Genomic DNA, 55,766 nt, shown 5'->3' on the forward strand with positions numbered 1-55,766 from the left:
ACTGAAGCAAGGAATCACGCTATGCCCCAGGAGCGGTTGTACGACGCTTTGCTCGATGCGCTCAATGCAACGTTCGGTCGTCACCCCGGATTCAGGGCAACCCATGCCAAAGGGCTGTTGGTGAGCGGCACGTTCAAGGCTTCAGGCGTCGCCGGCTCCATCAGCCGAGCTGCCCACCTGCAAGGGCAAACGGTGCCGGTGGTGCTGCGGTTCTCCAACTTCAGCGGTGTACCGGCGACCGCTGACGGGGATCCGATGGCCAGCCCGAGGGGGGTAGCCGTGCGTTTTGCCCTGCCGAACGGCGAGTCCACCGATATCGTGGCACACTCGTTCGACGGCTTTCCGGTGGCCACGCCAGCAGATTTTCTGAGCTTTCTACAAGGCATTGCCGCCAATGTCGCCACGCCGCCGGATCCCCAGCCACTGCAAACCTTTCTGGCGAACCATCCACGGGCTCAGCATTTCCTGGAAGCGCCCAAACCGGCGCCGCGTAGCTATGTGGCACTCGAGTACTTCGGTGTTAACGCGCTGGTGTTCATCAATCGTGAGGGCGATGAGCTGATTGGCCGTTATCGCATCGAACCCCTGCAAACGCAGCCAACGTTGAGTGATGCCCAAGCGGCTGCGATGCCCGCTGATTACTTGCAGGAGGAAATCAGCGCGCGACTGAGCAAGGGCTCGTTGAAGATTCGGTTGGTGCTGCAACTGGCGGCGTCGGGAGACGCCGTCGATGATGGCTCAATCCCGTGGTCGCGTCAGAACGAGGAAGTTGAACTGGGGATTTTCAGTCTTGATGCACTGGAACCGGCCGAGGCTCAGCAGCGTATGGCATTTAGCCCGGGACGTTTACTCGACGGTATCAGCCTCAGTACCGACCCGATGACGTTGGCGCGTGATCGTATTTATCAACGGGCAGTACTCAGGCGACAGCGACCATGAGCAGTCACACGGGCGTTCGCTGGAAGCAATGGGTGTTGTCATGGCTGGTCGTCTTGCCGCTAACGGTGAGCATGCCTTGGGGATTGGCGACGCTGCTGGAACTGGCAGATCTACAGTGGCCGGGATGGCTGTTCAAGGTGGCAGTGGCCGGGATGATTTCTTTCAACATGGTCTACTGGATGTTGCCGTTGAGTGCTCGCCTGCTGTCACGCTGGTTGCTGCGTTGAGGCCTGTGCTCCGCCCTCCATACAAGAGGGCGGAGCGCTGGACTCAGTCTTTGAGAATGTCGCGATCCTTGGTTTCCGGCAGGAAGAACGTGCCGAGTATCGCCGTCATCACCGCAATCACGATCGGGTACCACAAGCCGTAGTAAATATCCCCGGTGGCCGCGACCATCGCGAACGCCACGGTCGGCAGGAAACCGCCAAACCAGCCGTTGCCGATGTGATAGGGCAGTGACATGGAGGTGTAGCGGATGCGGGTCGGGAACAGTTCGACCAGCCATGCCGCGATTGGCCCATAAACCATGGTCACGTAGATCACCAGAATGGTCAGCAGGAGCAGCACCATCGGGTAGTTGGTTTTCGCCGGATCGGCTTTTTCCGGGTAACCGGCGTCCTTCAGCGCCGTGCCGAGGCTGGCGGTAAAGGCATCGTTGCGGGTCTTGAAGTCGGCGGCCGGCAGGGCGCTGCCCTCGAAACTCTCGATCACTTTGTCGCCAATGCGCACCTGCGCCACGGTGCCGGGTTCGGCCTCGATGTTTTCATAAGGGATCGCCCGTTTCGCCAGTAGCGTTTTCGCGAGGTCACAGGAACTGGTGAATTTGGCCTTGCCCACCGGATCGAACTGGAACGAACACTGATCGGAATTGGCGATCACCTTGACCGGGTTTTTCTCCTGAGCGATGAACACGTCGGGATTACCGTACTGGGTCAGCGCATGAAAGATCGGAAAGTAAGTCAGCGCGGCCAGAATGCAGCCGACCATGATGATCGGTTTGCGGCCGATACGGTCGGACAGGCTGCCGAAGATCACGAAGAACGGTGTGCCGATCAGCAGTGAGCCGGCGATCAGCAGGTTGGCGGTTTGCGGGTCGATCTTCAGCGTCTGCAGGAGGAAGAACAACGCGTAGAACTGCCCGGTGTACCAGACCACGGCTTGGCCGGCCGTGCCGCCGAGCAACGACATGATCACCACTTTGAGGTTGTCCCAACGGGCGAACGACTCGGTCAGCGGCGCCTTGGACGCCTTGCCTTCGGCCTTCATTTTCTGGAACACCGGCGACTCGCTCAGTTGCAGGCGGATATACACCGAGACGATCAACAGCAGGATCGACAGCAGAAACGGAATCCGCCAGCCCCAGGCTTCGAACGCTTCGGTACCCAGCGCGGTGCGGCAGGCCAGGATCACCAGAAGCGAGAGAAACAGGCCGAGGGTCGCGGTAGTTTGAATCCATGAAGTGAAGAAACCGCGTCTGCCCGGTGGCGCATGTTCGGCGACGTAAGTGGCCGCGCCGCCGTACTCACCGCCCAGCGCCAGGCCTTGCAGCAATCGCAGAGTGATGAGGATCACGGGCGCGGCGACACCGATGGTCGCGTAGCCCGGTAGCAAACCAACGATAGCCGTAGAGACACCCATGATGACGATGGTGATCAGGAACGTGTGTTTGCGCCCGATCATGTCGCCGAGCCGACCAAACACGATCGCGCCAAACGGCCGCACGGCGAATCCGGCGGCAAAGGCGAGCAGGGCAAAGATAAACGCCGTGGTCTCGTTGACGCCGGCGAAAAAGTGCTTGGCGATGATCGCCGCGAGTGAGCCGTAGAGGTAAAAGTCGTACCACTCGAACACCGTGCCAAGGGACGAGGCAAAGATGACCTTGCGCTCCTCCTTGGTGATGCCGCCGCTGCGGGGTGGACTGCCTGTGGATGCTGTGTCGATTGTGGCCATAGGTGTTCTCCGTCGTGCTTATTGTTGTAGGCCGGAGTTCCACATATCGCTTACTGCACTCTGGCCTTGTGGCATCTGTCGCCATTGCTCTCGCGTAAAGCGTGCACAGTCTGACCGCCGCGCATTGCTGCGCGGTTTCCTGAAGCATAATCAGCTTTTACTAGATATCCACTCGCCATCATCTGCTTTTACGCCTTGACCCAGCGCTGGCGGCTCCACGCACTGAACCAGTCCACCGCAAACACCAGCGCCAGCATCGCCAGAATCACCGTGCTGGCCTGCGCTTCCTGAAACAGGCTCAGGCTCACATACAACATCTGCCCCAAACCGCCCGCGCCAACGAAGCCCAGCACGCTGGCCATGCGGATATTGTTTTCCCAGCGGTACAAAATGTAGGCGAGCAGTTGCGGGGCGAGGTTGGGCAGGGTGCCGTAGCAGAAGGCGATGACCGGGTTGCCGCCCTGCAAGCGGATCGCTTCGGCGGGCTGCGGGGGGGTGTTTTCCAGTGCTTCGGCGAACAATCGGCCCAGCACGCCGGTGGTGTGAAGGGCGAGGGCGAGGGTGCCGGCGTTCGGGCCGAGGCCAGCGGCGAGCACCATCAGCGCGGCCCAGACCAATTCCGGAATCGCCCGCAGGCCGTTAAGCAGCAGGCGCGAGGCACTTTGCAGCGGCCAGCCGAAACGCCCGGCGGCGGGCAGGGCGAGAACGATGCCGAACAGCGCCGCAAGCAGGGTGCCAAGGGCCGACATGGCCAACGTTTCCATCGAACCGTGGAAGATGGCTTTGAGGTAGTTCGCGCTCAGATCCGGGCTGAGAAAGCGCTGCACATACGCGCCCATCTGCTTGAGGCTGGTGGCGCTACCAAGTTCGCCAAGATCAAGGCTCAGATAAGCAAACGAAGCGAAAACCGCCACGCCGATACCCGTGATGAGCAACAGATTGATCAGGCGATTCATGCCAGCCTCCAACGCAGCAAGCGGCTGAGTTGATCGGCCGCCATCACCAGCAGCAGGAAGGTCAACAGAATGCTCGCGACTTCACCGCCGGCGAACATGCGGATCGACAGGTCGATCTGCTGTCCCAGGCCGCCGGCACCGACAAACCCCATCACTACCGAAGCACGGATTGCGCATTCCCAGCGATAGACCGTGTACGACAGCAGTTCGGCACCGACATTAGGCAGAATGCCGTAAGCAAAACTCGCCAGCCGGCCGCTGCCCGATTGCAACAAGGCATGGGCCGGACGTTGGTCGGTGGATTCGAAAATTTCTGCGTAGACCTTGCCGAGCATGCCGCTGTAGGTGATGGCGATTGCCAGCACACCCGCCGCCGGCCCGAGGCCGACCGCGCGCACAAACAGCAATGCCCAGACGATCTCCGGCACGCTGCGCAGGAAGATCAACACACCGCGAACCGGCCAGCGCAGCAACCGGCCCCAACGGCTTGGCACGCCACCCCGTGAGGCCGCAGACAGCGACAAGGCGCGACTGGCGAGCAGGCTGGCGGGGACGGCCAACAGCAGCGCCAACGCCATGCCGGCAGTGGCAATCGCCAGAGTTTGCAAGGTGGCTTTGAACAACAACTGCAAAAACGCTTCATCGTGTGCCGGCGGCCAGAACTGCGCCACAAACCGGCCCATTTCATTCTGGCTGTCGGGCAGCAGCACGCCGAGGTCCAGTTCACTGATCTGGATTCCCGGCCACAACAAGGCAATCGCCACGATTGTCAGCAGCAGTCGCGGCCACGCAGCGGGGTCGCGTGAATCGACGTTCAGCATCGTGGAATCTGCACAGTCAAAGGCGCTACCGCAGCAGTCGGCGATTGCAGTTGTTCGTTGGCGTACAGCGCGTCGAGCATCTTGTGGCTGACTTGATCGGAAGGGCTGTCGAACAGAATCTGCCCGTCACGCAGACCGATGATGCGTGGGAAGTGCGACAGCGCCAGATCCACCGCATGCAGGCTCGCCACCAACGTGACGTTGTGTTCGCGGGCGTGGCGCGACAGGATCGACAGCGTGTGACCGGCCATGACCGGGTCCATCGCCGAAACCGGTTCGTCGGCCAGCAGAATCTCCGGCGCCTGATACAGCACCCGGGCAATGCCGACACGCTGCAATTGGCCGCCGGACAATTGCTGGCAATGGGCGAACAGCTTGTCGGCAAGATCCAGGCGCGCCAACGCCGCGCGAGCGCCGGGCACGTCCAGCGGATGCAACAGATTCAGCAGGCTTTTGCCCAGACTCCATTGGCCGAGTTTGCCGGCCAACACCGCCGTGACCACGCGCTGACGCGGTGGCAGGGGCGGCGCCTGATGCACCAGGCCGATTCGCGCGCGCAGACGCTGTCGCTGCCGGGCGGACAAGTGCCAGGTACGCTCGCCGAGCACTTCAATGTCACCGCTGCTGGGCCGTAACGCGGTGGCCAGCAGGTTGAGCAAACTCGATTTTCCAGCCCCGGACGGGCCGATGATGGCGACCTGTTCGCCGGCGCCGATCTGCAAGTCGACGCCGCGCAGGGCGTCGACTCCATTGGCGTGGCGCAGGCTGCCTTGGGTGAGGCGTAAGGTCATTTCAGCAGTTCGGCAGCGCGGGCGGCTTCCTCGATGCCCTTGTAGTTTTCAGGCTTGGTATCGATGAAACGGCTGGCTGCCTGCAAGTCGAGAATCTTCTTCTGCTCAGGGTTGGCCGGGTCGAGATCAAGGAAGGCTTTTTTGATCTTCGCCGCCAATGCCGGATCGAGGGTGCCGCGCACCGTCCAGTTGTAATCGAAGTAGGTCGGGGTGGTGGCGAAGACTTTCACTTTAGTGGTGTCGACCTTGCCGGCATCTACCAGTTTCTGCCAGACACTGGCGTTCAACACACCAGCATCGACCTTGCCGGCCTGCACCCAGGCGACGGTAGCGTCATGAGCGCCGGAATAAGCCACGCGGCTGAAATACGCCTCAGGCTTGATGTTGTCATTTTTCAGCATGAAGTAACGCGGCATCAAACTGCCGGAGGTGGACGATACCGAACCGAAGGCGAAGGTCTTGCCTTTGAGGTCAGCCAGGCTCTTGACGCTCGGATCAGCAGTGATGAATTTGCTGGTGAACTGCGCGTCCTGCTCACGTTGCACCAGCGGAATCACCGGGGTGGTGGCGTCGGTCTTCAAACGCGCCTGAACAAAGGTGAAACCGCCCAGCCAGGCCATGTCGAGACGGTCGGTGGCCAGCGCTTCAACCACCGCCGGGTAATCGGCCACCGGAACGAACTGCACCTTCATGCCCAATTGCTGTTCCAGATACGCACCCAGTGGCTCGAACTTGCGTAGCAACTCGGTCGGGGCTTCATCGGGAATGGCGCTGACCCGCAATACATCAGCGGCTTGCGACACCAGCGCAGAAAAGGACAGGGCCAGGCCGGCTGTCAGAGCCAGGGTTCGTTTGAGCATGGGAATCTCCGTTTCGTGAGCGTCAAAATGGCTGAAGAGGCGGCGTGAGGCGCGAACTCAGGGTAGACGAATCGGCGAGGTTATACTCATTGAACGAGGCAAAGGCTACCCCTCAGGCCCTCGGCAGATACAAGTCGCGGTCGAAACTCTGGAAAAACTAACTGTCGGAAGCTCGCCAGTGGGCGCTGACGCCTCAATGAACGGGCAGGCTCATTTCTGAGAGCGGTGCCATGACGCTTACCGTCGCCTGGGGTGCAGCCGCTTTTACAACCGCGATCAGCCTTTTGAAATCCAAAAAAGGAATGCTGGTCGAGGCGTTGATATCGCCACCGAAAAAGTTCTCCCAATGCCCCACCAGCACTCTCTTTGGTTTTGTGACTTGAAGTAACTTTTTCGGATAGTCGCGTACTTGATTCCAATTGCCGGCGCACAGTATCTCCAGGTCTATCGCTTTGCCGTCCTCCAGTACAGGTGGAAATCCGTAAGGTGGCGTGGCGGCCGAATCCTGATAGTGAATCCTGTATACAGGCCTTTGGTTTTCATCCAGTAAATCCACCAGCCAAGCGATTGGCTGGCCGGCTTTCCAGGTCCAGGCAGACCGGGGCAGGCGTTGCAAATCTCGCCGATAGCCATCTTCCGGGACTAAGTGGTATCCAAGAAAATGCGGAGCGTGCTGGCTTTTCAAAGGCATGGCGCGCATACGTCCCCCGCGAGAGGAAATCCATTGGCCCGGAGTGGAAAATGCAGGGCCGAGCATCGGCTGCACATCAACGACTCTTTCATCCGGGAGTTCCGCGGTGAGGATATGTTTTACATTTGCGGAACCATAGATGGTCGTTTCCTTAGCCTGGTGCCTGGCGATATAAGCAACATCCAACAGGTGGTCGTAATGGCCATGTCCTACCAGCATCATGGTCGCCTGCGGAGCGACAGGCATCGATTGATCGATCTTTGCTACATCAGGGGTGGTGTTGAACGGTAGTTTGTAGATCGATGTCCGGGAGAAAAAAGGCGCAAAAACAAGTTGTTCTTTTTCCCAGGTGATCAGCCAGCCACCGACACCCAGGAACTGGATTTTCGGACTTTCAGCACGAGGCTGATTCCATACGGCAATGCCTTGTTTCTGTGGGGTATGAGTGCATCCGACCAGCAGGAAAAAAAACACTGCGAGCCACTTCATTTCAGATGGCCTCGTCCAGTTGTCCAGACATTTTTTTCAAGAAGAGCCTTACTGCCGATCGGTCGATCTCGCTGTCCTTGACGCCACAGATTTCCTCATTCTTTTCCCAGTCGTAACTGACGTTACCTTGCTTGACGATGATCGTGACTTTTTTATCTCCATCACTTCCCAGTTCGGCTTGCTTCGAAATCTCCTTTTTAAAGCGCACAAGTGCATCTTTGTCTGCAGGAAATGTCGTTTGACCTTGTGATAGCGCATCAAAAAGTCCGGTGACGAATTCGAGGTATCGAACATGATTATTCGCTAGAAATATCGCGTCAGGACTGTTGCCGAAAAGCGTCGGGATAGTGTGGCCAATTAGGCGACCATAAGCTTCTGGAGGTTCACCGTGTACATGGGCGTAACTGTCGCCAAAAGCGTGGATCAGAAAACCTGTCTGCCAGGATTGCGCTCCGGATCCCGGTTGTATCGATTCGATGATCAGTGCTTTCAGACGTTTTCTGCGCTCGTAAACCGCTTGCGCATCGCCGCCATGCAAGGAGTGAAGGCTACTGGTGATTTCGTGTCGATAGTCCCACATCGTTGGAAACGAGGCATACAGTGAAACCCAGATTGCATTGAGGGTCGTGATTTCGTCGGGTGTCTGGGTATAACAGGAAAAATCCTGAACGCTTTCTTTATCGTACCCTGCGAGGTAGGCGATGTATCCGGCGGTATAGAAGTGCCCATCCCTCTCATAAAGTATAGAAGCGTTGCCATCCATCTGTTTGATCAGGCTATTGGGCTGCGCTACATATTTCTTGATTTCCAATTGGTGAACATGCTGCGAAGTGCAGCCTGATTGAAACGACGCCAAGGCGACGAATGTACTTATCAGGCCGATCCGTCGGAGCACCATGTGATCTTCCTTGCGAGCAGGCGGGTTGTTGGCGGCTAACAACTGATATAGACCATCAACGGAGTGGGGTCAAAGTGCTCTGCGGGATGGTTTTTTCTGATATTAAAAGTCCGCCGAGCTACGCCTGCTCTGCACGTCAACGGAACGCGACCCAGCCCTTGAACATAAAAACGCCATAAAACAACGCAATGACTTCAACTAACGGGGTCGGCCGTGTGCGGGTTTCCTGGTTGATCAGATCGCTTCATGCAGTTTGGCGATCACCTTGATCTCGAAATCAAAGCCATACAGCCACGTTACACCAATAGCGGTGGCGGTTGGGTGGGGCGCCTCACCCCAGAATTCCGTCAGCACTAGATTCCAGATCGTTTCGAACTTCGACTGCGGATCAACAATGAACACGGTGACGTCGACCACGTCGTCGAACGTGCAACCGGCTTCATTGAGGATCGCATTCAAATTGGTGAAAGCCTGACGCACCTGGTTCTTCAGGTCCGGCTCGGGCGAGCCGTCCTCGGTGCTACCGACTTGTCCCGAGACAAACAGAAAACCGTTGGAACGCACGGCAGGGGAGTATTGATGACGTTCGTAAAGGGCCTGGCGTCCAGGTGGAAAAACAACATCGCGCTGAGTCATGGGGTGTCTCCATCAGTGAGTTGATGGAGCAACATTAGGGGTTTGCAGTGGGGCGATAAACGCGCAATCTTGGCGCTCACTGTTTGCAATATACAAACAATCAGAGGGCGAAAAGTGGACCGTTTTGATGCAATGCAGGCCTTCGCCCGGGTGGTCGAGGCGGGGAGTTTCACCAAAGCCGCTGAAACCCTGCACATGAGCAAGACCACCGTGACCCAGCTCGTCCAGCAATTGGAAGCCAGGTTGCGGGTCAGATTGCTCAACCGCACCACACGCAAGGTCAACGTCACGGCGGACGGCGCGCTGTATTACGAGCGAGTGATCAAGCTGCTGGCCGACATGGAGGATGCCGAAACCAGCCTGTCCGGCGCCGCCGCTTTGCCCAGTGGCCGGTTACGCGTGGATGTGCCCAGTCCTCTGGCGCGCCATATTCTTGTGCCGGCATTGCCCGGGTTTCACGCGCGCTACCCGGACATCCAGATCGACATGGGCGTCAGTGATCGTATCGTCGACATCATCGATGAGAACGTCGATTGCGTGGTGCGCGGAGGTGAACTGCTGGATCAGTCATTGATGGCTCGCAAAGTCGCGGATCTTCCACTGGGTGTGTTTGCCGCGCCTGACTACCTGGCGCGTGCAGGCACACCGCTGCATCCACAGGAGCTGGAAGATTCACATCATCGCGTCGTTGCTTTCTTGTGGGCGCGCACCGGCAAACCCGTGCCCTATGCCTTGCATAACGAGCGTGAACGTTTGCAAATCAAGGGCCGTCATGTGCTGGCCGTCGACGACGGTAATGCCTATCTCGCAGCAGGTCTGGCCGGAATGGGAGTGTTATGGCTGCCCAAATACATGTCCGATGCGCACGTGGCTCAGGGCGAGTTGGTGCCCTTGTTCGAAGACTGGCAACTGGAACCGATGCCGCTCTACGTGGCGTATCCGCCGAACCGTCATGTCAGCCGGAAGTTGCGGGTTTTTATTGATTGGATTGTGGAGTTGATGGCGTAGCGGATCTGGTGCAAGCAGACACCTGCCGCAGGCGCGATTGACTCTTCGGCGCTTCAGGCCAACTATCGGCGAATAACAACATGACCGATGGACCAGACCTTGATCGAACGACGCCAATTCAGCGGGGGCATGAAGGGTAAAAACCTCCGCTATCTGAATGAGCAATCGGCTGACACCCGCTTGACCCGCACCGGTTTTCTGCTGCTCGAACACTTTTCACTGCCGGCCTTTACCCAGGCGCTGGACACGATCATCACCAGCAACCTGCTCCGTCCGGGCCTGTTCTCTTCGCGCACGCTGGCATTGAGTGACGGCGAGGTGGTCAGTGATCTGGGGCTGGTCATTCGCCCGGATGCGCGGATTGATCTGGCGGCGCTTCAGGAGCTGGATCTGCTGGTGGTGTGCGGTGGTTATCGAACCGAGTTGAAAGCGACGGATGAGTTGATCCATCTGTTGCGTGCAGCGGCGGAGCGGGGCGTCAGTCTTGCCGGGCTGTGGAATGGTGCGTGGTTTCTCGGGCGCGCCGGATTGCTTGACGGTTACCGCTGCGCGATCCACCCGGAGCATCGTCCGGCGCTCACCGAAATCGCCAAGTCCACCCACGTCAGCAGCGAGCCTTACGTGATCGATCGCGACCGGCTCACGGCGTCCAGCCCGTCGGGAGCTTTCCACATGGCGCTGGACTGGATCAAAGGCCTGCACGGCAAGGCGCTGGTGGAGGGCGTCGAAGACATTCTGGCGTTCGAAGAGTCGCGGTATCGGCGGATCAAACCGGATGAAAACATCTGTGTCAGCGCGCCGTTGCGTGAAGTCGTGAAGCTGATGGACGCCAACCTTGAAGAACCGCTGGAGCTGGAGCAACTGGCGGTCTACGCCGGTCGGTCCCGCCGCCAGTTAGAGCGCCTGTTCAAGGAACAACTGGGCACCACGCCGCAGCGCTATTACCTGGAATTGCGCATCACCGAATCGCGACGGTTGTTGCAACACACCGAGTTGTCGCAAGTGGAAGTGCTGGTGGCGTGCGGGTTCGTTTCGCCGAGCCATTTCAGCAAGTGCTACAGCTCGTATTTTGGCTATCGACCGTCAAAAGAAAAACGCCTCGTTAAATAACTCAAACCGTCCATTCACTCGAATTCAACGCGGTTTCACACGTCGGCGTACCTCTCCCATTCAACTCGGTCAGTCCCCTCTCCCTACGGGAGAGGGCTAGGGTGAGGGTAATCTTGAAAATGATCCGCATCACTGAACCCCGCCGTTTTCTCCAGTACACCAGCCTGTCACAGGTAGTACGCTCGTGGATTCGTCCCTCCGAGCCGTTGAAGATGGCGTCAAAGTGCCACCGATTGTCACTCTAAACCCCACCTGTCACCCTGCGCCTCGTTCAAAGGATCAGGACAAGGAATCAAGGATTGAGTGGCTATGTCCCCAACCCACCCAAGGGTTACCGCAACAGCGGCGTCGAACCCGTCGACGTAAACGCCCAACACTGGGCGCAATACAAAGACCTCCCTGCAGCGCCAGACACAAAATCCGACCCCATGGGTTGCGTGTTCGCCAAAAGCTGCAACCTGCCCGACGGCGAAATCAACCACTCCAACCAAACTGGATTCGTCCCCGTAGAGAAACTCGCGGACTACGGTTTGTGGGCCGTACTGGCGACAGGGGCAGCAATTACCGCAGAAGGTACGTCTCTTCAACTGGTCGGAGGCTCCACAACTGGCAGCGCCATCGCTCAACGATTGGGTGGCTCCCTCGCGCTAGGTTTGCTCGAAAGTGCAGGTGCACTAACAGCAGGCGCCGCCGTAGGCACCGTCGCGCTACTGATGCCGAACAACAGCATTGCGCCGGACAGCGCCTTCTACAAAAACGACCAATACGCCACGCTCGAAACGGGGCGCACGCGTGTCCGCGTCAACGTGAAGACCTTGCCCGATGGCTCTGTCAATGCTTACGGCTTCTACACCGGTGGCAAAAAGGACTGGGAAAATGTTCCCGTCATCAAAGCGGAAAAGGACGGCGAAAAATACATCGCCGACATAGGCAACGGCATTGGGCTTACCTGGAGGCCCGCAGCAAACCCGGACGGTGTACTGGGTATTCCAGCGCTGGAGGGTGCGCCCCAATTACCTCCCGTGTGGGTATACCCCCCGACAGAAAAGTCAGACACGCTTCTGGCCAATCCTGCGCATCCTCCCGAGTTCCAGGACGCAATCATCTGGTTTCCCGATGACGCAGGTCTCGAACCGATCTACATCGTGCTCAGCACGCAGCTAGAGAAGAACAAACAAAAGGGCAAGGCTTTTGAAGAAGCGTCTTTTGAAGAATTCAGCAAGACTAAACCTGTAGCCGCCCGTGAGGTCACCGTCAAAACCGACAGCGGTGTTCGCACGCGTATTGATATGATGGGCCGCGATTCCGATGGCAATATCTCATGCGTCGAATGCAAATCTTCAGAAACGGCGCCGCTCACCCGCAACCAAAAACGTGGCTTTCCAGAGATAGAAAAATCCGGCGCAACTGTCGTCGGCAAAGGCAAACCCGGTTTCACCGGAGGCACCAGAATTCCACCTACCAGAGTCGACATCATTCGACCTGACCCGACCCTCTGAGGGAGCAGACATGTCTATCACCGAAACAAAAGTCGTCGACATCATCGCAGTACCTGAATGGGAACCCGACAATGTCGTACTCGTTATCACCGATCATTTGGAATGGGGTGACAAAGCCCAGCAGGGTGAGCACCTGTTGTTGCTTCAAGAGAAGATCAACACTTACATCGCCTTTATTGAGAGCGGCGAATTGTTGGAAAGCTATCCACCAGCCAAAGGCAAGAATCCCAAAATTCGTATCAACGGTCTGTACGAATTACCCGAACAAGGTGAGACCTTCATTGATCGCGTTACCGAGGTGCTCAAAGGCGTGGGCATTCAAATGGAATTTGTGCTCAAAGACGACTTGGCGGCTTGCAACTAGTCGCCGGGGCGAGATTGAATCGCGCGGACCACCGTAAAATTACATGGAATAAAGGAACTGAAATGTCCGTGTCGGACGCCAAAACCATCGACATGTGGGGCATCCCAAAATGGGACAACAACAAGATCATCTTGGGCATCGCTGATCATCTGGAATGGGGCGACAAGGCCGAACAAGGCGAGCACCTGCTGGTGCTACAAGAGAAAATCAACAACTACATCGCCTTTATCGAAAGCGGTGAAATCTACATAGAGATTCCCGGTGCACGCGGTAAATCACCGATCATCCGTGTTCAAGGTCAGTACGCGTTACCCAAGCAAGGCGAGTTACTTATAGATCGTGTTGCCGAGACACTGAAGGGCGTGGGTATCGGATTCGAGTTCGTACTCAAAGCAGATTAAGAAACACGCCAGGTGAACGGATTACCCAGCATTGTGCTTGTCATCTGAAAGCTGACAGTCCCCTTTAAACATCACTCGGCACAGGCGTTTAAGTTACACCAGCTGTTACGCCATAACGGCTACAACACCTTGCGCCGTTACCTACGCGTACGCCAGAATCCGCCGGCTTACGCGCTATGAGGCGGGCTGTATCGTTTCCCTGTCACTGCAAAAACAGTGATCGGGTTTGGTAGCCCGTTTCTCGACAACCGTATGGCGTCACACCTTATGCAGTCTCTTTTTTGGGGCTCAGTTTTTATATGGTGGCCATGCGTGGGGCCCTTTCGGGGGCGCCGGGGTTTTTCTCTGTCTTGACCGGTCTACCAACCCACGTGTGGCCGCCACCCTTCGTTTGGTAGCGAAAGTGACGGCTCTTCAATTCTTTTAAGACAAAGAGTCCTTTATGTTCAAAATCACGCCCAACCCACCAGAAACCGATCCAATCCCCTACGATCCTGCCCTTGATGTGCAAAACATCAAAAAGGCAACAGAACACGCGATCAACTTCTACCTCAATCCTTCAGCACTGAAGACTTCAATAACCACCCGCAAGACCGGCAAGATCTACCTCATCGATCCCACGGTCGATAACGAAACGCTGCTCGTCGAGGCGACTGAAACCTTATCGTCAGCCAGTGACATGGCGCGTGAACTCGCCGATTCGATCGACCCTTCACAGCGCAAAAAGATGCTGATCCTGCAACAGGTGATCATGCTCAGTGAGCTGGTGGTCGGTCGAGTCCTCGACAACCAGCGCTTGCCGCACTAGTTGGGAGTTTCAGCTGATGTCCAAGACACCCGAACCACCGGTTACCGATCCGGATTGCCTGCTGCCGGCGGCCGTGATCATGGCCACACCCTATACGCCCAGCACTCTATTTACGGTCAACCCGCAATCCGACACCGAATCCTTGCTGACCAATGCCAGCGGTTCCTTGGCGTCCGCCGCGGTCATGCTTGGTAATTTTGCAGGTGTGCTGGAGGGGTCAAACCGCAATGCCCTGCTGGGCATTGCGCAAGTGGTCATGTTGGGGGAGTTGGCGGTGAACAAGGCGTTGGATAACGTCGTGCCAATCGATTAATCACTCACGTTAATGATCAAGCAGTCAGCCTTTGCGGCTGACTGCTTTTTTGTTTGCGCCAATGGGAGGCGCGCTACTACAGGTGATCCGCATCAATCACAGCCTTGGCAAACGACTGCGGATCTTCCTGCGGCAAGTTGTGCCCGATACCGCCATTGATCAAACGGAACTGATATTTACCGGTGAAGCGCTTGGCGTAATCCTCAGGCGCCGGGTGCGGTGCGCCGTTGGCGTCGCCTTCCAGCGTGATGGTCGGCACGCTGATTGACGGTGCGGTGGCCAGTTTCTGCTCCAGCGCTGCGTATTTCGCTTCGCCCTGCACCAGGCCCAGACGCCAGCGGTAGTTGAACACGGTGATGTCGACGTGATCCGGGTTCTCCAGCGCTTTGGCAGAGCGGTCGAACGTGGCGTCATCAAACTTCCACTGCGGCGACGCCAGTTGCCAGATCAGCTTGGCGAAGTCGTGGGTGTTTTTCGCGTAGCCGGCGCGACCCCGGTCGGTAGCAAAGTAGAACTGATACCACCACTGCAATTCCGCCTTGGGCGGCAGCGGGTTCTGGCCGGCAGCCTGATTGCCGATCAGGTAGCCGCTGACCGCCACCAGTGCCTTGACCCGTTCCGGCCACAGCGCCGAGACGATGCCCGCCGAGCGTGCGCCCCAGTCATACCCGCCGAGCACCGCTTGCTTGATCTTCAAGGCATCCATGAAGTCGATGACATCACTGGCCAGCGCCGCCGGTTGGCCATTGCGCAGGGTGTCCTTGGAGAGGAACTGTGTATCGCCATAACCGCGCGCATAGGGCATCAATACCCGATAGCCCTTGGCCGCCAGCAAAGGCGCGACTTCATCGTAGCTGTGAATGTCGTAAGGCCAGCCGTGCAGCAGGATCACCACCGGGCCATTGGCCGGGCCGGTTTCGGCGTAGGCGACGTCCAGCACGCCGGCCTTCACATGTTTCAACGGGCCGAAGGGCGAGGGTGCGGAATAGCTTACTGCTGCAGGTTCAGGGGTTTGCGCCTGAGCTGTGCTGAAGGCGCCAAACAAGGAGAAAGCGAGAATCGACAAGCCGAGCGCGGTGCCGGTTTTGCGGGTGTGCAGTGCCATCTTCATGGTGACGTCTCCTGTGCGAGCCTTTGGCCAAGGGTTCTGTATGAATCCTTCAAACCTTCAGTGCATTTAAGCGTAGGGACGTATCTGGCCTGTGTCGAAGTGGGGCGTTGTTGAAAGGCGCTGTATCGCGGCGGGGTTCGTACACAGTGTGATACACCGCGCTAAACCCACTGATCACTGGCCCGAATTCGGCCAAAATAATAAGTCGCTGTTTTAAAACAAAAAATATTTCACTTCGCGCTTCACAAACGTAACGAATGTTGTTAAATTGCGCCCCGTTCTCGCAGCGATCCTCACGGAGCCGCTGACAAGAGCTGTAGGGGCGTCGCCAAGCGGTAAGGCAGCAGGTTTTGATCCTGCCATGCGTTGGTTCGAATCCAGCCGCCCCTGCCATCTATTGAAAAACGCCAACTTCGCAAGAAGTTGGCGTTTTTTTATGCCTGCGATTTGGCCCGGTAGAGCAGGGCGGGCGAGTACAGCGCCGAAGCACCGCACTCGCCAACCACTCAGTGCGGTGCGCGGGGGATGGTTTTCATCAGGTCTTCTGGGCTGATGTGGCCGACCACGCTGCCCGGTTGCGGCAGGTTGAGGATGTGGCCCTTCATCTTGCCAATGATGTGCATCTCGCACGGCTTGCAGTCGAACTTCAGCGTCAGCACTTCATCGCCGTGGATCAACTGCATCGGCGCGACTTTGGTGCGCACGCCGGTCACGCCTTTGGCCTGTTTCGGGCACAGGTTGAAGGAGAAGCGCAGGCAGTGTTTGGTGATCATCACCGGCACTTCGCCTGGTTCTTCGTGCGCTTCGTACGCGGCGTCGATCAGCTTCACGCCGTGACGATGATAGAAGTCGCGCGCCTTCTGGTTGTAGACGTTGGCCAGGAAGGTAAGGTGCGAATCCGGGTACACCGGCGGCGGGCTGGTTTCAGCTTTACGGCTACCACGCGGGTGAGCGGCGATGCGTGCGGCAGTCAGCGCTTCGATCACTTCACGGCGCAGGGCTTTGAGCTGCGAGTTAGGAATGAAGAACGCCTGTGGTGCATCCAGTTTGATGTCGGTGGCGTGGTACTGCGTGGTGCCCAACTGGCCGAGCAGATCGCGCAGTTGCTCCAGCGCCTGCTCAGGCTTGTTGGCGACGCCGAACGGGCCGTTCAGGGTGACGCTGGCGCTGATGCCTTCTTCGCTGGTGGCGGTGATTTCCAGCTGCTCTTCACGCAAGCGTGCAAACCAGCTCAGCGCCACGCGGCGTTCGGAAGAAGTCTTTTGCAGTGCCTGCTGCCAGTTGTGATCGAGGTTGCGATTCAACGGGTGATTCGGACGCAGCTTGAACAGGCCTTCCGGCATCTCGTTCGGCTCGACGCGATAGCGGTAGCGCTTCTCGCCGTCTTCATCGAACTCGCCTTTGGCTTCGGCGATGTTGGCGCGGAAACCGACCACTTCACGCTTGACCAGCACGTTCAAGCCATCGCCGTTGGACAGCGGCTCGTGGGTCACGACCTGCATGTCACGCTTGCCGACTTTCTCGACCGTGCCCACCGGCAAACCGGTGAAGGTCGGCGAATCGAAGGCGCCGATGTCGATTTTGCGATCGGTGACGAAGTAATCGGTGCTACCACGATGGAAAGTCTTTTCCGGGTCCGGCAGGAAGAAGTGCGCGGTACGGCCGCTGGAAGCGCGGGCCAGATCCGGGCGATCTTCGAGTACGTCGTCGAGGCGCTGGCGGTAATAGGCCGTGATGTTCTTCACGTAGCCCATGTCTTTGTAGCGACCTTCGATCTTGAACGAACGCACACCGGCTTCGACCAGGGCGCGGATGTTGGCGCTCTGGTTGTTGTCCTTCATCGACAGAAGGTGTTTTTCGTAGGCGATCACGCCACCCTTTTCATCTTTGAGGGTGTACGGCAAACGGCAGGCCTGCGAGCAGTCACCACGGTTGGCGCTGCGGCCGGTCTGCGCGTGGGAAATGTTGCACTGGCCGGAGAAGGCCACGCACAGCGCGCCATGGATGAAGAATTCGATGGCGGCATCGGTTTCGTCGGCGATGGCGCGGATTTCTTGCAGATTCAGCTCGCGAGCCAGTACCAGTTGCGAGAAACCGGCCTGATCGAGGAACTTCGCTCGCTCAAGGGTGCGGATATCGGTCTGGGTCGAGGCGTGCAGTTCGATCGGCGGAATGTCCAGTTCCATCACGCCCAGATCCTGAACGATCAGCGCATCGACGCCCGCGTCGTACAACTGATGGATCAGCTTGCGCGCCGGCTCCAGTTCGTTGTCGTGCAGGATGGTGTTGATGGTGGTGAAGATCCGCGCGTGATACTTGCGGGCGAACTCCACCAGTTCGGCGATTTCGCTCACTTCGTTGCAGGCGTTGTGGCGCGCGCCGAAGCTCGGGCCGCCAATGTACACGGCGTCGGCGCCGTGCAGGATCGCCTCACGGGCGATGGCGACATCGCGGGCAGGGCTGAGCAATTCCAGATGATGCTTGGGCAAGGACATAGTTTTTTTAGTCAGGCTGTCACGGTTAGGCGCGCATTCTACCCGCGAAACGCGCGCCCGGCACGCCTGTGCTGCCCGATGGCTATTGCAGACCTGGTCTCGCTTTTGTAGGAGCTGCGGCACGCTGCGATCTTTTGATCTTGATTTCAAAGATCAAAAGATCGCAGCCTCGTTCCACTCGACAGCTCCTACAGGGCGTTAGGGTGTGACGTCAGGCCTTGGCGGCCATCGCAGTCACTTCCACACGCATGCCTTCGACGGCCAGCGAGGCGACGCCCACCGCTGCACGCACTGGCCACGGCTTGGCGAAGAAACGTTTGTACACTTCGTTGAACGCCGCACGATCAGCCATGTCGGTGAGGTAGATAGTCAGGTGCATCACCCGATCCATCGAACTGCCGGCACGTTCCAGTGCGACTTTCAGCGCTTGCAGCGTGCATTCGCTTTGCTCGGTAATACCACCCAGTTCCAGGCTGCCATCGGCACGGGTCGGAATCTGCGTGGAGACCATGATCCCGCCAAAGGTCGCGACGTCGGAGGAAATCGAGTCGGCGTCCGGGTCCGGAGTGAAAGTGATGTCTTGGTTGCCCATGCTGATCTCTTGTTTGAGTGAGTAAAAGTTTGCGCCAGTTTACAGATTCACTGGCGACATGGCCCGTTCGCGCAAACGGCACGGATCAGACCGGCTGTGTGGCCGCTTCTGCCGCCATCGCCAACCGCACACTTGGCCTGTCGGCGATGCGCTTAATGTAGGCGGCCAGCACCGGCCAGTTCTCAATATCGATGTTGAATGTCGGTAGCCAGGTGAGGACGGTAAACAGGTAGGCGTCGGCCACGCCGAAGGTACTCATCAAATAGTCCTGTGTTGCGAGCATCTGGCTCAGTAACTCCAAACGCGAAAACAGTTTGTGTTTGAAGAGCGACTTGATCGATTCCGGGATCTGACTGTTAAACAGCGGCGCACTGCCGCCATGAATTTCGCTGCTGATGAAGTTCAGATGTTCCTGCAAACGCGAACGCTCCCACACACCATTGGCCGGCGCCAGCGCACTACCAGGAACCTGATCGACAAGGAACTGCAGGATCGCCGGCCCCTCCGTCAGCACCTCGCCGTTATCCAGCACCAACGCTGCCACATACCCCTTGGGATTGATCTCACGAAAATCACGCCCGTCGGCGGTGCGTTTGGTCTGGTTGTTGACGCGAATCAGCTCGAACGGCAGCCCCAGTTCCCGGAGCACAATGTGCGGTGATAGAGAACAGGTCATCGGTGCGAAATACAGTTTCATGGCAGTTCCTTGTGGAGAAAGGACGCCAGGATCCAATGTCACTGAGCGTTTCGCAAAGGTCATTTCGAGTGTTAGCGTATGACAAAATCTCATGAGTATTGAACGTCATATGGTCGCCAGATTGCCCTCCTTGAATGGTTTGAGAGCCTTCGAGTCCGCTGCTCGGCACATGAGCTTTACTTTGGCTGCGCAGGAGCTGAACGTCACGCAAACCGCGATCAGTCATCAGATACGTCGACTCGAAGATGAGCTTGGCGTGCCTCTGTTTCTGCGGTTGAAGGACGGTTTGGCGCTCACGGCAGACGGGCATGCCTACTTGCCCGGCATCCGTTCGGCGTTTCACGAATTGCGCTATTCAACGGAGCAATTGCTGGCGTCGCGCAACAACAGCGTGCTGACCATCAGCACCTTGGTGTCGGTGGCATCCAAGTGGTTGCTGCCGCGCCTGCCTTCATTTCAGCAGGCATTTCCTGAGATTGAAGTACGAGTCAGCGCTTCTACCGATCTGGTGGATTTTCGCAAGGGTGGCATTGATGCCGCGATTCGCTATGGCCGAGGTGACTGGAAGGGCCTGCGTGCCGATTTTTTGATGTCCGATGAGATTTTTCCCGTGTGCAGCCCCGCGTTACTCGGTGGGACAAAGGCCTTGAATGCGCCTGCTGATTTGGCCCATCACACGATGCTGCAAGTTAGTGGTATGACCGGCGGAGACTGGAGCGTCTGGCTCAGCGCAGCGGGCCAGCCAGCGCAACTGGCCCAAGGACCACGGTTGACCTTCGATCTGGCAATGATGGCCGTACAGGCCGCCGTTGACGGGCAGGGGGTTTGCATCGGGCGCTCGACCTATGTCGACGACGACCTGCAGGCCGGGCGACTGGTGGCGCCTTTTGCTCTGCGCTTGAAGGATGATCTGGGTTTCTATCTGGTGACACCTCATGAAACCGCCGACTCTAAAAAGATCGTCGCCTTGCGGACATGGTTGCTGGCGCAGCAGCAGAACAGCGAAAGGTTTGTATAAGCGTGTATCAATCACGCCCGTGTACACACGCCAATAACAAATACCGGGTTTAAGACACATCAGCCATACATGCCCCGCGCAAAGTAGCGGTCACCACACCACTACGTACAAGAGGGCAACACTATGCGCCGTCCACTGTTTCTGGCTACCGCTGTAATACTCACTTCGATGACCGCGATCGCACACGCCGCTGACACGCAACCCAAGAGCTGGCAACAAGGCCTGAGCCGCACGGATCTGGTTCGCCAGGATCTGGGCGCCGCCGATCGCGAAGTCATTCAGGCACGGGTCGATTTCGAGCCAGGCGTGACCTCGCCAAGGCACGCACACCCGGGTGTCGAAGTCGCGTATGTGATCAGCGGCACTTTCGAATATCAACTTGAGGGCAGGGCGGCAGTGACGCTGAAGGCCGGGGATTCACTGTTCATACCGGAAGGTGTTGCGCACATCGCCAAAAACATCGGTACGGACAAGGGGTCGGAGTTGGCGACTTACATCGTCAAGAAGGGCGAGCCCGTGTTGATTCTCAAACCGTAGGCTTCAATGGAGCGTCACTGCCCGGCGACTTTCGCCAATCCTGATCCGGTCGAGCGCCCGGTTCAACGCATCAAGGGCATCGAGAAGGGCTTTGGCTTCAGCCTCTCGACCATCGCCCCACAGGCGTTCGGCCATTTTGTTCAAGGCCTGAATTGAGCGCTCGATTTCTGCGGCAGTTGCGGCCTCTTTGCTGACGGGCTGTTTCTTGGGCATTCAGTGATTTTCCCGCGTGGCATTGCGTAGCGTGCAGTTATACCGGTTGACCTGCATGCCGCGCTCGGGCGGAACGACCCAGTTGCCCTCATCGGTGATCACGCCTTTTGCGGCGCAGGCGAATTGTCCGCGTGAATGATCGTGAGTCGGGAACAGCGCTCCGTCGGCATAGTCACGGGCGGTCACGACAGCGTCGGGCGATGGGTGCTGGCAGGGTGGGAGGGTTATTTCTCGCATGGCCCGATTCTAATGAAAGTTGGCCTGTGACTGAAAGCGGGCCAGGTTGAATGTCGGCATATTTCTCTGGCACGAGCACTGAGGCTCGGCTCCGGGAAAGTCTGATCATGCAGAAGAGGGCTCGGGGAAGGTGCGGATGTTGCTGAATCGTGAACCTGTCTCTGAGAGCAATTGAAGCCGGGTCATTGGCCAAACCACACAGCGACTCACTCTATGGGCTGGCTATTTGGCGTGTTTGCATTCGCGCCATCATCAGCGATTACATGCCTGCCATAAGCGCCTCCAGCACCACCCGAACTTTGGGAAGCGTTTCACGGCTTTTGACCCATGCTACATGGATCTCCATTCCCGGGCTTGCCAGCTGTGGAAGTACCTCCACCAGCACCCCTTCCTTGAGCTTTTGGTTTATCAGCCACGACGGCAACTGGGCAATCCCGCAGCCAGCCACAGCGGCCATCATCAGTGCATCGCCATTGCCCACGACCCATTGAGGCGTGATTTGCTTAAGCAGCGTCTCTCCCTGCTCGCCACTGTAACGCCAGGGACTGATGTTGCCGTCCAGCCAGCCATAAGCCATGCACTGATGGTGCTTGAGATCCTGCTCGGACAGCGGGACACCATGGCGGGCCAGGTAGTCGGGCGATGCACAGAAGAGATGTTGTTCTCTGGCAAGCAGGCGATGCTCTATCGTTTGTGGCCAGACATCCGCGTCTCCGATACGCACGACAATGTCCACACCCTCCTTGAACGGATCGCCGAAACCTTCACTGAACGTTATGTGGGGTATCAGCATTGGATGAGCTTTGCCAAATTGCAGGAGGATTGGCAGCACCTGTGCGCGACCCAACGCGCTCGGCAGATCGATGCGTACTCGACCGCGAGGCTCGGCATTTTCGCCTTGAAGTGAACGTTCGGCGTTCTCCAGATCGGCAAGCACACCCGTACATGTACGCAGAAACGCAACGCCCGCATCCGTCAGCGCCAATTTTCGCGTTGTACGCTGAAGCAATTGAGCGCCCAGTCTTTTTTCCAGCCGGGCGATGCTTTTGCTGATGGCCGACGCGGTCAGGTTCATTTTCTCGGCGGCCGCCGTGAAGCTGCCGAATTGCGAAACACAGACGAACACATCAATCCCCTTCAAGCGTTCAGAGGAAAACATAGGCAGTCCTTATTCATGAATTCAATTCCAGCCAATAGATAAAAACCATCCTAAATCAGAACTTAAGTCAGCAGTAAGCTATGTCTATCTGCGCGAGCTGATCGTGAGGCTTGCGCTTTAAACATGGATGATGAGGCTCGAATGCTGGCTACGTTGAAAACCTATCCCTCTACCATCAACCTACTGCTTTGTGCGTCACTGGTACTGACACTCGCTCGCGCGATCACGCTGCCGTACCTGGTCATTTATTTGTCGGGCAACTTTGGTTTGAGCATCGCCGATATCGGTCTGGTCATCGGCAGTACGCTGATCATCGGCTCGTTGCTGAGCATGTACGGCGGGTTTTTGGTGGACACACTGTCCAATTACCGGCTCATTCTGACGTTCTGTGGTCTGTTCACATTGGGGTTTTTCGGGGCGTTAGTGGCACCCGAACTCTGGCTTTTTTATCTCAGCCTGGTGTCGATCAATCTCGCGTACTCGGTGATCGATATCGCCGTGAAATCAGCCTTTGGCACCCTGCTACCCGTCGCGCAGCGCAGTGAAGTGTTTTCGATCAAATACACGCTGACCAATATCGGCTATGCCGTCGGACCGTTTCTGGGCGCGTGGTTGGCCGGTGTGAACGTCAGCCTGCCGTTTCTAATATCTGCGGGGCTGGGGGCCGGGTTCTTCCTGGTCTACTGCGTGTGGGGCGATAAAAGCGTGGTAACTGTCGAGCCGCACCGTCAAGACACCCCGTTCCTGGCGGTTGGTCAACTTATGCTGCGTGATTACCGGTTGGTTTGTTTTACCTTGGGCGGATTACTCAGCGCGGTGGTGTTCGGGCAGTTCACCGCCTATCTTTCGCAATACCTGATCGTCACCACCACGGCCCAGACTACCTACCGAATTATCAGCACCGTTGTCGCGACGAATGCCCTGATGGTGATCGCTCTGCAATACACCATCGGCAAACGAATTTCCCGGCAGTACTTGAATCTTTGGCTGGCGAGCGGACTGTTTATGTTCATCCTCGGGCTGGCAGGTTTCGCGATGTCCCACACTTTGACGTTCTGGGTGTTGTCCATGGCAATTTTCACGCTGGGTGAAATCATCGTATTCCCTGCCGAATTCATGTTCATCGACAGCATCGCGCCGAGCCATCTACGGGGCATGTACTACGCCGCCCAAAACCTGAGCAACGTAGGCGCAGCGCTAGGGCCCGTCCTTTGCGGAATAGTGCTGGCCACGCAGCCGGCGCACTATATTTTCTACATGCTTATATTTTTCGTGATTACCGGGGGAATGTTGTACTGCATGGGAATCACCATGGCTGGCAGAGCAAAGGCTGAATGTATCAAATGAATATCACCCACTGTCTTGGGATGTAAGTCGGCGACAGGCAATGGCAGCTTCCGGACGATTACAGCCCGTCAGGAGGGCCTTACTTTGTGTACCTCGCAAATATCGATGCGCACCATTGTCCTCGAATACTGTTAATCGCCGATGGCAGGAAAATTCCTACAAGTCGAAGGGAAGGCTCCTACGGGAATACTCTCTCCAAAAGACCAAGATTGTCTCGTCGCCCAGGTAGATGGCTTGTAAATCACGACGCATTCCGCGCCGGACAACCATCCAGACTTACGCGACGGGTTCGTATCTTACTTTTGGAGTTGTCCCATGAATCGCAAAGCTCTCGCTATCGCTGTACTGGCTGCCGCCTCTGGCGCCCAGTTCGCCAACGCCGCCGACGGCACCATCAATTTCAATGGCGAGCTGGTCAACCAGACCTGCACCATCTCTGTTGACGGCGTGGTTTCCCCTGCTGTCGCCACCGTGACCCTTCCAACCATCTCCACGGGTCTGCTGACTACTGCTGGGCAGGTTGAAGGCCAGACCGGTTTCAACATCCAGTTGAGCAGCTGCGTGGGTACCGCGACCACCGCTGCGGCGTTCTTCAACGCCGGTTCGACCGTTGACCCGGTCAGCGGCAACCTGAACAACATGACCGGCACCGCGAACAACGTGCAGCTACAACTGGTTGACCAGCAGGGCGGTGCAGTGATTCAGGCGGGTAACACCAACCAGATCACCAAAACCACTCGCAACACCATCGACGGCACTGGCGCGGCCAACATGCCGTACGCCGTGCAATACATCGCCACTGGCGCAACCACGCCGGGCACCGTGGTCAGCTCCGTGACCTACAACGTCGACTACCAGTAAGCCGATAGCCCTCTGACGTGCCCTGAACCATGAGGTAAGGGCCCGTCTGAGTGCGGCAAAAGAGGTGCGTCATGCGTTATGCAAGTCTGTTTCGAGTCAGTGCAGTGTTGATGCTGTGCATGCTGATGTATTCGCAAGCCAAGGCCGGTGTGGTGATCACCGGGACGCGTCTGGTGTACCCAGCGAGTCAGAAAGAAGTCACCGTCAAATTGAACAACAACGGCGCGCGTCCCGTGCTGGTGCAATCGTGGGTCGACAGCGGTGATATCCAATCGAGTCCTACCAGCTCCAAGTCGCCGTTTGTGCTGTCTCCACCGGTGTCGCGTATCGACCCGAGCAAGGGCCAAAGCCTGCGCCTGATGTTCACCGGCGCAGCGTTACCGACCAACAAGGAGTCGGTGTTCTGGCTCAACGTGCTGGAAATCCCGCCGAAGGCCGAAGGCCCGACGGATCTCAACATGCTGCAAATGGCTTTCCGTTCACGGATCAAGATCTTCTATCGCCCCGACGGTCTGCCGGGTAATCCCAACGAGGCGATGCAGCAGGTGCAATGGAAAGTCGTGCCGGCGGACAAGGGTTTTGCCTTGCAGGCATTCAATCCGAGCGCGTTCCACATGTCCCAGGTCGAACTGGCCCTGACAGTTGGCGCACAACGTTTCGAGAGTGAGAACGGCATGGTCGGTCCGGGTGAAACCAAGACATTTGCCTTGCCAACACTCAAGTCGATGCCCGGTGCTGCGGCGCAGGTCGAGTTCAACGCCATCAATGACTACGGCGCTTTGGTGCCGTTAAAGCAACCGCTCAAGCCCTGACTTTCCCGCGAACGTTTTTAGCGCACGAGTAACCTATGAAGACTCTTCCATGCCTGGGCGCGCGCCTGCAGGCACGACCTCGCTTTGCCCTGAATCCGCTGACCGCTCTGGTTCTCCAGACACTGGCCGGTGTTTCAGGTGCGTTCGCCACCCAGGCATGGGCCGAAGACGTGCAGTTCAACGACGCGTTTCTGCCTGAGGATTCGCGCAGCCTCGATCTGGCTGCTTATCAGCAGGGCAACCCGGTGTTGCCCGGCGAGTACCGTGCCGACATCGCGGTCAACGGTAAACTGATGACGCGTCAGGACATCCGCATCAATGCCGAAGCCGATGGCAGCCACCCGACGGTGTGCTTCAGCCGTGGCTTACTGGAATTGATCGGCGTGGATTTTCGTCGCCTGTCCGCTGAAGCGATGGCGAGCGTTGAAAGCGGCGCCTCATGCCTGGATATCGTGCAATTGATCGAAGGCGCGAGTGCAACGTTTTCGCCCTCCAATCAGCAACTCGACATCAGTATTCCGCAGGTTGCCTTGCGCCGCGATGCGCGTGGTTATGTCAGTCCAGAACTATGGGATCGCGGCGTGACCGCCGGGACTCTGAGCTACAACTTCAACGCCAACCACAACAAGACCGACAGCGGCAATTACGACTCGGCGTATCTGGGGCTGAATGCCGGGTTGAACATCGGTGACTGGCGTCTGCGCCACAATGGTTCGGCGAGTTGGGACAAGTCCAACGGTCATAATTATCAGGTGCTCAACACCTACGCCCAGCGCGATGTCACCTCGCTCAAGAGTCAGTTGACGGTGGGCGAAGCCAACACCAGTGGCGAGATTTTCGACACCTTGGCCTATCGCGGTGTGCAACTGGGCACCGACGATCGCATGCTGCCGGAATCTCAGCGCGGCTATGCGCCGGTGATCCGTGGCATCGCCCGCACCAGCGCGCGAGTCGCTGTGCGGCAGGCCGGCAATCTGCTGTATGAAACCACGGTGGCGCCGGGCGCCTTCGTGATCGATGACCTGTACTCGACCGGTTATGGCGGCGACCTCGAGGTGACCGTCTACGAAGCCGACGGCAGCGAGCAATCGTTCATCGTGCCATTTGCCTCGACTGCGCAATTGCTGCGTCCGGGGACCTCGCGTTTCAGCGTGACTGCCGGGGAAACCCGCAATAACTATATCGACAGCCAGGCAAAGCTTTTTCAGGGCACCTATCAGCGTGGTCTGAGCAATATTTTCACCGGTTACGGTGGATCGCAACTGAGCGATGACTACCGTGCGGCGCTCGGTGGCCTGGCGTTCAGCACGCCGGTCGGGGCGATGGCGGTGGACGTTACTCATGCGCAGACCGACCTCAAGAGCGGCACCGCCACTGGCCAGAGTGCGCGCTTGAGCTACAGCAAAAACATCCTCAGCACCGGCAGTAATTTCGCCGTGGCAGCCACCCGTTTTTCCACGGAAAACTACCTGGATTTCAGCAACGCCGTGCAGTTGATCGATGCTGAACGCAACGGCCTGGACAGCAGCCTTTACGGTCGCCCGCGCAGTCGTCTGTCTCTGACCGCCAACCAGAGCTTGGGCGACTGGGGCCAGGTGGCCTTCAACGGTTTCACCCAAAACTACTGGAACCTGCCGGGTCGCGATGTGCAGTACCAGTTAAGTTACAACAAGCAGCACGGTTCGGTGAGTTATGGCGTCAGCGCCAATCGGGCGCGCATGGGCATGGGCGAGATGGACACCAGCTTGCTGTTTACCGTGAGCATGCCGCTGGAGTTCGGCTCCACGGTCAATCGCCCGCAACTGTCGGCGCGGGTCATGCGTGACACCCATGGCACTTACAGCGAGCAAGCGACGCTCAGCGGCACCGCCGGTGAAGACCGTCAGTACAACTATGGCGTGACGGCCGGCCATGACGGCGCAACTCGCGCCAACAGTACCTCGGTCAACGGTCAGTACATCGGCCCCAAAGCCATCGTCGGCGCCACCGTCAGCCGTGGTGAGGGCTACGACAGCCTGTCGCTGAATGCCAGCGGCAGCGTGGTCGCGCACCCGAACGGCGTGACGCTGACCCCGTATCGCGGCGAAACCATGGCGGTCCTCACCGCCGAAGGCGCCGAGGGCGCGAAGGTGGTGGGCTTCCCGGGCTTGCGTCTCGATAAGCGTGGCAACGCGGTGGTGCCGTACTTGCGTCCTTATGAGCTGAACGAAGTGGCGATCGATCCGTTGGGCACCGACATGAACGTCGAGTTGAGCGAAACCAGTCAGCAGGTCGCGCCGCGTGCCGGCGCTGTGGTGGCGCTCAAATACGGTACGCAAAACGGTCAAGCGCTGTTGCTCAACGTCACGTTGGCCGACGGCAGCAGCCTGCCGTTCGGCGCCAGCGTGGTCGATGACCGTGGCGTGTCGGTCGGTGTGGTCGGGCAGGGCGGTCAGCTCTACGCCCGGGTCAAGGACAACGCGCGCCGACTGTTGATCAGTTGGGGCACTCAGGCCGGTCAGCAATGCGCATTGCCATTGCCGTCGGTGAAAAGCGCAGGCAAGCAACTGCAGCAAGTGGATGCAGTGTGCTCGGTCGCTCAAACAGATAATCGCGTTGCTTCTGTGAACAGCGCACCGGAGTACAAGTGATGAAAAAAATCGGATTGTTCAAGTCGAGTCTGGCGGTGGCCGGGCTGACGTTGATGGCGGGCGCGGCACTGGCTGACTGCAACTTCATTGACGGGACATCAACCATGGTCAGAACGCAGCCGCTGCTGGGCGGCAATTTGACGGTGGGGCGCGATGTACCGTTGGGTGCGGAAATTTATCGGCAGACGTTCCAGGCGGCGAATTCTGTACGGCTGTCTTGTTCCGCCGGTTTGTACAACATTGAAACCCGTCGAGGTCTGCCGGTCAAACCGCTGGCCTTGTCCTCCTGGGCTGGATCGCCTTGGGCAGGCAATGTCTATCAGACCGGCGTTCCCGGCATTGGCATTGCCATTTGGTACGCCGGTAATGCATTGCCATATACCGGCAATGGATCCAACTGTGGCGGTGGCGTCAACGCTTGCGTCTGGAACATCCAGGGCACACTGGCGTTCGATATATCGTTTATCAAAATAGGTGAAGTATCACCTGGCACGATTCAGGGGGCACAGTTACCGACGGTGGATCAGCGCTGGCAGTCAAGCAACAACATTGAACTCAGCCGGGTCAATTTTTCTGGCGCAATCAACATCGTCTCGCGCACCTGTTCGACACCAGACGTGTCAGTGCCGATGGGCACGCACAGGCTCAACGAATTTTCCGGCAAGAACTCGTTCACGCCGTGGAAGGATTTCTCGATTGCCCTGAACAACTGCCCGGCGTTCCACGGTTATTACCAAGGCACCGGTCCGCGCTGGTTAAGCGACGGCAGTAGTAACAACCTCGACTCGCGCAAGAATAACGTACTGCAGGTTCGCCTGGATCCGACCCGTGCAGCAATCACCCCCAACCTCGGGATCATGAGCCTTAACCCAAGCGCCCCCGGCGAAGATCCGGCGGCTACCGGAGTCGGCCTGCAAGTAGCCGACAGTCATGGTACGCCATTACCGCTGGCCACTTTGCGCGCCAGTGGCATCACTCCGCGTGCCGTCGAGGGCGCCAGTTACACTATCCCGCTGAAGGCTCGCTACATCCAGACCGAAGACAGCATCACCGCCGGCCCGGCCAATGCAACAGCCACCTTTACCATCAACTACTACTAACGAGCCATATTTGCATACGATTGAGCGTCAATTGGCCTTCGACGCGCCTTGGGCGATTCGGGTAAGGGAGGGAAGCCGCACTGGAGGGTTAAATCGGCATGGACAGAGGTGTGCTCATCAGTTCGTGGGCAGAGTCTGAATGTCCTCACGCTTATCAACTCCTTTGAACTCTCCACGGAATTGATCCGTCCTCTGCTCTGAGGGGCGCAGGCCAACCGTGCTGCGTAGCCCCATCCGATATGCAGGGGTGACCGACATGAATGCCTTCAAGAACCAACTGACGCCGGCTCAAGAATCCAGATTGCTCGCCCTGGATGCCTGGCATCGCGCGTTGGAAAATCGCCAACTGCGCATGGAGTGTCCTGATGCTTATCACGATGCACTGCTGCGTCATACGGATGAGATGGATCGCCTCGGCATGCTGACCTGGGCCGAGTGGCATGACTTGCGCGTGGAGGCTGACAGAGCGTATCTGCGAGCGGTCGCCGGAGAGGACTATCACTGAAGCATTTGCGTTCATGGCGATGTCGGAACCCTGGAACGTCGCAGCTATTCAAGAAAACAGGAGATCGTCATGCCCGAACCGTTGACCTCGTCCGACGCGCCTTTTCGAACCTGGTTCGCCCGATTCTCAGGCCCTGGATGGGGCGGACGGGTTTTCTGGGCAGTGCTGATTGGCGTAACTGTTTTGCTGTTGATCAGCGGCTATGGCGCTTTCGTCGGTGCCAACAAACAAAATCTGTATTTTGCCTTCCTCGGTGGAATGTCCGGCTTCGCCGCGACAGCGGCCGGTGCCGTTGCAGCGATTGCGTTGCGCAATATCGCTGCACGTACTCAAGACACCATGCTCGGGTTTGCCGCCGGCATGATGCTCGCCGCCAGTTCTTTTTCGCTGATCCTTCCCGGCATCGAGGCGGCGCAAGCGCTGTGCGGCAATCAACTGCTTGCCGCATGTGTTGTCGTTGCAGGGTTGGCGCTGGGCGTGGGGTTGATGGTTGGCCTGGATCGTTTCGTCCCCCACGAGCACGATAAAAGTGGCCGTCGCGGGCCTGAATCCAAGCGCATCAATCGGGTCTGGTTGTTCGTTTTGGCGATCACGCTGCACAACCTGCCGGAAGGCATGGCCATCGGTGTGAGTTTCGCCAACGGTGACATGCAGGTGGGCTTGCCTCTGACCACCGCCATTGCCATTCAAGACATCCCCGAAGGTTTGGCTGTCGCGTTGGCGTTACGCGTGACGGGCATTTCCGCACTGCGCGCGGCGCTGATCGCCGTCGGGTCAGGATTGATGGAGCCGATCGGCGCTATTGTCGGCCTGGGTATATCCAGCAGCTTCGCGCTGGGTTATCCCATCGCCCTCGGTCTGGCTGCCGGCGCGATGATTTTCGTGGTGTCCCACGAAGTGATTCCCGAGACCCACCGCAATGGCCACGAAACCCCTGCGACGCTTGGCTTGATGCTTGGATTCGGGGTGATGATGTTTCTCGATACCGCCCTGGGATAGAGCCCGTCGTCAGTCTCGCCAGAGTCGCCGCAAATCTGATGACTGAGGAAAGGGGGGCTGATGACGTTGAATGTCGAGATCCAATATCCCGGTTTGATATCTTCAGCGTAGACATCCTGGTGAGGTTTTTGTCACCAGAGCTTTTCCGGCCGGGTCCTCAGCATTCACAGAGGGCTTTTTTGCATCTGTAAAACGCAAATGCAGAGTCAAGGCAATGATGAACGAGCAGATGAGGCCACAGATTCAATGGCGTGTTTAGCTTGGGCAACGCTGAGTTCACTCGGCAAGCTCGCACCATTCTTGGCCGCAAGAATCTCGGCCATCACGCTGACGGCGATTTCCGCAGGCGTCTTGCTGCCGATGTAGAGGCCGATCGGTCCGTGCAAACGCTCCAGCGAGGCCTGGGTCTCACCAAAATGCTCGATCAGGCGTTCGCGACGCAGCTGGCTGTTGCGCCGCGAGCCTATGGCGCCGATGTAAAACGCCGGGCCATGGAGGGCTTCGAGCAGCGCCAGATCGTCGAGTTTCGGGTCATGACTCAAAGCGACGATGCAGGTTCGCAGATCGACCGCGAAGTCGCGGACCACGTCATCCGGCATGCCGACGATGCGCTCCACGCCGTCTACCGCCCAAGTCTCGATGTATTCCGGACGTGGATCGCAAACCGCTACCTTGAAGCCGTTGAACAACGCCATGGTGGCCAGGTACTCGGACAATGCGCCGGCACCGATCATGAGCATCCGATAGCCCGGTCCCAGCGTATTTAGCATCTGTTGGCCGTCAAACGTGAACTGCTCCGGGGTCGCCGTGGGTGCGAGCGTCACCTGGCCGGACGCCACTGCCAGGCAGCGGCGCACCAGCCGCCCGCCATCCAGATGGATCAGCAGTTCATCGAGCGACTGCCAGGACGGGCTGAACTCGAGGATCAGTTCAAGCGTGCCACCGCAGGGCAAGCCGAATCGATGCGCCTCATCGGCGCTGACGCCATAGCGCACCACTTGCGGTGCGCTGTCGTCAAAACCACTGCCGCCATGGGCCGTGGTATAGCGATGGATCAAATCGTCTTCGATACAGCCCCCGGACACGCTGCCCACCACTCGACCGTCGTTACGCAAGGCCATCATCGACCCTGTCGGGCGCGGCGAAGAACCCCAGGTGCGCGCCACCGTTGCGAGCAGTACACGCTCGCCGGCGGCGAGCCAGTCCCGCGCCGTGCGCAGGACCAGCAAGTCGATGCTTTCCATCGGGCTCTCCTCTTAGCGCATGTGCAGGATGATCGGGCTGCTGCTGGCCGGATCGGTGTGTTCGCGCAGCTTGCCAACCGCCTGTGCATCAACAGCACTGCCCTGATTACCCCAGGTGCTGCGCATGAATGTCAGTACCTCAGCAATTTGCTGATCCGATAACTGCTCGCGGAATGCCGGCATGCGATAGGCGTCCGGTACACCGGCAGCCACGACACGCTGCGAACCATTAAGGGTGATGTTGATCGCCGAGGCACTTTCTTTGGCCAGCGCAGAATTGGCACCCGCCAGCGGTGGCATCCATTGCGATTGTCCCTTGCCGTCCAGGCCGTGGCAGGAGGCGCAGCGCGTCTCGTAGGTGTGGGCGCCCGGCGCATTCAGGCGCGTCGCTGCCGAGACCTCTTGATACTGCCATGGCTGCCCGTCGCGCTGGCGGTCCCCAGGCAACGACTTGAGATAACGGGCAATGGCCGTCAGGTCTTCGTCGCTCATGAACTGCGTGGAGTTGTTGAACGCCTCGGTCATCGAGCCGTAGACCACCGCGTGCCTGTTGCGACCGGTCTTGAGGAACTGCACGATTTCCGGTTCGCTCCATCGACCCAGGCCTGTGTTGTGGTCATCGCGCAGGCTCGGCGCGTACCAGCCATCGAGCAAGGCGCCAGCGAGGTAAGGCGTACCGGATTCATCCAGCGCCTTCTCGTTGAACGCCAAGCCACGCGGCGTATGGCAACTGCCGCAGTGCCCGGCGCCCTGAACGAGGTAAGCGCCGCGGTTCCACACTTCATCCTGCGACGGTTTGGCCACGTAGGGCTCGGCGTCGACAAACACACCGTTCCACAGCGCAATCGGCCAACGCAGGTTCAGCGGAAAGGGAATGGCACTCGGGATGTTCGCCTGTTTGACGGGTGCCACGCCTTTCATGAAGAACGCATACAGCGCTCGCACGTCGTCATCACTGAGCTTGGCGTAAGACGGGTAGGGCATTGCCGGGTACAAACGTCGGCTCTCGGGTGCCACGCCGTGGCGCACGGCACGGTCGAAGTCCGCCAGGCTGTAGTGGCCGATGCCGGTTTCTGTGTCCGGGGTGATATTGGTCGCATGGATCGCGCCCAGCGGTGTGCCCATTTCCAGGCCGCCGGCGAACGGCGCACCACCTGGCACGCTGTGGCAAGCCACGCAATCGCTAAGCCTGGCGACGTATTCGCCACGGGCGACCAGCGTCGGTTCGATGTCGGCCGCAGCGATCGGTTGGCTTTCAAGGGGCGAGGCGGGCTCGCGGGTGACATACCAGGCCAGCAGGCCTGCCGCGACCAGGCACGGCACTGCCAGCCAGCCAGCGGTTCTTACGAATCGGCTGTTATTCATGGACGCTCCGGCGTTGATCAGGTGAAGGTGTGTCGGCTCATGGGCAGGCTGCGGACCCGTTGCCCGGTCAGCGTTGCCACTGCGTTCGCGACGGCTGGCGCCACGGCCGGCAACGGTGGTTCGCCGATACCGCCCATTTTTTCCCCGCTCTCGATGACACGCACGTGTACCCGTGCCATCCGCGCTGGCGGCAGGATCGGATACAAGTCGTAGTTGCGCGCCCGAGGTTTACCATCAATCCACACGGACTCTTCCACCAGCGTCTGGGACAGTCCCAACGCCACCGCGCCATTGACCTGAGCGTCGACAATCGCCGGGTTGACGATGCTGCCGGGGTCAATCGCCTGCCAGATGTCGTGGACCTTGACCTGGCCATTTTCGATGGACACCTCGGCGATCACGGCCGTCTCTGTACCGAACGGCGAAGCCATCGCCACGCCTCGCGCACGTTTGCTGCCGTCCTCGGCAGTAAACGGCCCGCGCTTCCAGCCGCCCGACAACTCACCCACTGCTTGCAGCAGCGTGGTCAGGCGCGGGTTGTCGCGCAGCAAACGCAGGCGCAGTTCGAACGGGTCCTTGCCACCCTTGTCGGCCAGTTCGTCAAGGAACGACTCATAGAAGAAGTCGTTGAGGGAATTGCCCACCGAACGCCAGTAACCGAGCATCGCCGGGCCTTTGACGTAGATCTGTGCAATCCGTTTGTTGGGGATTGCGTAGGACTTGCCCGACAACCCTTCAAGCGCCGTAGGGTCGAGCTTTTCACCTTGCTTGCCGGCGATGGCTTCAGTGGGACCTTCAGTGGCACTGATCGCTTCGATTGCCAGCGGCCAGCCGTCGCTATCAAGCGCCGCGCGGAAATTCACTGCGGCAACGGGACGGAGCACATCTCGCAGGAACTCTTCTTCTCGACTCCAGATCAGTTTGACCGGGCGGCCAACTGCCTTGGACAGCTCGATCGCCTGAGGATAGGGGCTGGCTGAGTCGTAGAGGAAATGTCGACCGAAGAATCCGCCCAGCAATGGCGAATGCAAGGTAATGCGAGACGCATCGAGCCCTGTGCGTTTGGCGATATCCGCACGGAACATGTCCGGTGCCTGATTAGGCAGCCAGACTTCCAGCGAACCGTCCGGATTGAATCTGGCGAGCGCAGAGGGCGGTTCCAACTGTCCGTGGTTCAGATATTGGTTATGGTAGGTGGCATCGACGCGGGACTTGGCATCGCCAAGAATCGAAGCCACATCCCCTTGGGTTTCATCATCTTTGGCAGGCCCTTTGTCATCGGCGAGTCGCTTGAGCCACGCATCGCTGGAAAAGTCGGCGGGCATCGGCCGCACTTTGCTGTCGGCCATTGGCTCTTGCCAGTCGACTTGAATCGCCTCCACCGCACGTTTTGCGTGCCACCAACGCTCGGCGACTACCGCCACGGCACCCGGCAGACGATGCACGGAATGCACGCCTTTCATTGCCTTGACCTGATCTTCGTTGCGCAGGTTGCCCACCGTCATACCCAGGCGCGGGGCATGCTGAACGGCGGCATGGAGCATGCCGTCGACCTTCAGATCGATGCTGTAAAGCGCCTTGCCCGTGGACTTGTCATAGGCATCGACGCGCTTGACCGGTTTACCGATCCAGCGAAACTGGCTCGGATCACGCAGCTTCACAGAGGCCGGATCGGGAACCGGCAGATCCATCGCGCGCTCGGCCAATTCACCGTACGTCAACGAGCGGCCCGACTTGGCATGTACGACTTTGCCAGGTTCGGTGGTCAACTCGGCGACCGGCACGCCAAGCTTTTCTGCACCCGCCAGTAAAAGCATGGCGCGGGCAAGTGCGCCGAGGCGCCGCATCACCGGGTAACTCATGCGCACCGACATACTGCCGCCGGTGACACGCATGCCGTTTTCCATCACCACATAGGCCTCGCCGGGCGGTGCGGCTTCGACCAGGAAGGTCGACGGGTCCGCATCCAGTTCTTCGCCGACAATCTGCGCCATCGCGGTGAACGTACCTTGGCCGCCTTCCATGAACGGGCACAGCAGACGCACGCGATTGTCCGGGCGGATCTCCAGAAACGCGGGAACCTGTGTGCCGCGCTCGAGCGGTGCAGTCGCCGCCGCTGCAGCTTGCACACGTGTCGAACCGAGCGGCAGGCCAAAGCCGAGCACCAGTGCGCCCACAGCGGTACCGGTCAAGAAGCGTCTGCGCGACACATTCACCGGATCGTGCAGATCAAGCGCTGGTACTTCCTGGGGAGGGTCGATACGGACATTCATCACGCTTCTCCCTTGCCGGCAAGCTCATGCATCGCGGCATGAATGGCGTTGTAAGTGCCGCAGCGGCACAGGTTGACCATCGCGGCGTCAATCTGTGCATCACTCGGCTTGGGGTTTTGTTTGAGCAGGGCCGTGGCGGCCATCACCTGGCCGGACTGGCAGTAGCCGCATTGGGCGACTTGCAGATCGACCCAGGTCGAGACGACCCTTTTGCCCACGTCATCGGCTTCGATGGCCTCAATGGTGGTGACCTCGCGGCCGACCACACCAGCCACTGGCGTGACGCACGAGCGCACGACATTGCCGTCCACCAGCACGGAGCAGGCGCCGCATTGCGCCAGTCCGCAGCCGTACTTGGTACCGGTCATGCCCAGATCATCGCGGATCACCCACAGCAGGGGGGTATCGGCGTCGGCATCGACCTGATAGGTCTTCTGGTTGATTCGTAGTTCCATGGTTCACCCGCTTGATCATCGGTTGACGTGAATTTTTATAAGCGGTGAAACGCTGCGAGGCGCATCACCGGTAAAGCGTGTCGTTCGCTCAACTGGCCGTGTTGTCGAGCGCTTGCGCCTCGAATGGCTGGCCACGCAGCAGCGAAATGTCACGACTGGGCGCGGTCCCAAACAGGCGGCCATATTCGCGGCTGAACTGCGAAGGACTTTCATACCCGACAGCAAATGCCGCTCGCGAAACGTCCAGACGCTCCATCAACATCAGCCGACGGGCCTCGTTCAGCCGCAGCCACTTCTGGTATTGCAGCGGGCTCATGCCGGTGAGCTGGCGGAAATGATGGTGAAAGGTGGGAGCGCTCATTTGCACTCGCGCCGCCAGATCATCGATGCGCAATGCATCGGTGAAGTTGACCTTGAGCCAGTCGATGGCTTTGGCGATGCGATAACCCTGGCCATCGACAGCCGTGATCTGCCGCAGCCGTGCCCCTTGATCGGTATAGAGCAGCCGATAGTGGATTTCCCGCAGGATCAGCGGCGCGAGCACCGGGATCGCCTCGGGCTCATCGAGCAATGCCAGCAGGCGATCGAGCGCACCTTCCAGGGCGGTCGACATAGTGCCAATGCCTGCGCCTGTGCCGGTGGAGGGTTGTCGCTTCGCAGGCATGCCAACCTTGGTGATGACCTCGGCGAGCATGCTCACATCCAGTTTCAGCACGAGCCCGACACAAGGCTGTTCGGGACTGGCTAGCATCACTTCGGAATTGGCTGGCAGGTCCAGCGACGTGACCAGAAACCGCGAAGGGCCGTAGCGGTAGCCTTCGCCACCGACCCACAAGCGCTTTTCCCCACGGCCTACGAGAATGAGGCTTGGTTCGATCATGCACACGACAGGGGGTGCCGGCTGGTCGCGACGAAACAGCGACAGCCCGGGTATGGACGTGACGAAATCACCCGGTGCGCTCACGCGCGGGTCAATGTTCAACGCCAAAGGTGATTCATGGCGCATGGGGGTATCCATCATGGCGGGTCGCTCCTGTTGACCGAACTCTAATCCGCTGCAGAGGCGTTTCCTATCCACCACCCTGCATCCTCAGAGGATCAGGCAAGCATTCAAGAGGAATGCACTAGGGCAGAGGCGGATCGACCGGGAGAATGTGTCTATCTGTTACAGGGGAGTGCCCGTATGGGCGACAAACTGCTTGAACCCCTGCGCATCACATCCACACGTTTTTCGCACCAAAGGTAGTTCCCATGACTTCTCCCTCTACAGAAAAACGCGGCTGGAGCGCGGTGCTTGCCATGTCGTTGGCCGCATTCGCCCTGGTCGCTTCAGAGTTCATGCCCGTCAGCCTGCTGACACCCATTGCGGCAGACCTGCACATCACGGAAGGCCAGGCAGGGCAGGGTATTTCCGTGTCCGGTGCCTTTGCATTGATCACAAGCCTGGTCATTGCATCGATCGCCGCTCGCGTAGAACGCAAGAAGTTGCTGCTGTGTCTGACCTTGCTGATGATCGTGTCAGGCACGGTCGTCGCGCTCGCGCCAGGCTATCCTTCATTCATGATCGGACGTGCTTTGATCGGCATAGCCATCGGCGGTTTCTGGTCATTGTCGGCGGCGACGGCAATGCGTTTGGTAAAGCCTGATCAGGTTTCCCGAGCGCTGGCCATCGTCAATGGAGGTAACGCTCTGGCCACGGTAATCGCCGCACCGGCGGGCGCGTTCCTTGGCTCGCTGATAGGCTGGCGCGGCGCTTTCTTCTGTGTGGTTCCTGTTGCAGTGCTTGCAGCCGTATGGCTGCTGATCAGCCTGCCGTCGTTCAGTGCTGAGCGCCAGGCAGGTAGCGGTAACGTTCTGCGGCTGATGAAGCAGTTGCCAGTCGCATTGGGGATGGTCGCGGTGAGCGTGTTTTTCATGGGGCAGTTCATGCTGTTCACTTATCTGCGGCCATTTCTTGAGGGCGTGACTGGCGTCAGTGTCTCAACGTTGTCCTTCATGCTGCTGGGGCTGGGACTTGCAGGGTTTATCGGCACCTTTCTGATCGAAAGGTTTATGGGGAGCAGCCTGTACCGCACGCTGACAGTTATCCCGCTGATCATGGCTGGCATCGCACTGGCTCTGGTGAACTTCGGCGAATCGCCGGTACTGACCGCTGTGCTGCTTGGCCTCTGGGGATTGGTCGCTACGGCCGCTCCGGTCGGATGGTGGACATGGCTGGCGAAAACGCTGCCTGATGATGCGGAAGCCGGAGGAGGCTTGCTTGTGGCTATCGTCCAACTGGCTATCGCTGGCGGTGCAATCATTGGTGGCCTGGCATTTGATCTGAGCGGTTACAAGGCCACATTCGAGCTCAGCGCAGCCGTGTTGGTCGCCGCTTCTGCGCTTGCTTGGCTAGCGGGTCGCCATGCCACCGAAGTTCATCTTGTCGGGTCGAACGCGACGGCCTGAAGAGATCGGGAAGGTGGCGTGCACCGATGCATTATTGAGTAAGCAAAGACTGCAAACCCTTGTGACCATCAACGATCAGGCTTCGAATCAACGCCTGATAGTGCTCTGCGGTATTCGGTTCCTGAAGGTCGAAACCTGCTGACCAGGTGACAAGGGTTTGTTCTTGTCCCGTGATCGCTACCAAACGTACCGTTGCGACATAGTTGTCCAGAGGCAGCGGCGCTTCCTCGATACAGTAGGACAGCGTTAAGGCGCGGTCATCGACCGACAATAAGCGCTCTCTGACAACCGCCCCGTCAGACAATGTCAGTTTGCGCAGACAACCGACTAATCCATCAGGTTCACCTCCTTCGATGCTGCTTTGTGCAATCGAGGGATGCCATTTATGGATCTCACCAAACTGCTTCACCACACTCCAGACGCGTTTTACATCGCTGTTCAGGACAGCGGAAAAATCAACCATTGGCATTGTCTACACCCTTTAAATGAACAGTTGGTCGATCCCGGAATCAGGTCCGCCGGGACCGGTTGATGCTTACACGTCGAACTGGTGATAAACCTTGGCGATCACCTTCCAGACGCCGTCAATTTTGATCAGCGTCAGGTAGTCGTTGTAGTCAGCGCCAATCGCATCGTTTTCCATGTCTACACGCACCACAGCGGTGGTCGGCGTGATTGCCAATACGTCGAGCCGGGTGGTGATTTCGGGTGCACTGCCGTTCTTTTCAACGAAATCAAACAGGTTGTTGATCGGGCCGCCGAGCAACTCTCCATTGGTGAAACCGTACATCACCGCGTGTTCATGGAAGGCTTGCGCAACGCTTTCAGCACTACCGATCCGGAGACCTTCAACATACTGATTGGCGATGGCGATGACAGCGTTGTACTCGGCGGTTGGTACTGCTTTGATGTTTTTCGACATGGTTCTTTCCTTTCAATGAAGGCGAGCTACAGCGGTTCCGATCAGAACCGCACGCGGCTTCATGCACTTGGGTGGGTGTGGTAGATCTTGCTGACGATCGTCCACTTGCCTTGCACCTTCAGCAGGTTGAAGAAGTCGGTGAAGCGAAACCCCGAAATGTCGTCGGTATCCACTCGGGCACTGGCTGCGGTGCCGACGATATCGATGCGAACGATTGCGGCTTTGGCTTCGGGAGAGGGGCGAAAGACGCTATCGATGACGTCGTACAGGTTCTGAATCGCGCCGCCGACGAGCTTGTCGCCGTCAACGCCAAACAGGGTCGCCTGCTCGTTGAATGCAGGCTTCATCAGCGTGCTGTCTGCCTTTGCGCCACCTTCGTTGTACTGGCTAAGCACCTCGACGATTGCGTTGTATTCCTGAACGTAGGTTGGAACGGACATGATGTATTCCTGAGTGAATAAATTAACGATGACAGCGAAGCGGCGGGCGGGCGTCATGACTGACCGATCGTCACCAATCCTGGCGGGTCGGTGAGATGATCAAGTCGTTGACGGTGACGTTTTCCGGTTGGTTGAGTGCGTAAATCACCGCTCGGGCGATATCGTCAGGTGCGATGGCGATCCGGTTCAGTTGCTGGGCAGCCTTGCGCCCCTCGGGGTCACTGACCTTGTCGGCCCAACCCGTATTGATCACGCCAGGGCTGACGGTATTGACGCGGATACCATGCTGCACGCCAAGCTCCTTGCGCATGGACTCGGTCATGGCCTGAACGAAAAACTTGGTAGCGCTGTAAACACCTGCGGCCGGTCCGACCTGGTGGCCCGCAACGGAATCCATGTTGAGGATCTGCCCGGACTTGTGCTCCAGCATCAACGGCAGCACCGCCGCAATAGCGTTGAGATAACCTTTGATATTTACGTCGATCATCTTTTCCCAATCCTGCACAGCCAGATCGACCCAGTTTGAGAACAGCATCAGCCCGGCGTTGTTCACCAGAATGTCGACGGTGCCGTAGGTTTCCCGGGCAAACCTGGCGAGTGCCTGGGTTTGATCCGGTTGAGTTACGTCAGTGGTAAAAGCGACCACCTCACTTCCGGCCTCGCGCAGTTCGCAGACGAAGGATTCCAGGCCTTTTTCATCGAGTGCGGCGGCAACGACACGTACACCGTGTGCTGCCAGTGCGCGGGTGGTTGCCGCGCCGATACCGGAGGACGCGCCGGTGACGATGGCGACCTTGTTTTGCAGATAGTTCATGCTCACACCTCATTGCGGGAATGCGATTGCGCTCCCTGCGCCCTGCTTGGCGCAGGAAATGGCTACTCAGGACTCAAGCGTTAGCGGTTGGCCAATCGATGTAACCTTTGGCGCCACCGCCGTAGTAGCTTTCGCGTGGCGCGATGGTCAGCTCGATGCCGCGACGCAGGCGCTCCACGAGATCGGGGTTGGAAATGAACAATCGACCAAACGCCACCGCGTCAATCCGGCCCTGCGCCCGACGCTCAAGTGCCATCGCCAGGTCGTAGTTGTTATTGCCGATGAACGCCCCTGCAAACTGCGCACTCAATGCATCCAGATCTACATCGTCAGGGACCGTGCGGGAAGTGGCCGTGGCGCCTTCAACGAAATGCAGGTAGGCCAGATTGAAGTTATTGAGTTGCTGGATCAGGTAGCCGTAAGTCGCCATGACGTTGCTGTCGGGAGGCGTATTACCGGCATCCGGCGTGACGGGCGAAAGGCGAATGCCGACGCGCTCGTTGCCCCAGATCGAAACCACGGCCTCGGTAACTTCTAGCGTCAGTCGTGCGCGGTTCTCGATGGAACCGCCGTATTGGTCGGTGCGTTGATTGGTGGAATCGCGAAGGAACTGATCGAGCAGATAGCTGTTGGCGGAATGGACCTCCACGCCATCGAAACCGGCCCGTTTGGCATTCTCTGCAGCCAGTTTGTATTGCTCGATGATGCCGGAAATCTCCGAGGTCTCAAGCGCACGAGGCATCGACACCTCGACAAAGCCCTTTTCGGTGTAAGTGCTACCTTCAGCCTTGATAGCCGAAGGCGCCACGGGTGCATCGCCGTTGGGCTGTAACTCGACGCTGGAAAAACGCCCCACGTGCCACAACTGGCTGACGATCTTGCCACCTGCCGCGTGCACGGCGTCGGTGACTTTTTTCCAGCCGGCGACCTGTTCTTCCGACCAGATCCCCGGCGTCATTGCATAGCCACGCCCTTGAGCCGAAATGTTCGTTGCCTCGGCAATGATCAGGCCGGCGCTGGCACGCTGAGCGTAATAAGTCGCATGCATTTCATTGGGTACGCCGTCGTCGGCCATTCGGCTACGTGTCACAGGTGCCATGACAATTCGGTTGGCCAATTGCAGCGCGCCCATTTGCATGGGTGAAAAAAGATCGGTTTCAAAGGCAATATCAGTCATAAAATCTCCAGTTAATTAGACCGGTCGTCTAGTAGGGTGCTAAATAAAAACGCCCCTATGGCAGCAGGCGCTTACTTGTGATCCGCCAGTGCTTAGCCGCATGCTGCTGGATGAGCCCGTGAAGGCTCCAGTTCGACTTTTTCCCACTTTGCGATCACCAGCGGCGCAATGGCATTACCCAATACATTCAGCGTGGTGGTGCCGCTGTCGATAATCCTGAAAATGCCGGCGATCAATGCCACACCCTCCAATGGAAGACCGGCAGATGCCAATGTGGCGGACAAGATGATGATGGCAAAACCCGGCACTCCTGCCGCCCCCTTTGAGGTCAGCACCATAGTCACCACCAGCAGGATCTGCTGGGACAGCGACAAGTCGATGCCATAAAGTTGCGCCACAAAGATCGTCGCCACCCCGAGAAAAATCGACGCACCATCGAGATTGAACGCATACCCCACCGGCACTACGAAACTGACGATCCGGCGCGGCACACCGTAGCTCTCCAGCTTGGTCATCAATTGCGGCATGACGGCTGCTGAGGCGGCGCTCGAAAACGCGAGGATCAGTTCATTGCGGAAGTACCGGATCAATTTGAAAATGTTTTCGCCAATCAAGTAGCAAATGCCACCCAGCACGACCAGTGCGAAAACAATCAGTGCCAGATATACAACGCCAATCAACTTGAGCAGGGGCAGCAGTGAGGCGAAACCAAAAGTCGCCACGGTCGCGCCGATCATGCCAAACACCCCGATCGGCGCGTAGGCCATGACGATGGAGACTACCTTGAACATCGCGTCCGAAATACTTTGAACCAGTGCGATGACGGGTGCGCTTTTGTCTCTCGGTAAAGCATTCAATGCCAGGCCGAAAAGAACGGCAAAAAACAGCACTGACAGTAACTTCGCCTCCGACATCGCCACCAATACATTGTCTGGAACGATGTTCTGCAAAATGACTAGCGCCCCTTTGGACGGCTCCATGTTGATGGCTGCAGAGCTATGCGAGACGCCAGAAATATCGGTACCTGTTCCGGGCTCGAAGAGGTTCGCAAAACACAACCCTATGACGATCGCCAGCGAGGTAATCGCAAAGAAGTAGCCGAGCGACTTAATGCCCATACGTCCAAACGACTTGCTGTCTCCACCGCCAGCAATACCCAGGATCATGCAACAGAACACAATCGGCACAACCACCATCTTCATCATCTTGATGAAGATGTCGCCGAGCGGTTTCAGAATCTCCGCGCTAACCCATGTTTGATATTGCGGATGCGTATTGAAGTACCAACCGACAAGCACGCCAAGCAACAGCCCGGCAACGATTTGCCACACCAGGGGAATACGTTTCATGTCTAGCCTTCTTGTTGGAATGAAAGGTCTGCGTCTATTCGCAGTTGCTAGAGTCATGAGCTTCCAGCTCACTTGAGATCCAATGGCACAACACAGTTGTGCCATTGATGTGCTTATTTCGCGAAGAGCTGGCTCATATCCTTGAATGCCTTGAACTCCAAAGCGTTGCCGCATGGATCAAACAGAAACATGGTGGCTTGTTCGCCCACCTGACCTTTGAAACGGATGTACGGTTCGATCACAAACTCGGTTCCGAAAGACTTGAGCCGCTCGGCCAGCGCTTCCCATTGCTCCCAACCCAGGATGATGCCGAAGTGCGGAACGGGAACGTCGTGACCATCGACCGGATTGCTGTGAACGCTCTCTTGCGAGGCGGTTTTCGGGTGCTCGTGGATCACCAGTTGGTGACCATAGAAGTCGAAATCGACCCACTGGCTGCTGGAGCGCCCTTCTTCAAGACCAAAAACCTCACCGTAAAAGGTCCGCGCTGAAGACAAGTCGTAAACAGGGATTGCAAGGTGGAAAGGCGAGAGGCTCATCAGAACTCCAAGTGTTTTTTGTTGGTTGGCGAACATTCCCACCGTCATTGGCTCTCTGGGTTCAGCCGTTGTCGGGGATGGGAAGTATCGTAGGTCGTATAACCAAACATAAAAATCAATATATATTTCTTAGAAACACAATTATTATTTGTGAATGATCAAAGAACTGAAGACACTCATTGCGGTGGCGCGGGAAGGCACTTTTGCCGCTGCCGGCAACAAGATCGGCCTCACTCAGGCGGCCGTCAGCGCACAGATCCAGCGCCTGGAGGCTGAGCTCGGTTTCGAAATTTTCGACAGAAAAGGGCGCACAGCCCACCTCAACAAAATGGGCCAGCAAATACTCCTGCAAGCGCAAGAGCTGCTCAGACTTTACGAAAGTCTGGGCTCAACGACGGTGGGGCAACCTCCAAGCGTGCTGGTGAACATTGGTGCTATCGCGTCCGTACAGCGTTCCTGTCTGCCCGATGCGCTGGCCAAATTTCACCAGCAATGTCCGCAGTGCCGCACGCGTGTCATCCCTGGGTTGTCGATGGAGTTGGTGAACCTCGTCGATGCCGGCGAAATCGACATGGCCGCTATCATTCGCCCTCCGTTTTCACTGCAAAGCGATCTGCGCTGGACGACGTTGGCGCTTGAGCCTTACCGTCTGATCGTGCCGCGCGATGTGCCCGGTGAGGACTGGTCGAAACTGCTTTCCAGCCAGCCATTCATTCGTTATGACCGATCATCCTTCGGCGGCCGACAGGTTGATCGCTTCCTGCGACAGATGCATTTCAACCTGCATGAAGTTTGCGAACTGGATGAGTTGGAGGCCATCGTCAAACTGGTCGAAAACGGCGTTGGCGTTGCGCTGGTACCGCAAACTACGCCGAATCCTGTATGGCCAGCAGGTGTCCGGGCACTCGACCTGGGCGTGCACACCTTTCACCGTGATATCGGACTGATACATCGATCTCGCCGAAGCTTTACTGAATCTGTGCGGACACTGGCTGACCTGATCAGTGATCAATTCAAGCGTGGCTTTTAACGAAGAGAGTTTTTCTCCAATGACCGCTGGGGTTCCAGCCAGTCAGAATGAAGCTGCGCAGAACGCTCTTGCAGCCATTCAATGAAAACCTGAACCTGGGGGCCATGCAAGATTGAAAACCGCAGCTTCGGCCTCCTCCCGATCATCATCTGTCGGCGCAGCCGCATACATGGCATTGCCGAAAGCCCGCAGTTGAAGCGATAGCCGACTGAATATGACCGGCTAGCGTTGCGTGCATCGCGGGATTCGCTGTCGGGCCTCGCTCAGTGCTCTGCACTACTACCCCCAATTCGGCAGCATCGGAAGTCTGGCCCGGGGCCGGGTTGTAGTTGCAGTCGTGCCAAGCTTGGCGCGCGGAATGGATTTTCATGCTGCCGTCCTCTTCAGTACCCTTTTTTTTCGCCCTATGTTCGCGAGCAGCACGCATGAACGCCAGCAAGCGGGAGCGGGCCGAGTACGTTGCCAAGGGCGTGTTTCGTCGAAAAGCCCCGACAAGTTCGGGACTTTTTTATGCGCGGAGAAAAAGAGAGGGCGACCGCAATGATTGCGCCCTGTGGGCGTCGGCGGCCCGGCGTAGGCCGCCCACGCTTCGATGAGCACTCGGTAGTCGGCGGACTGGGCATTGTGAGGCGTGGGCATAATTTGTGAAGTCTGCTTGGTTGACGCCCAGTTCGGTCGCCACCACTTTTTTCACATGTTGTTCGAACGTTTCCATGTTCATTCCCTTGCGGTTGGATGCGTACCACGAAACAGTGGCCGGCCCGCGCCGACCACTGGGCTCTTGCGCCATTGCGAGGCGTATCAGACCGCCGTCAGATGCATGAAACCACCGGAGAAGCGCCCGCTTTCCGGGACGAAACACAGCACGCGCTGCCCTTTGTGCAGGCGTCCGGACTCAAGCAGCTCGTGGATCATGATGTAGATCGACGCCGAGCCGGTGTTGCCACGCTGGGACAGGTTGGTGAACCAGCGCTCCTGGGGAATCGCCAATTCGGTGTTTTCCATGCACTCGACAATCGGTTTGCGGAAGTATTCCGATGACATGTGCGGCAGGAACCAGTCGATGGCCTCGGGCGACAGGTTGTACTTGATCATCACCTCCTTGAGCGGCTTGCCGAGGGTGTAATTCACCACGTTCTCGTTCAGCAGCCGCACGTCCTGCTTGATTGCGAAAATCGAGCGCGACGCCCTTTCCTCAGAGGGCAGCCGCATCCAGCCGGTCAAGCTGTCGTCCTCGGCCTTTTCCGCGCCGGCGTACATGCAGGTCGGCAATTCGTTGGCGTAGGAAAAGATGTCTATCCAGTCGATACGTAGCGACAGGCTGCCGGCCCGTGGTTGGTTCTCGAGCAGAAAGGCCCCGGCCCCGTCGGATAGCATCCAGCGCAGGAAGTCTTTGTCGAAGGCGATTTCCGGGCGGGCCACCATCTGCGCCACCAGCGCCTCGTTTTCCGCATCGAAATTGCGCGCATGCAGCACCGGCGAAACCACCTCCGACGCTGTGGCCACTGCCTTGCGGCTGGCTCCCGCAAGCACCGACAGGTAGGCATATTTCAGCGCGGTGAGGCCCGCCAGGCAGATGCCGGCGGTGGACACCACCTCACAAGGTTTGTTGCCCAGTTCGCCATGCACCATCACGCCATGGTTGGGCATCAGTTGGTCCGGCAAGGTGGTGCCGGTGGACAGGCATTCCATGGCGTCCAGGGTAAAACCGTCGCCCACCAGGCCCTTGATCGCCTCGGCGGTTATTTGCGCGTTAGTGAAACGGGGAACACCAGTCTCCGGGTCCAGCACATAATAGCGTTGCTTGATTCCGTTATTACGCAACACCACCTGCCGAGACCGTGAAGGTCGCCCGCCCACATACCCTAGAATGCTCTCCATCGTATCGTTATCAACCGCCTCTCCCGGCATATAAGTGGATGTTTTCGTAATATAGACAAACGATTTACTCATGATTATTTCACTCTTCAGATTCAAAATTTAGTTGCGAACCGGACGGCTGTTCGTAATAACGCTGCAACTCATTGAGGCGCGTCCGGATAAAGGGATGAAGCAAACGGCGTAACACCAGTGAGATAGGCAGGACGGTCATGATGACCAACAATAGATAAACGATGAATAAGCACAGCAAGATGCGCCGTAGCCATTGTCCATACTTGCCGAAACGGCAAATTATTCCCGACCAGAACTTGAAGCCTTTATAGGCCGCACGCTCGCTGAGTATCAGCCCGGGATTGACGGTCGCCGCCCCCAGTCCAGCCAGCATCGGCCCTTCGGCTTTCTCTTTATTGGCATACAGGGCGGCATTCAATGCCCGCCCGAAACGTGCGGCGCCCTGGACATCCTGGGCGCTAATCCCGGCCTTGGGCAGGCCGAGGAATGACTCGCGGTTGCCGGTGAACATCCAACGCGGCGTGGTAATCAGGGTGGCGAAGGTATTGGCCCGGTCGGTTAGCACCACGTTGTCGCGCAACCGCGCGCCGGCCTCATCCAGCAGACGCTTGACCGCCTCCTGGGCCATCAGCCACATGTTGCGGCAGGCGATCACCGTGACCACCGGGCGCCCGGCCAGCAGGCGCTTGCCTTCCGCGCTCTTGAGAAACGCGGTGATCAGCGGTGATGGCGACAGATACCAGACCTGATACGCAAGGATCACCAAGTCGAAGGGCTGAGTGTGATTCGTATACACCGGTTCGATGGCCGGCGGGCTGAGCTGCACGGTCTCGGGAAACACGTCGAAAAACTTGCCCACCGGCCAGGGAAACGGATAGGCAACCCGGGGCTTGAGCACCACTTCATGCACCTTAACCTCCTGTGTCGAACGTAGAGGCGAGATCAGGCTTTCGACCACTTCGCTCAACTGACCGCTTTGCGAATAGCGAACCACAAGAACATGTTTCATAAGTGCAGGGACCTTTTGCTTTTCAACTACACAAACACGCCATAGATTCGAATGGCAGTTCTGTAGAGCGAGATGCACCACCCCGGATAGCTTGTCGGGGTAATGGCACACCAAGTTTTTAACGTTTGATTTTTATTCGGGACGAGCGAATGCAGTACGTCGCTAGTGGCGCACGCAATAGAAGAGGGGCGTCAACTCGCAGATAACCGAGGAGGCTCTCTGGCGAAAGTCGATATACGAGTGGGTGGGATTGTTCTGGTAGGCTTTTGCGCGGTTCAACTGCGGCTCATCCGTGATCTTGTACATCATGTAACTCCTGGTTCTAGCTTTGGCAGACTGGATTCCTTCCAGTTCTTCACAGACGAACTCTAGATACTTATTGTGGCCTGTCAAATAAGTGCGACGAATTTATCGCGTGCCCTCGATTCAGTGGCGCGAATACACGATGGCGCTGTCGGGCCAGGACGTGATGTAACTCCCATGTTATGCAGGTGTCCCGAATTTTGTATAACGGTAATTTCTGTTCAATTTCGCTCGTATGCAAAGGAAGGGAGAAGGCCGAGAGCAGTAAGGCGAAGTTTTTCGATTTCTTCATTTATCTGTCCATAGAACGCTAAAAATTCGCCGTGGTTAAACCTCGCGCGCTGCGATTGCGCACCTATTCATGGCCTAGACATTGATGGAGGTCTTTTCGTTTTTGGCTCCACCACACCCATTGCTCCGAGCTGGGAGTGCTGATGGGGCTGAATCAAATCTGCAGGTCACGGCCTGTCGTATTCCTAACTCCCTGACGGGGAGGAACCGAGATGTCCAACATGCCAGACAAACCAGACACATGGGCGATAGCGCTTGCGTGGTTGAGCCAGCATTCGCCGATCCCGGAGTGAACCTCGCGGCGAAGTGGCAAACCCTATCTCATGACACTCGCACTCGCTTCCGTGAAGAAACCGCGGAGATCCCAATCGCCAGATGCGTCCGGCTCGGGTACAGCAACGACACAGGGCGAGGGGCCGGGCGATAGGGCTTTAGAATTTCCACCAAACGGCCACTGTCCAGATGCTCGACCACGCTAATGTCCTGTTGCTCTGACCGGACAAAAAGTTGACGCCTCGATGGGAGGCCAGGTCGGCCCGGTCAGTCACGCCCAGCACCCTGTTGATACCAGGGTAGGTGGCGGTGAATTCTTTAAGGCTTTTGATAAATTCCATTAACGAACACAAGATCCGTCCTGTGATCGATCAGGCATATCCGTTCGAGAAAGCACGAGAAGCCTACGAGCATCTCGCGTGGGGAGCATTTGGGAAGGTGGTGATAAAAAACGCTTAATAATGTTTAAGGCGCCAATCTGGCGCCTCTTTTTGCTTATCTCAGCAGATATATTATTTCCAACATTACTTTGCAGTTTTTCGTGTCTGTTGAGTGATGGCCAAGGCAAAGTCTTCGGGAGTTGGGCTTTCCGGCCACTGGGCTACACCTTCAGGCAACGAAATCCAGGGCTGTTTACGCTTGGTCCAGATGTGTGCCAAGGGCGCCAAACGATCCGCACCGTGGAGTACGCTGGCCCGTAATACACGCATGCCTGGAGCCGCGTCAGTCTCATTGAACAGCCGGGTGAAACACGTACCGCATGCGTACTCGGTCGACGTACGCCCATCCGTTGCATGGATATAAGTGAGCATCCTTCCCGAAGCCTCAATCGCCTGAGCGGGACAGAGCATATGCAATGCGAACGCACTGCCGCTCCATCGCTGGCAGTTCAGGCAGTGGCATGCATATATAGGTGTAAGTGCTTCAATCTGCAGTTGAAGATGCAGTTGTCCGCATCGGCATTGGCCGGTGAAACCCATGATGTTGCTCCTTATAATGCTGCGCTACGAGTCAGGGGTTCATCATCCATGCTTCTCGAATCCACCAGAAGACAATTAATGGAGCAACCGTTGGTACGGAATAGATGAGCGGGCTGGAATGGGAAAGCCAGCGAGTGTTCCTGGCGGTTCTGCGCAGTGGCAGCCTATCGGGCGCCTCCAGGTTGCTGGGAATTGCGCAGGCAACGGCTCGTCGACGTCTCGACAGCCTTGAAGCGGGTCTGGGCGTGAAGTTATTCACACGAACCTCCTCGGGGCTCGTGCCTACAGCATCGGCACGTGGGCTGGTTCACCATGTCGAATCCATGGCGATGGCTGCCGAGGCGTTCAATCGCATGGCCAGCGCTGAAACGCAGGTCACGAGTGGCACCGTCAGGCTCGCAAGCAGCGCTTTTCTGGGCGTGGAGGTGCTTCCGGGGTTGATGCGTGAGTTTCATTACAAGCATTCAGAATTGAAACTTGAGCTCAGTATCAACGATTCGCTGGAAGACATCGCCCGACAGGAGTCAGACATCGCTGTGCGCCTCGTACGCCCGAGAGAAGCGGAAATAGTCGTGCGACGCGCTGGTGCTTTACGAGTGGGCCTGTTCGCAAGTGCCCACTGCCTTGAGCGCTATGGCGAGCCTGCAAATCTCGAAGAGGTGCGTCGCGCGCCATTGATTGGACCAGATCGCCGTACCGCTGACTTACGCAGACTGGTCGAGGTGGGGCTGTGCGAAGTAGACCAGCCGTTCTCTATCGCCACCGATAACCACCTTGCTCAACTCGCCGCACTCAGAAATGGCCTCGGATTTGGCTTATGCGCTACCACCGTCGCAGCGACCTATGGACTGATCCAGTTATTGCCTGACAGCTTTGGCTTCGACCTTGATGTCTGGATTGCGATGCACAGTGACCTGCGCAAAGTTGGGCGCATCGCCAGAACATTCGAAGCCTTGGGGGAAGCGCTGGCCCTTTATCTGGACGAAAGCAGCGTACAGAGCACAGCCAAACACCCTGAACATCTGGTCGCGAGCAATTTGATTTGAGTAGGCAGCGCCGGTATCAGAAGGGAAGCGTTGCGGAAATGGCTGAAACGATCTAGAGAGTATGAAGCGAAAAATCGCGAACTTCAGAAACGACAAAGCCCCGAAAAATCAGGGCTTTGTCGTATATAAGATGGCGGAGGCGATGGGGCTCGAACTCCGCCAGCGCAGCGATAAACCCGCTCTGTAATGTCGCCTTTTGTGTGCCCAAGCAGCAGGCTGGCGTCACCCACATCGCTGATTTTCGAAGCGGCTTTCGGGCGGATTGTAGTGGTCGAATAGCGACCACCACTCATTGTGAGTGATCCACCCTTGTCCTCCCTGAACGTGGAGGACAGGCCATGAGCACTATTGCTACTTACAGCCATCAGCCTTGGAACAACATCTCTCCACCAGACAGTACGCTCGGATAGTCAAAGCGTGGGTAACAGCCATTGGCCTTGACGCAACGATGTACGGTACTCATTCGCTACGGAAAACCAAAGCATCGCTGATTTATCGGAGGACGAAGATGTCTTGGAATGGCTGAACAGACGGAAGTTTAACCACCCGTTGCGACGGTCGATGCTAGACCGTCGCGATCCACCCCACTAGCGCCGATCACCAAGGGCTGGAAACGACCAATACTTACTACTCAACTCCGTTAGGTTTCATCTGAAAGTAGACGGAGATAAGAGTTGCGGAGTACCAAAAAGAGCAGCCAGCTCGTAGGAATATTCCTACAGTCCAGTCGGAAAAGCCTGAATTTTTGCCGCTAAATTTCCTGTTCAAATCTCTCCTCAATGACTTTCGAGCTCTGGCTTGTTTAAGCCTGTCCTGAAAAAAATCAATGAATGAGAGATTTATGAACAGCATCTACCGAGCTATATGGAATCGCACGCGTACCTATTTTGTGTTGCCGTCGGAGTCGGCGTCTGACGTATTAAAATCGCGCAACAGCCTTGCGCGCTTATCTTCAAAAGCGCCGGTTTTTCCCTTGAGCACGTTGTCTGCCAGCTTGTTGTTGGCTTTTTCCAGCGTGGGGCACGCTGCTGTTATGGTCGTCGACGGGACGACCTATAGCGGTACGGGGACAATGACGACATCAGGTGACAACAACCCTGTATTGCGGGTTATGAATGTCGGTGAGGCGACTTGGAGCAACGGTATTCTCAGCGCTTCAGGCACTGGCTTGGGCGCTGTTCTGGTAGAAAGCAACTCCACGCTGAATTTGATCGGCATGACCGTAAATTCCCTCATGGCCAATACGTCTGGTTTGATGGCGTCTGGCGGCTCTACGGTAAACCTTCAAAACACCCAGATCGCTACACTGGGCAACAGCGTCGCGCTGGATGTCAAAGAAGCAAGCCAGCTACTTGGTAACCATGTGCAGATCAACAGCACAGGCTCGGGCCTGCTCGTGACGAACTCGACGGCCGATGTCAGCAATCTCGATATTGTTACCCACGGATCTTTCGGATTTGCAATTGCAGCATTAGGAACCAGTAACGTCAACGTTCGCGGAGCCACCATTAAAACCACCAATAACAGGGGCTATGGAATATACGCCAACCCAGGCGGGACGGTGGTGGCGAACGATATCGTGATCAGTACCTCGGGCGCCAATGGTATTGGAATGCAGGCCAACGGAGAGGCTGCTCATATAAGCGTGGACGGCGGCAGTATCACCACAAGCGGAACTGGTACTAGTTACGGAGTTCATGCTTATGGAGGGGGGACCGTTGATGTCAATAACATGGACATTGCCTCTAAAAGCGAAGCGATAAGGGCTGACGTTGGAGGGACGGTGAATGTTGAGTCGTCAAACCTGCACTCAACGGGTACTGCCATCACTGTCGCAAGTGGAGGCATTGTCAATGCGAACAATGTGAGTATTAAAAACAGCGGCGCGCGTCCGCCAATGGTTTGGGCGTTTACTGATTCATATGTGAATCTTGTCAACAGCGATATTGAAATGTCGGGGGGGCATGGTATCTATGCAGATACTGGAAATGTAACCCTCGATAACGTTCGTATTCACGGCGAAGTAGGTGGTATGGGGATTGCCGCCCGCTGGGGGGGGGCACCGTTGTGGGCAATAACGTCGATATTGCTATGAGTCTTGCTGATGATAGAGACGAAGAGGACAACATGGGCCTGGCTCTGGGCTCTAGTTCACCTGTTTCCAATATTAGCTTCGATAATTCAAGTATTAAGGTGAATGGCAAATTTGCCACTGCTATTGGCGCTTACGGAGCGGATCAGAAAAACGTCCTGCTTAAGAATACTGTGGTCAGTTCCGATAATGTAGCTATCAAGGCGAGCGACTCCGTTGCTTTTGGTGTGACTGCTGACAGCTCTACCATCGAAGGTAAAACATTAATGGCCGGCGGGACCGCCGAATCGGGAGGACAGCAAGTTGTGAGCGTAGCACTGAGCGCCACTAACGGCTCCCGACTTAAAGGGGATGTGGAGATCGACCGTGATTACACCCTCGACAGCAGCCTTAACCTTAACGAAGCTTCTACCTGGAAAGGCGCATCGACTGGTTTACATAATCTGAGCCTCCGTGGTGGCAGTATGTGGACTATGACTGGCGACTCTTCGGTGAGCGCTCTTTCGTTGAACGACGGCCGTGTCAATTTCGACCACTCCAACGGCTTGTTCAAAACGCTGACGGTGGGCAATTTGAGCGGCAATGGCAGCCTCTTGCTTAACACTGACCTGGCGACGCTACAAGGCGACTTGCTCAAGGTTGAAGGGCAAGTTGACGGGGAGCACACGCTGATCGTTGCCGATTCCGGCCACCAGGCACAGGGTGGTGCACTGATGCTGGTGGATACCAACGGCGGCGCGGGGAAGTTCGATTTGTACGGCGGTAAAGTCGACGTGGGTGCCTTCCGTTATGGCCTCGAGCAGCGTGGCGATGACTGGTACCTGGCCGGCACTGCACAGGATGCGGGCGGTGACGAGGGTCCAGTGGGTGATACCGGTGGCGGTGCGGGCGGTGGCGAGGGGCCAGTGGTTGATACCGGTGGCGGTGCGGGCGATGGCGAGGAGCCAGTGGGTAATACCGGTGGCGGTGCCGGAGGTATAGTTGCGCCCGTTAAACCAGTTATTAGCAATCCTCAGCCGGAGAATCTGAGTAAGGGCGCGAACGCTGCCATCGCTCAACAGGCGGCGGCCACAGGACTCATCGGGGCGCAGATGAATGCCTTGACCAAACGACTGGGCGAGTTGCGTATGGGCAATGATGAGGGTGGTCTGTGGACTCGTGGCTTCGGCAAGGAGCAGCGCATCGATACAGGTTCCAGCCGTGCCTTTGAGCAGCAGGTCAACGGTTTCGAGATCGGTGCCGACAAGGCCATTCCTTTCTACAACGGCAAGCTGTATCTCGGCGGTATGGCCGGACAAGGTGAGGCTCGTCAGAACTTCGGCGAAGGCAGCAAAGGCCAGATCGACAGCGCCATGCTCGGCACCTATGCAACCTACATCGACCAAAACGGCGTGTACGTTGACAGCGTGCTGAAATACACCCACTTGGACAACAAGGTCGACATCACCAGCAATATGGGTAAGAAGGTGGATGGCAAATACAAGAATCACGCAATCGCGGCGAGCGTAGAGGTTGGCAAGCAAATCGATCTTGGACAAGGCTGGTTCGTCGAACCACAACTGGAAGTGCAAGCGTTCCGCGTGGGTAGTGGCGATTACACCGCAAGCAATGGCTTGAAAGTCGAACAGGATGCCGTTACTTCTGTTCAGAGCCGAGTTGGCAGCCTGTTCGGTCGTAACATGAAGCTGGATAACGGTATGACTGTGCAGCCATACGCCAAAGCATCGTGGATTACCGAACATGCCGGTGACAGCCATGTGAGCGTCAACGATGTAAGTCTGGACAGCAAATTGCCAGGTTCGCGGGCGGAAATCGGTGGCGGGGTAATCCTGCAAACCGCCGAGAAACACAAGTTCTTCATCGACGCGGAGTACACCAAAGGCGATGGTATCGAACAGCCTTATTCGGTGAACGTAGGCTACCGCTACGCCTGGTAAAAGCCTCTCTTGAAGGCAGTTTGAAATAAAGCGAATAGGACCCGGATCTTTGAATTCGGGTCTTGTTCGTTTGTATTTTTGTTGATGACAATCGGCAGGTTCATTTCGTTATTTCAGACAAAAAAAAGATTCCTTCCCAGGAAAGTAACCTCCGCCTCTAGCCAATTGGGGCACATGACTAGTACGCATTGACGATTCTGTTGGCCATTGGGCGTTTAGACCACTGTCCGATTATGGCCGAAAGCTGCGTATCGAATGCAGCCACATCCCCATGAGCTTCGAGGTCGAATCAACTAAATTTAAGGGTACGCACCAGTGTCGAAGGGCAGGGTTGCGAAAATGGCCGAAAAGATGCGGAAACGATCCGTAGAGAGAGGAGCCAATTTTCTGAATGCCAGAAACGACAAAGCCCTGAATAATCAGGGCTTTGTCGTATATAAGATGGCGGAGGCGATGGGATTCGAACTCATGGACCTGTTACAGTCGACGGTTTTCAAGACCGTTGCCTTAAACCACTCGGCCACACCTCCGTTGCGTTGCGGGCGCCATAATACCTGAATGAAACACACTGTCAAACTCTCTGCATGGCTTGTTACAGAGCGTCTGTTATGATCTTTGCGACTGAACGTTTCAAACCAACAGGAGTGTCGCCATGCGCGAACAGGATTACGCAGTTAATAACGGCGTGCAGGCTGAGCAGCTAGAGGTTAGCCGCGTCCTGCGCAACACATATGGTCTACTCGCTCTCACCCTCGCATTTAGCGGCGTGATGGCGTTCGTTGCCCAGCAGATGCGTGTTGGCTACCCGAACATTTTCGTGGTGCTGATCGGCTTCTACGGGCTGTTCTTCCTCACCAACAAACTCCGTGATTCTGCGTGGGGCCTGGTGTCGGCGTTTGCCCTGACCGGTTTCATGGGTTTCCTGCTCGGCCCGATCCTTAACCGTTACCTGGGCATGCAGGGCGGCGCTGAAGTGGTCAGCTCGGCGTTCGCGATGACTGCACTGGTGTTTGGTGGTCTGTCGGCCTACGTGCTGATT

Annotated in this window: 54 protein-coding genes, 2 tRNA genes and 5 pseudogenes (1 of these 61 only partly in view); 28 read left to right on the top strand and 33 right to left on the bottom strand. The window is 57.5% G+C overall.

What is annotated here, in order from left to right:
* Window positions 1-21 precede the first annotated feature (21 nt).
* Window positions 22-939 carry a catalase family peroxidase gene (locus ACA074_RS12745; RefSeq protein ID WP_489879756.1) on the top strand — a complete coding sequence of 306 codons (918 nt, stop codon included), beginning with the start codon at window positions 22-24 and terminating at the stop codon, window positions 937-939.
* Window positions 936-1,166, top strand: coding sequence for a putative antibiotic biosynthesis monooxygenase (locus tag ACA074_RS12750; protein ID WP_489879757.1), 231 nt, complete (start codon window positions 936-938; stop codon window positions 1,164-1,166). Before ACA074_RS12745 ends, ACA074_RS12750 begins: the two co-directional genes overlap by 4 nt.
* Window positions 1,167-1,209: 43 nt before the next feature.
* On the opposite strand, the gene ACA074_RS12755 is transcribed toward ACA074_RS12750, so the two are convergent.
* The 8 genes from ACA074_RS12755 to ACA074_RS12790 all read right to left on the bottom strand — a co-directional run bounded on the left by ACA074_RS12755 (window position 1,210) and on the right by ACA074_RS12790 (window position 9,031).
* Entirely contained in the window at window positions 1,210-2,889 is a 1,680-nt protein-coding gene (locus tag ACA074_RS12755; RefSeq protein ID WP_401264904.1) for an MFS transporter, read from the bottom strand.
* Window positions 2,890-3,077: 188 nt separating this feature from the next.
* Window positions 3,078-3,845 carry a phosphonate ABC transporter, permease protein PhnE gene (phnE, locus tag ACA074_RS12760; protein WP_497679162.1) on the bottom strand — a complete coding sequence of 256 codons (768 nt, stop codon included), beginning with the start codon at window positions 3,843-3,845 and terminating at the stop codon, window positions 3,078-3,080.
* The gene (locus ACA074_RS12765; RefSeq protein ID WP_497679163.1) at window positions 3,842-4,666 is read right to left on the bottom strand and encodes a PhnE/PtxC family ABC transporter permease; all 825 of its coding nucleotides are present in this window, start codon (window positions 4,664-4,666) and stop codon (window positions 3,842-3,844) included. Before ACA074_RS12765 ends, phnE begins: the two co-directional genes overlap by 4 nt.
* Entirely contained in the window at window positions 4,660-5,457 is a 798-nt protein-coding gene (locus tag ACA074_RS12770; protein WP_497679164.1) for a phosphonate ABC transporter ATP-binding protein, read from the bottom strand. The genes ACA074_RS12765 and ACA074_RS12770 overlap by 7 nt, the downstream gene beginning before the upstream one ends.
* On the bottom strand, window positions 5,454-6,317 hold the full coding sequence (locus ACA074_RS12775) for a putative selenate ABC transporter substrate-binding protein (protein WP_497679165.1): 864 nt from the start codon (window positions 6,315-6,317) through the stop codon (window positions 5,454-5,456). Before ACA074_RS12775 ends, ACA074_RS12770 begins: the two co-directional genes overlap by 4 nt.
* A gap of 193 nt (window positions 6,318-6,510) precedes the next feature.
* Window positions 6,511-7,497, bottom strand: a complete 987-nt coding sequence (locus ACA074_RS12780; RefSeq protein WP_497679166.1) for an MBL fold metallo-hydrolase — start codon at window positions 7,495-7,497, stop codon at window positions 6,511-6,513.
* 1 nt (window position 7,498) lies between these two features.
* Window positions 7,499-8,437 (bottom strand): hypothetical protein, encoded by a 939-nt coding sequence (locus ACA074_RS12785; RefSeq protein WP_497679167.1) that lies wholly within the window; start codon window positions 8,435-8,437, stop codon window positions 7,499-7,501.
* A 192-nt stretch (window positions 8,438-8,629) separates the two neighbouring features.
* The gene (locus ACA074_RS12790) at window positions 8,630-9,031 is read right to left on the bottom strand and encodes a RidA family protein (RefSeq protein WP_489879764.1); all 402 of its coding nucleotides are present in this window, start codon (window positions 9,029-9,031) and stop codon (window positions 8,630-8,632) included.
* Between the two features lie 114 nt (window positions 9,032-9,145).
* Between ACA074_RS12790 and ACA074_RS12795 the strand changes: the two genes are divergently transcribed.
* The 7 genes from ACA074_RS12795 (at window position 9,146) to ACA074_RS12825 (ending at window position 14,534) form a co-directional block, all read left to right on the top strand.
* Window positions 9,146-10,039, top strand: a complete 894-nt coding sequence (locus ACA074_RS12795; RefSeq protein ID WP_187680388.1) for a LysR family transcriptional regulator — start codon at window positions 9,146-9,148, stop codon at window positions 10,037-10,039.
* 87 nt (window positions 10,040-10,126) lie between these two features.
* On the top strand, window positions 10,127-11,149 hold the full coding sequence (locus ACA074_RS12800; protein ID WP_497679168.1) for a GlxA family transcriptional regulator: 1,023 nt from the start codon (window positions 10,127-10,129) through the stop codon (window positions 11,147-11,149).
* A 299-nt stretch (window positions 11,150-11,448) separates the two neighbouring features.
* Window positions 11,449-12,648, top strand: a complete 1,200-nt coding sequence (locus tag ACA074_RS12805; RefSeq protein WP_497679169.1) for an S-type pyocin domain-containing protein — start codon at window positions 11,449-11,451, stop codon at window positions 12,646-12,648.
* Window positions 12,649-12,658: 10 nt separating this feature from the next.
* On the top strand, window positions 12,659-13,012 hold the full coding sequence (locus ACA074_RS12810) for a DUF6572 domain-containing protein (RefSeq protein WP_187680391.1): 354 nt from the start codon (window positions 12,659-12,661) through the stop codon (window positions 13,010-13,012).
* Between the two features lie 62 nt (window positions 13,013-13,074).
* Window positions 13,075-13,413: a DUF6572 domain-containing protein gene (locus tag ACA074_RS12815; protein ID WP_489879766.1), complete on the top strand. Its 339-nt coding sequence runs from the start codon at window positions 13,075-13,077 to the stop codon at window positions 13,411-13,413.
* A gap of 442 nt (window positions 13,414-13,855) precedes the next feature.
* Complete coding sequence (locus ACA074_RS12820; protein WP_497679170.1) at window positions 13,856-14,221, top strand: DUF6124 family protein; 366 nt, start codon at window positions 13,856-13,858, stop codon at window positions 14,219-14,221.
* Window positions 14,222-14,237: 16 nt separating this feature from the next.
* Window positions 14,238-14,534: a DUF6124 family protein gene (locus ACA074_RS12825; protein WP_497679171.1), complete on the top strand. Its 297-nt coding sequence runs from the start codon at window positions 14,238-14,240 to the stop codon at window positions 14,532-14,534.
* 76 nt (window positions 14,535-14,610) lie between these two features.
* Here ACA074_RS12825 and ACA074_RS12830 read toward each other — a convergent pair whose 3' ends face one another.
* Window positions 14,611-15,645: an alpha/beta fold hydrolase gene (locus ACA074_RS12830; RefSeq protein WP_497679172.1), complete on the bottom strand. Its 1,035-nt coding sequence runs from the start codon at window positions 15,643-15,645 to the stop codon at window positions 14,611-14,613.
* 318 nt (window positions 15,646-15,963) lie between these two features.
* On the opposite strand from ACA074_RS12830, the gene ACA074_RS12835 reads away from it, so the two are divergent.
* Window positions 15,964-16,038: transfer RNA gene (locus tag ACA074_RS12835), tRNA-Gln, on the top strand.
* 113 nt (window positions 16,039-16,151) lie between these two features.
* Here the strand turns inward: ACA074_RS12835 and ACA074_RS12840 are convergent.
* The 3 genes from ACA074_RS12840 to gstA all read right to left on the bottom strand — a co-directional run bounded on the left by ACA074_RS12840 (window position 16,152) and on the right by gstA (window position 19,429).
* Window positions 16,152-18,140 (bottom strand): peptidase U32 family protein, encoded by a 1,989-nt coding sequence (locus ACA074_RS12840; protein WP_497617994.1) that lies wholly within the window; start codon window positions 18,138-18,140, stop codon window positions 16,152-16,154.
* A 211-nt stretch (window positions 18,141-18,351) separates the two neighbouring features.
* A complete protein-coding gene (locus ACA074_RS12845; RefSeq protein WP_497679173.1) occupies window positions 18,352-18,732 on the bottom strand; it encodes a RidA family protein in 381 nt (126 codons plus the stop codon).
* A gap of 85 nt (window positions 18,733-18,817) precedes the next feature.
* Window positions 18,818-19,429 carry a glutathione transferase GstA gene (gene gstA, locus ACA074_RS12850; RefSeq protein WP_497679174.1) on the bottom strand — a complete coding sequence of 204 codons (612 nt, stop codon included), beginning with the start codon at window positions 19,427-19,429 and terminating at the stop codon, window positions 18,818-18,820.
* 109 nt (window positions 19,430-19,538) lie between these two features.
* Between gstA and ACA074_RS12855 the strand changes: the two genes are divergently transcribed.
* A complete protein-coding gene (locus tag ACA074_RS12855; protein WP_497679322.1) occupies window positions 19,539-20,447 on the top strand; it encodes a transcriptional regulator GcvA in 909 nt (302 codons plus the stop codon).
* Window positions 20,448-20,570: 123 nt separating this feature from the next.
* The gene (locus ACA074_RS12860) at window positions 20,571-20,984 is read left to right on the top strand and encodes a cupin domain-containing protein (protein ID WP_497679175.1); all 414 of its coding nucleotides are present in this window, start codon (window positions 20,571-20,573) and stop codon (window positions 20,982-20,984) included.
* A 3-nt stretch (window positions 20,985-20,987) separates the two neighbouring features.
* On the opposite strand, the gene ACA074_RS12865 is transcribed toward ACA074_RS12860, so the two are convergent.
* The 3 genes from ACA074_RS12865 to ACA074_RS12875 all read right to left on the bottom strand — a co-directional run bounded on the left by ACA074_RS12865 (window position 20,988) and on the right by ACA074_RS12875 (window position 22,593).
* On the bottom strand, window positions 20,988-21,197 hold the full coding sequence (locus ACA074_RS12865; RefSeq protein ID WP_497679176.1) for a hypothetical protein: 210 nt from the start codon (window positions 21,195-21,197) through the stop codon (window positions 20,988-20,990).
* Window positions 21,198-21,383, bottom strand: coding sequence for a cupin domain-containing protein (locus ACA074_RS12870; protein WP_497679177.1), 186 nt, complete (start codon window positions 21,381-21,383; stop codon window positions 21,198-21,200).
* Between the two features lie 310 nt (window positions 21,384-21,693).
* On the bottom strand, window positions 21,694-22,593 hold the full coding sequence (locus tag ACA074_RS12875; protein WP_497679178.1) for a LysR family transcriptional regulator: 900 nt from the start codon (window positions 22,591-22,593) through the stop codon (window positions 21,694-21,696).
* Between the two features lie 141 nt (window positions 22,594-22,734).
* Here ACA074_RS12875 and ACA074_RS12880 point away from each other — a divergent pair, with 141 nt between their 5' ends.
* From ACA074_RS12880 to ACA074_RS12910, 7 genes are all read left to right on the top strand, one after another.
* Window positions 22,735-23,940, top strand: coding sequence for an MFS transporter (locus ACA074_RS12880; RefSeq protein ID WP_497679179.1), 1,206 nt, complete (start codon window positions 22,735-22,737; stop codon window positions 23,938-23,940).
* Window positions 23,941-24,255: 315 nt separating this feature from the next.
* Complete coding sequence (locus ACA074_RS12885; protein WP_497679180.1) at window positions 24,256-24,801, top strand: fimbrial protein; 546 nt, start codon at window positions 24,256-24,258, stop codon at window positions 24,799-24,801.
* Between the two features lie 71 nt (window positions 24,802-24,872).
* Window positions 24,873-25,613, top strand: a complete 741-nt coding sequence (locus ACA074_RS12890; RefSeq protein ID WP_497679181.1) for a fimbrial biogenesis chaperone — start codon at window positions 24,873-24,875, stop codon at window positions 25,611-25,613.
* Window positions 25,614-25,648: 35 nt separating this feature from the next.
* On the top strand, window positions 25,649-28,243 hold the full coding sequence (locus tag ACA074_RS12895; RefSeq protein ID WP_497679182.1) for a fimbria/pilus outer membrane usher protein: 2,595 nt from the start codon (window positions 25,649-25,651) through the stop codon (window positions 28,241-28,243).
* Window positions 28,243-29,343 carry a fimbrial protein gene (locus tag ACA074_RS12900; RefSeq protein ID WP_497679183.1) on the top strand — a complete coding sequence of 367 codons (1,101 nt, stop codon included), beginning with the start codon at window positions 28,243-28,245 and terminating at the stop codon, window positions 29,341-29,343. The genes ACA074_RS12895 and ACA074_RS12900 overlap by 1 nt, the downstream gene beginning before the upstream one ends.
* Before the next feature lie 256 nt (window positions 29,344-29,599).
* A complete protein-coding gene (locus ACA074_RS12905) occupies window positions 29,600-29,848 on the top strand; it encodes a hypothetical protein (protein ID WP_497679184.1) in 249 nt (82 codons plus the stop codon).
* Between the two features lie 69 nt (window positions 29,849-29,917).
* A complete protein-coding gene (locus ACA074_RS12910) occupies window positions 29,918-30,847 on the top strand; it encodes a ZIP family metal transporter (protein WP_497679185.1) in 930 nt (309 codons plus the stop codon).
* Window positions 30,848-31,053: 206 nt separating this feature from the next.
* Here the strand turns inward: ACA074_RS12910 and ACA074_RS12915 are convergent, their stop codons facing one another.
* The 5 genes from ACA074_RS12915 to ACA074_RS12935 all read right to left on the bottom strand — a co-directional run bounded on the left by ACA074_RS12915 (window position 31,054) and on the right by ACA074_RS12935 (window position 37,205).
* Window positions 31,054-32,091 carry an XdhC family protein gene (locus ACA074_RS12915; RefSeq protein ID WP_497679186.1) on the bottom strand — a complete coding sequence of 346 codons (1,038 nt, stop codon included), beginning with the start codon at window positions 32,089-32,091 and terminating at the stop codon, window positions 31,054-31,056.
* A gap of 12 nt (window positions 32,092-32,103) precedes the next feature.
* A complete protein-coding gene (locus tag ACA074_RS12920) occupies window positions 32,104-33,456 on the bottom strand; it encodes a c-type cytochrome (protein WP_497679187.1) in 1,353 nt (450 codons plus the stop codon).
* Between the two features lie 17 nt (window positions 33,457-33,473).
* A complete protein-coding gene (locus ACA074_RS12925) occupies window positions 33,474-35,729 on the bottom strand; it encodes a xanthine dehydrogenase family protein molybdopterin-binding subunit (protein WP_497679188.1) in 2,256 nt (751 codons plus the stop codon).
* Window positions 35,729-36,184 (bottom strand): (2Fe-2S)-binding protein, encoded by a 456-nt coding sequence (locus ACA074_RS12930; protein WP_497679189.1) that lies wholly within the window; start codon window positions 36,182-36,184, stop codon window positions 35,729-35,731. Before ACA074_RS12930 ends, ACA074_RS12925 begins: the two co-directional genes overlap by 1 nt.
* Window positions 36,185-36,272: 88 nt before the next feature.
* Window positions 36,273-37,205, bottom strand: coding sequence for an AraC family transcriptional regulator (locus ACA074_RS12935; protein WP_497679190.1), 933 nt, complete (start codon window positions 37,203-37,205; stop codon window positions 36,273-36,275).
* 230 nt (window positions 37,206-37,435) lie between these two features.
* On the opposite strand from ACA074_RS12935, the gene ACA074_RS12940 reads away from it, so the two are divergent.
* A complete protein-coding gene (locus ACA074_RS12940) occupies window positions 37,436-38,632 on the top strand; it encodes an MFS transporter (protein WP_187680407.1) in 1,197 nt (398 codons plus the stop codon).
* Between the two features lie 31 nt (window positions 38,633-38,663).
* Here the strand turns inward: ACA074_RS12940 and ACA074_RS12945 are convergent, their stop codons facing one another.
* From ACA074_RS12945 to ACA074_RS12975, 7 genes are all read right to left on the bottom strand, one after another.
* Window positions 38,664-39,101, bottom strand: a complete 438-nt coding sequence (locus ACA074_RS12945) for an SRPBCC family protein (protein WP_497679191.1) — start codon at window positions 39,099-39,101, stop codon at window positions 38,664-38,666.
* A gap of 66 nt (window positions 39,102-39,167) precedes the next feature.
* On the bottom strand, window positions 39,168-39,554 hold the full coding sequence (locus ACA074_RS12950) for a nuclear transport factor 2 family protein (RefSeq protein WP_497679192.1): 387 nt from the start codon (window positions 39,552-39,554) through the stop codon (window positions 39,168-39,170).
* A 59-nt stretch (window positions 39,555-39,613) separates the two neighbouring features.
* Window positions 39,614-39,994: a nuclear transport factor 2 family protein gene (locus ACA074_RS12955; RefSeq protein ID WP_497679193.1), complete on the bottom strand. Its 381-nt coding sequence runs from the start codon at window positions 39,992-39,994 to the stop codon at window positions 39,614-39,616.
* A 70-nt stretch (window positions 39,995-40,064) separates the two neighbouring features.
* Entirely contained in the window at window positions 40,065-40,808 is a 744-nt protein-coding gene (locus tag ACA074_RS12960) for an SDR family oxidoreductase (protein WP_497679194.1), read from the bottom strand.
* A 73-nt stretch (window positions 40,809-40,881) separates the two neighbouring features.
* Entirely contained in the window at window positions 40,882-41,985 is a 1,104-nt protein-coding gene (locus ACA074_RS12965; RefSeq protein ID WP_497679195.1) for an alkene reductase, read from the bottom strand.
* Window positions 41,986-42,077: 92 nt separating this feature from the next.
* The gene (locus ACA074_RS12970) at window positions 42,078-43,334 is read right to left on the bottom strand and encodes a cation:dicarboxylate symporter family transporter (RefSeq protein WP_497679196.1); all 1,257 of its coding nucleotides are present in this window, start codon (window positions 43,332-43,334) and stop codon (window positions 42,078-42,080) included.
* A gap of 113 nt (window positions 43,335-43,447) precedes the next feature.
* On the bottom strand, window positions 43,448-43,873 hold the full coding sequence (locus ACA074_RS12975) for a VOC family protein (protein ID WP_497679323.1): 426 nt from the start codon (window positions 43,871-43,873) through the stop codon (window positions 43,448-43,450).
* A gap of 154 nt (window positions 43,874-44,027) precedes the next feature.
* Here ACA074_RS12975 and ACA074_RS12980 point away from each other — a divergent pair, with 154 nt between their 5' ends.
* The gene (locus ACA074_RS12980; RefSeq protein WP_497679197.1) at window positions 44,028-44,903 is read left to right on the top strand and encodes a LysR family transcriptional regulator; all 876 of its coding nucleotides are present in this window, start codon (window positions 44,028-44,030) and stop codon (window positions 44,901-44,903) included.
* Window positions 44,904-45,704: 801 nt separating this feature from the next.
* Here the strand turns inward: ACA074_RS12980 and darB are convergent.
* Window positions 45,705-46,856, bottom strand: a complete 1,152-nt coding sequence (darB, locus tag ACA074_RS12985) for a beta-ketoacyl synthase DarB (protein ID WP_497679198.1) — start codon at window positions 46,854-46,856, stop codon at window positions 45,705-45,707.
* Window positions 46,857-46,863: 7 nt separating this feature from the next.
* On the bottom strand, window positions 46,864-47,805 hold the full coding sequence (darA, locus tag ACA074_RS12990) for a 2-hexyl, 5-propylresorcinol biosynthesis aromatase DarA (RefSeq protein ID WP_497679199.1): 942 nt from the start codon (window positions 47,803-47,805) through the stop codon (window positions 46,864-46,866).
* An 806-nt stretch (window positions 47,806-48,611) separates the two neighbouring features.
* Here darA and ACA074_RS12995 point away from each other — a divergent pair.
* Together ACA074_RS12995 and ACA074_RS13000 are read left to right on the top strand one after the other, a co-directional pair.
* Window positions 48,612-48,683, top strand: a pseudogene (locus tag ACA074_RS12995) (phage holin, lambda family); the annotation flags it as partial.
* Between the two features lie 2 nt (window positions 48,684-48,685).
* Window positions 48,686-48,787: pseudogene (locus ACA074_RS13000) on the top strand (DUF2280 domain-containing protein); the annotation flags it as partial.
* On the opposite strand, the pseudogene ACA074_RS13005 reads toward ACA074_RS13000, so the two are convergent.
* A pseudogene (locus ACA074_RS13005) lies at window positions 48,754-49,019 on the bottom strand (type 2 periplasmic-binding domain-containing protein); the annotation flags it as partial. The pseudogenes ACA074_RS13000 and ACA074_RS13005 sit on opposite strands and share 34 nt — an antisense overlap.
* Here ACA074_RS13005 and ACA074_RS13010 point away from each other — a divergent pair.
* Window positions 49,012-49,131 (top strand): annotated as a pseudogene (locus ACA074_RS13010) (zinc-binding dehydrogenase); the annotation flags it as partial. The pseudogenes ACA074_RS13005 and ACA074_RS13010 sit on opposite strands and share 8 nt — an antisense overlap.
* A 65-nt stretch (window positions 49,132-49,196) precedes the next feature.
* Here the strand turns inward: ACA074_RS13010 and ACA074_RS13015 are convergent.
* Window positions 49,197-49,652: a GFA family protein gene (locus ACA074_RS13015; RefSeq protein WP_497679200.1), complete on the bottom strand. Its 456-nt coding sequence runs from the start codon at window positions 49,650-49,652 to the stop codon at window positions 49,197-49,199.
* A gap of 104 nt (window positions 49,653-49,756) precedes the next feature.
* Between ACA074_RS13015 and ACA074_RS13020 the strand changes: the two genes are divergently transcribed.
* Window positions 49,757-50,698, top strand: a complete 942-nt coding sequence (locus ACA074_RS13020; protein WP_497679201.1) for a LysR family transcriptional regulator — start codon at window positions 49,757-49,759, stop codon at window positions 50,696-50,698.
* Between the two features lie 83 nt (window positions 50,699-50,781).
* Here the strand turns inward: ACA074_RS13020 and ACA074_RS13025 are convergent.
* Window positions 50,782-50,961 (bottom strand): annotated as a pseudogene (locus ACA074_RS13025) (hypothetical protein); the annotation flags it as partial.
* Between the two features lie 578 nt (window positions 50,962-51,539).
* Between ACA074_RS13025 and ACA074_RS13030 the strand changes: the two are divergent.
* A complete protein-coding gene (locus ACA074_RS13030) occupies window positions 51,540-52,793 on the top strand; it encodes a hypothetical protein (RefSeq protein WP_497679202.1) in 1,254 nt (417 codons plus the stop codon).
* Entirely contained in the window at window positions 52,766-54,727 is a 1,962-nt protein-coding gene (locus tag ACA074_RS13035; RefSeq protein ID WP_497679203.1) for an autotransporter outer membrane beta-barrel domain-containing protein, read from the top strand. Before ACA074_RS13030 ends, ACA074_RS13035 begins: the two co-directional genes overlap by 28 nt.
* 442 nt (window positions 54,728-55,169) lie before the next feature.
* Here the strand turns inward: ACA074_RS13035 and ACA074_RS13040 are convergent.
* A tRNA-Ser gene (locus tag ACA074_RS13040) sits at window positions 55,170-55,257 on the bottom strand.
* A 122-nt stretch (window positions 55,258-55,379) separates the two neighbouring features.
* On the opposite strand from ACA074_RS13040, the gene ACA074_RS13045 reads away from it, so the two are divergent.
* A protein-coding gene (locus ACA074_RS13045) for a Bax inhibitor-1/YccA family protein (RefSeq protein ID WP_123531850.1) crosses the window boundary here: on the top strand, window positions 55,380-55,766 show its 5' portion. The gene runs 285 nt beyond the window's last position; only the first 387 of its 672 coding nucleotides appear in the window; its start codon is at window positions 55,380-55,382; its stop codon lies beyond the right edge, outside the window.

The organism is Pseudomonas sp. LBUM1655 (genome assembly GCF_059716085.1).

Excerpts from the sequence above, each read along its gene's own strand:
- ACA074_RS12820 (WP_497679170.1), top strand. The coding sequence starts at position 13,856 with ATGTTCAAAATCACGCCCAACCCACCAGAAACCGATCCAATCCCCTAC.
- darA (WP_497679199.1), bottom strand. The coding sequence starts at position 47,805 with ATGAAACATGTTCTTGTGGTTCGCTATTCGCAAAGCGGTCAGTTGAGC.
- ACA074_RS12745 (WP_489879756.1), top strand. The coding sequence starts at position 22 with ATGCCCCAGGAGCGGTTGTACGACGCTTTGCTCGATGCGCTCAATGCA.
- ACA074_RS12780 (WP_497679166.1), bottom strand. The coding sequence starts at position 7,497 with ATGAAGTGGCTCGCAGTGTTTTTTTTCCTGCTGGTCGGATGCACTCAT.
- phnE (WP_497679162.1), bottom strand. The coding sequence starts at position 3,845 with ATGAATCGCCTGATCAATCTGTTGCTCATCACGGGTATCGGCGTGGCG.
- ACA074_RS12800 (WP_497679168.1), top strand. The coding sequence starts at position 10,127 with ATGGACCAGACCTTGATCGAACGACGCCAATTCAGCGGGGGCATGAAG.
- ACA074_RS12910 (WP_497679185.1), top strand. The coding sequence starts at position 29,918 with ATGCCCGAACCGTTGACCTCGTCCGACGCGCCTTTTCGAACCTGGTTC.
- ACA074_RS12970 (WP_497679196.1), bottom strand. The coding sequence starts at position 43,334 with ATGAAACGTATTCCCCTGGTGTGGCAAATCGTTGCCGGGCTGTTGCTT.
- ACA074_RS12840 (WP_497617994.1), bottom strand. The coding sequence starts at position 18,140 with ATGTCCTTGCCCAAGCATCATCTGGAATTGCTCAGCCCTGCCCGCGAT.
- ACA074_RS12945 (WP_497679191.1), bottom strand. The coding sequence starts at position 39,101 with ATGCCAATGGTTGATTTTTCCGCTGTCCTGAACAGCGATGTAAAACGC.
- ACA074_RS12915 (WP_497679186.1), bottom strand. The coding sequence starts at position 32,091 with ATGGAAAGCATCGACTTGCTGGTCCTGCGCACGGCGCGGGACTGGCTC.
- ACA074_RS12960 (WP_497679194.1), bottom strand. The coding sequence starts at position 40,808 with ATGAACTATCTGCAAAACAAGGTCGCCATCGTCACCGGCGCGTCCTCC.
- ACA074_RS12875 (WP_497679178.1), bottom strand. The coding sequence starts at position 22,593 with ATGTTTTCCTCTGAACGCTTGAAGGGGATTGATGTGTTCGTCTGTGTT.
- ACA074_RS12880 (WP_497679179.1), top strand. The coding sequence starts at position 22,735 with ATGCTGGCTACGTTGAAAACCTATCCCTCTACCATCAACCTACTGCTT.
- ACA074_RS12750 (WP_489879757.1), top strand. The coding sequence starts at position 936 with ATGAGCAGTCACACGGGCGTTCGCTGGAAGCAATGGGTGTTGTCATGG.
- ACA074_RS12935 (WP_497679190.1), bottom strand. The coding sequence starts at position 37,205 with ATGATGGATACCCCCATGCGCCATGAATCACCTTTGGCGTTGAACATT.
- ACA074_RS12895 (WP_497679182.1), top strand. The coding sequence starts at position 25,649 with ATGAAGACTCTTCCATGCCTGGGCGCGCGCCTGCAGGCACGACCTCGC.
- ACA074_RS12770 (WP_497679164.1), bottom strand. The coding sequence starts at position 5,457 with ATGACCTTACGCCTCACCCAAGGCAGCCTGCGCCACGCCAATGGAGTC.
- ACA074_RS12815 (WP_489879766.1), top strand. The coding sequence starts at position 13,075 with ATGTCCGTGTCGGACGCCAAAACCATCGACATGTGGGGCATCCCAAAA.
- ACA074_RS12925 (WP_497679188.1), bottom strand. The coding sequence starts at position 35,729 with ATGAATGTCCGTATCGACCCTCCCCAGGAAGTACCAGCGCTTGATCTG.
- ACA074_RS12975 (WP_497679323.1), bottom strand. The coding sequence starts at position 43,873 with ATGAGCCTCTCGCCTTTCCACCTTGCAATCCCTGTTTACGACTTGTCT.
- darB (WP_497679198.1), bottom strand. The coding sequence starts at position 46,856 with ATGAGTAAATCGTTTGTCTATATTACGAAAACATCCACTTATATGCCG.
- ACA074_RS12830 (WP_497679172.1), bottom strand. The coding sequence starts at position 15,645 with ATGAAGATGGCACTGCACACCCGCAAAACCGGCACCGCGCTCGGCTTG.
- ACA074_RS13030 (WP_497679202.1), top strand. The coding sequence starts at position 51,540 with ATGAACAGCATCTACCGAGCTATATGGAATCGCACGCGTACCTATTTT.
- ACA074_RS12965 (WP_497679195.1), bottom strand. The coding sequence starts at position 41,985 with ATGACTGATATTGCCTTTGAAACCGATCTTTTTTCACCCATGCAAATG.
- ACA074_RS12900 (WP_497679183.1), top strand. The coding sequence starts at position 28,243 with ATGAAAAAAATCGGATTGTTCAAGTCGAGTCTGGCGGTGGCCGGGCTG.
- ACA074_RS12890 (WP_497679181.1), top strand. The coding sequence starts at position 24,873 with ATGCGTTATGCAAGTCTGTTTCGAGTCAGTGCAGTGTTGATGCTGTGC.
- ACA074_RS12930 (WP_497679189.1), bottom strand. The coding sequence starts at position 36,184 with ATGGAACTACGAATCAACCAGAAGACCTATCAGGTCGATGCCGACGCC.
- ACA074_RS12980 (WP_497679197.1), top strand. The coding sequence starts at position 44,028 with ATGATCAAAGAACTGAAGACACTCATTGCGGTGGCGCGGGAAGGCACT.
- ACA074_RS12905 (WP_497679184.1), top strand. The coding sequence starts at position 29,600 with ATGAATGCCTTCAAGAACCAACTGACGCCGGCTCAAGAATCCAGATTG.
- ACA074_RS12865 (WP_497679176.1), bottom strand. The coding sequence starts at position 21,197 with ATGCCCAAGAAACAGCCCGTCAGCAAAGAGGCCGCAACTGCCGCAGAA.
- ACA074_RS12775 (WP_497679165.1), bottom strand. The coding sequence starts at position 6,317 with ATGCTCAAACGAACCCTGGCTCTGACAGCCGGCCTGGCCCTGTCCTTT.
- ACA074_RS12955 (WP_497679193.1), bottom strand. The coding sequence starts at position 39,994 with ATGTCCGTTCCAACCTACGTTCAGGAATACAACGCAATCGTCGAGGTG.
- ACA074_RS12855 (WP_497679322.1), top strand. The coding sequence starts at position 19,539 with ATGGTCGCCAGATTGCCCTCCTTGAATGGTTTGAGAGCCTTCGAGTCC.
- ACA074_RS12920 (WP_497679187.1), bottom strand. The coding sequence starts at position 33,456 with ATGAATAACAGCCGATTCGTAAGAACCGCTGGCTGGCTGGCAGTGCCG.
- ACA074_RS12810 (WP_187680391.1), top strand. The coding sequence starts at position 12,659 with ATGTCTATCACCGAAACAAAAGTCGTCGACATCATCGCAGTACCTGAA.
- ACA074_RS12860 (WP_497679175.1), top strand. The coding sequence starts at position 20,571 with ATGCGCCGTCCACTGTTTCTGGCTACCGCTGTAATACTCACTTCGATG.
- ACA074_RS12765 (WP_497679163.1), bottom strand. The coding sequence starts at position 4,666 with ATGCTGAACGTCGATTCACGCGACCCCGCTGCGTGGCCGCGACTGCTG.
- ACA074_RS12950 (WP_497679192.1), bottom strand. The coding sequence starts at position 39,554 with ATGTCGAAAAACATCAAAGCAGTACCAACCGCCGAGTACAACGCTGTC.
- ACA074_RS12825 (WP_497679171.1), top strand. The coding sequence starts at position 14,238 with ATGTCCAAGACACCCGAACCACCGGTTACCGATCCGGATTGCCTGCTG.
- ACA074_RS13020 (WP_497679201.1), top strand. The coding sequence starts at position 49,757 with ATGAGCGGGCTGGAATGGGAAAGCCAGCGAGTGTTCCTGGCGGTTCTG.
- ACA074_RS12885 (WP_497679180.1), top strand. The coding sequence starts at position 24,256 with ATGAATCGCAAAGCTCTCGCTATCGCTGTACTGGCTGCCGCCTCTGGC.
- ACA074_RS12845 (WP_497679173.1), bottom strand. The coding sequence starts at position 18,732 with ATGGGCAACCAAGACATCACTTTCACTCCGGACCCGGACGCCGACTCG.
- ACA074_RS12755 (WP_401264904.1), bottom strand. The coding sequence starts at position 2,889 with ATGGCCACAATCGACACAGCATCCACAGGCAGTCCACCCCGCAGCGGC.
- gstA (WP_497679174.1), bottom strand. The coding sequence starts at position 19,429 with ATGAAACTGTATTTCGCACCGATGACCTGTTCTCTATCACCGCACATT.
- ACA074_RS12790 (WP_489879764.1), bottom strand. The coding sequence starts at position 9,031 with ATGACTCAGCGCGATGTTGTTTTTCCACCTGGACGCCAGGCCCTTTAC.
- ACA074_RS12940 (WP_187680407.1), top strand. The coding sequence starts at position 37,436 with ATGACTTCTCCCTCTACAGAAAAACGCGGCTGGAGCGCGGTGCTTGCC.
- ACA074_RS13015 (WP_497679200.1), bottom strand. The coding sequence starts at position 49,652 with ATGGGTTTCACCGGCCAATGCCGATGCGGACAACTGCATCTTCAACTG.